We start from the raw sequence: 55,594 nt of genomic DNA, 5'->3' as shown, positions 1-55,594 counted from the left end.
CCCCCCGGCCGATAGTCCTCGGATACGGCCGCCGTGCCCGGTAGTGAATAACCAGAAGGGCCCCCGCTTCAATTTGAAGCGGGGGCCCTTCTGATTTACCGGTGAGCCGTTCCGTTGGCTTACTCAATGCTGCGGGAGTCGTCGTTCTTCGGGCGGTAGCCGCCTTCCGAAGGCCGCACGCTGGGGTCGGTTTTGGCCGAGGCTCCGAAGCCCGAACCGCCGCCGGAGTGAAGGCCGGTGCTGGCGCCCGTGTCTTCATTGGCGGTGGCGCCGCCGCTGAAAATGCCGCCGTTGGCGTAGCGGCCGCTGCTGTTGCCATAAGGCGAACCACTGTCGGAGCGACCAGCCGTCCCAGACGCCGACTTGCGGCCGGTGGAAGCATCGGGGGCCTGGTAGCCGTAGCCGCGGCGCCCGTAGCTGCCCGCGTCGCGCTGCTTGCCGTAGTTGTAGCTGCTGCTCGACGGCTTGCCTTTGCGGGTGGCCAGCCAGCCGAGGCCGACGACCAGCAGGGCGCCGCCCACCACTTTTTGGGTGGTGGTGAGCTCGCCCACGCGGGCCACGGCGCGGTTGCCGAGGTCTTTTAGGCTCTGGGGCAGCTGGTTCGCGTTGTTGAGCACGCCCGAATCCTCAATCCATTTCTTGCCGTTTTGCAGGGCTGTATCGAGCAGCGTGCCTTCTGAGCCGTTGGTCTGCTGGCCTTCGCCCTGACGGCTGCCGGGGTGGGTGGTATCGTGGCCCGAAACGCCGAAGCCTTCCGTGGCGCTCGCGCTCCGAGCGCTGGCCGCGGGCTTGCGCGAGGCGCCGGTGCTGCCCGGCGTGGAGGTTGGGGCCTGGGAAGCGCGGCCGGAATTGGTCGGGTTCGGCGTGCCGAACTGGTCTTGCTGGTTATCCATAGTAATGAGACGAAAGGAAAGGTGGAAAGAAACGTGGGGCTCTTTGCCGAAACACTGGAGCGTAGGGTCTATTCGTAATCGACTGGTGGGAAGTTGCACTAAGCCTGCTTTATTTTTCAACCTCACCGGCAACCCTGCCGCGAGAATGCGGGTACTCAATGGCACTACTTTCCACTTTTTCATCTTTCCGTCACGCCCAAAGACCCTAACCTCTCCGTGGCCCTCGTTACGGGGGCCGCCGCTGGCATCGGCCAGGAACTGGCCCACTTGCTTGCCAAGGACCAGTACCAGTTGATTCTGGTGGACCAGAACCCCGACGGCCTGGCCCACTTCGCCGATCACCTGCGCACGGCGCACGGCGTCACCGTCGCGCTCATCACCCAGGACCTGGCCCAGATGGGCGCCGCCCGGGCCGTATACAATGCCGTGCAAGGCCAGAACCTGCAGGTCGACATCTTGGTCAACGACGCCGGGTTTGGGGAATACGGCATGTTTCTCGAATCGAGCATTGCGCGTAATTCCGCCGTTATTCACACCAACATTCTGGCGCTGGTCGAATTGACGTGCCTGTTTGGCCGCGACATGAAAAGCCGGGGCAAAGGCCGCATTCTGCAGCTCGGCTCCACGGCGGCCTACACGCCTTCGCCGCAAATGGCCGTGTACTCGGCCACCAAATCCTTCGTGCTCAGCTTCTCCGAAGCGCTGGCCAACGAGCTCAAGGACAGCGGCGTGACGGTGACCACCCTCTGCCCTGGCGCCACCGATACCGACTTCTTCGAGCGGGCCGGCGCCGAAAGCACCAACGCGGCCCACGGCCCGCTGGCCGACCCCAAAGACGTGGCCAAGGACGGTTACGAAGCGTTGATGAACGGCGAAATGCGCGTCATCTCGGGCATCACCAACAAAGTGCAGGCCATGCTCAGCAACATCACCCCCGACAACTTGGTGGCCGCCGGCATGCGCAAGATGTTCGCGGAGAAGGAATAAGCCCTTTTTCATCGTTGCGTCAAAAAAGCCCGCTTGCTGCTACAGCAGGCGGGCTTTTTTGCGCTTTGCAACACTGCGAAAAAGCTTACGGCCGCGCGTGGCGCGGCAAGGGCACCAGCACGTGGGTGGGGTTGGCCAGCACCACGCGGCGGGCCTCCTCGCGGGCTTCGACTTCGTACCGGTTGTGGTAGTAGCCCACGCGGGCCGACTCGACAAGGTACTTCCACAGGAAGGAGAGAAGGCCGTGTTCCCGGTACTGGCGCAGGTGTACCTGCTCGTGGGCCACCCACTCGGCGTCGGCCAGGAACTGCGCGCGGGTGGCGCCGCTTAGGTGCACCGTCTGGCCGACGACCATGGCCACGCGCGGGCTGCCCAGCACCACGCGGGCAATGCGGGCCAGGGGCGAGCGAGTCCAGGTGCGAAGGGGTTGCATAAGGGGAAGGTACAGCGAAATCTGTTGATGCAACCACGGATTAAATCCGTCGGTGGTTGCAAGGGCAATAATAATTTTTAAGGCATTGCATTGTCTTAAATAAAGAATATTTGAATTTTTCCAAGTGCAAATGCCGGACTTCCCAAAAGTTTGCCTTAGATTTACCCAGCCTCCAATTCTCGCAGTGGCGGGAATGTCCGGGGCTAATCCTTTTAATTCATCACTCATCTCGGCTGCTTCCAGCCTTGCCTATCGCCTAAGAAAGCTACTGCCCCGGCTTTTCCTCTCCACCCAGGAATTCGGATTTTGCCCCCACGACCCTTAACGACGGACAATGAAAAATCACCTGCTGTATTGCCTCGCCGCTGCCTCGCTGGCCCTGTCATTCTTCTTCGAACGCCCCGCCGATGCTTCGGCTACGGTTCGCGCCACCCCGGCGCCGGCCGTGGCCGAAGCATCGTTGTTTCCGGCTACTTCGACGAATATGCCCGCTGCCAAACGGTCCGACACGCCGGGCGCAAAGCCAGTGGCCCCCACGGCCGCCGAGCTAGCCGCCGCCCGCGACTCGCTCACCTACCACTACTACGCCCAAACCCTGGGCCTGCACCTGGCTTTCAACGAGAACAAGGACCTGCTGCGCTCCGTGACCGACTGGATTGGCACGCCCTACCGCTACGGCAACAACTCGCGCCGCGGCACCGACTGCTCGGGCTTCGTGACGCGGGTGTTCCGCGAGGTGTACGGCGTCACGCTGCAGCGCTCGTCGCGCTCCATGTTCACGACCACCAAGCACGTGGCCAAAAGCAACATGCAAACCGGCGACCTGGTGTTCTTCCGCCGGGGCCGGGGCCCGATTTACCACGTGGGCATTTACCTGAAGGACGGCAAGTTTGCCCATTCGGCCTGCAACGGGGGCGTGATGGTCAGCTCGTTGCGTCAGGACTACTACCGCCGCAACTTTTACGCCGCGGGCCGCGTGCGAATTGCCGAACAGGCTACGGCCAAAGCGGAGTAAGCACCATCACACAGTAGGGAGTAGCGGTGCCGGCTCTTGGAGCCGGACGGGTTGCCGCCGCCGGCCAAAGACCAAACTGCCGGCTGAAAAAAGCAAATGTTAAGATTAAACCCGGGAAGACGTCGACGGTCTTTCTTTTGCTAAATCTTTGAGAATGAAGGGTGCAACCGGCCCCTTACTTGTTGTTTTTGAAAGCATTTCACAACCTTTTTCGCGCCTGTTTATGAATCGTAGACATTTTCTCCAACGAAACGCGACCGTACTCCGTGCTCCTGCTGCCGCCGTAGCCGGGCAGCCGGTTGGGCCAGCTACTGCCCCCGTCGCGGAGGGCCAGGACCCACCGGAAACCGTGAGCCGGTTCGCCAATAAGACCCTGCCCACCGGCCTGGCTCGCACCACCTCCACGCTGGCGCCCTACACCGGGCCCTGGGGCTACGCGCAGGCCGCGCACTTGCTGCGGCGCGCCACGTTTGGCCCTACGCGCGCCGAAATCAACGCTGCCGCGGGCCGGACCCTGGGGGGGGTGTTGACCAGTTTGCTGACGGTATCGGCGGCACCGACGCCGCCGGTTAACGGCTTTACCAACGACACGAGCGTGCCCGTGGGCCAGACCTGGGTGACGGCCCCTTTCGACAACAACGCCGAATACTGGCGGGCGCGGAGCCTGCGCGCCTGGTGGATGGGCCAGCTGATGCAAAGCACCACGCTGGTAGAGAAGATGACCCTGTTCTGGCACAACCACTTTGTGGTCGAGTTCGACGACATTTTCGACGGCCGCTACAGCTACAGCTACCTGGACTTGCTGCGCCAGCACGCGCTGGGCAACATCAAGCAGCTGGCCAAAGACATCACGGTGGAGCCAGCCATGCTGCGCTACCTCAACGGCAACCAAAACCGCGTCGGCGCCCCCAACGAGAACTACGGCCGCGAGCTGCTGGAGCTGTTTACCGTGGGCAAGGGTCCGCTCGTCGGGGCCGGCAACTACACCACCTACACCGAGGCCGACGTGCAGGCGGCGGCCAAGGTGCTCACCGGCTGGCAGGACTCGCAAGCCAACAACAACAGCTTCTACACGGCTACTCGCCACGACACGACCACCAAGCAGTTCAGCAGCGCCTTTGCCAACCAGACGATTGCCAACCAGGGCGACCAAGAGTACAAGGCCCTGGTGGACATGATTTTTAACGAAAACGAGACGGCCGTTTTCCTGGTTCGCAAGCTCTACCGGTGGTTCGTGTACTACGTCATCGACGCCACCACCGAGACGAACATCATCCAGCCGCTGGCCACCCAACTCAAGCAGAACGGCTACAACTTGAAACCCGTGCTGAGCACGTTGCTGGGCAGCGAACATTTCTTTGACGTGCTCAACGTCGGCTGCGTTATCAAAAGCCCCATCGAGACGGTGGTGAGCACGGCCCGGCAGCTACCCATCACGTTCCCGCCGGCTACCAACGTGCTGGCGCAGTACGGCATCTGGGACTGGCTGGTGGACCGCGCCGCGGTTATGCAGCAGAACCTCGGCGAGCCGCCCAACGTGGCCGGCTGGCCCGCCTACTGGCAAACGCCGCAGTACTACGAAATGTGGATTAACGCCGTGACCATGCCCCGGCGTAATCAATTTACTGACCAGCTCATTAGCTCGGGCGGTTACACGCGCTACTACACCGGCGGCAACTTCAACATCAAGATTGACGCCGTGGCCTGGGTGCAAACCCTGCCGGCCGCCACGGCGCTGGACTGCACCCTGCTGATTGCCGAGCTGACCAAGCTGCTGCTGCCCATTCCGCTCACGCCCACGCAGTTGGCCTTCCTCAACGACACGCTGCTGCCGGGCCTGCCCGACTTCGAGTGGACGGAAGAGTGGCAGGAGTTCTTGGCGGCCCCCACCAACGCCATGAAGCGCAAGGACGTGGAGGACAAGCTCCGCGCGCTGGTGCGCCAAATTATGGGCCTGGCCGAGTATCATTTGTCTTAGTTGGGGACTGCGGGACCGGGCTGCCGGCTATCGGTAGCCCGCCCGCTTTGTTCGCCTCAAACCTCACGGAATCAAGTCTTAACGACCCCAACTATCAAAGAGCCTTACCAATGAAACGCAGACATTTTCTCCAAACCACGGCCACGGCCACGGTGCTGCCCACGCTGCTGGGCGCCTTGCCCATCGGGGCGTACGGGTTTTCGCCGGAGCTTTTTGAGCTGACCGGCGGTGCCACCCAAACCGACAAAGTGTTGGTGCTCATTCAGCTGAACGGCGGCAACGACGGGTTGAACATGATTATCCCGACCGACCAGTACGCGGCCATTATGGCGGCCCGCGCCGGGATTGCCATTCCGGAAAATCAGGTGCTGCCCCTGCGGCCCGCCACGGGCATTCACCCGGCAATGGCGGGCATCAAAAACCTCTACGACGACGGCAAAATCGGGGTGGTGCAAAGCGTGGGCTACCCCAATGCCAACGGCTCGCACTTCCGGTCCACGGACATCTGGACGTCGGGCTCCGACTCCAACGTGACGCTCACCACGGGCTGGGCGGGCCGCTACCTCGACGGCGAATTCGCCAATTTCCCGACCGATTACCCGAGCGCCCAAGCGCCCGACCCGCTGGCCATCAGCATCGGCTCGGTGGTGAGCAACTGCGTGCAGGGCCCCACCGTGAACATGGGCATGGCCATTGCCAGCACCAGCTCGTTCTACCAGCTGCTAAGCGGCGGCGTGGACGCGGCCCCCAACACGCCGGCGGGCCACGAGCTGACCTTCATCCGGCGCGTGGTGCAGCAAACGCAGGTCTACATCACGGCCATTCAGACCGCCGCCGGCCGGGCCCAGAACCTCTCGCCGCTGTACCCGACGGCGGGCCAGAACTCGCTGGCCGACCAGCTCAAGATTGTGGCGCAGCTCGTGGCCGGCGGCTTGCAAACGCGCATTTACGTCTGCAACCTTGGCGGCTTCGACACGCACGTGAACCAGGTGTCGGCCACGAGCACCACCACCGGCAACCACGCCACGCTGCTGGGCAAAATCTCGGGGGCCATCGCGGCCTTCCAGGACGACTTGCGCCGCCTGAACGTGCAGGACCGGGTGGTGGGCATGACCTTTTCGGAATTTGGGCGCCGAGTGAAAGCCAACTCGGGCAAGGGCACCGACCACGGCGCGGCGGCCCCGCTGCTGGTGTTTGGCAGCCAGGCAAACCCCACCATCCACGGCAACAACCCCACGCTGCCCGCCAACGCCGGGACGAATGACAACGTGGCCATGCAGATTGACTTCCGCAGCGTGTACACCAGCATTTTGAAGGACTGGTTTCAGGTGCCGCAGACCACGCTCAATAGCCTGTTCGGGCGCCAATTCCCCTACGTGCCGGTGCTGCGGCAGGGCACGGTTACGGCCACGAGCGCCGCGGCCGAATCGGCCGACTTCACGGTGTACCCCAACCCGGTGGCGCGCGGCGGCCGCACCACCGTGGCCTACGAGAGCGCCGGCGGCCACGTGCAAGTGGTGGTGCTCGACGCCGTGGGGCGCGAAGTGCGCCGCGCCGTGGACCGCGTGCTGCCCCGCGGCCCGCAGCAGCTGGCCGTGGACCTGAGCGGCCTGGCCCCCGGCGCCTACTACTGCCAGGTGCGCGAGGCGCAACGCAGTGGCTCGCGCATCGTGGCCATTGAATAAACAAGCGCGCACCGCGTAAAACAGTCCGGCCATCGGCCCGGCGCGACCCGGGTGGGGTCGGCCGGGACGGTGGCCGGATTATTTCGGATTTGGTGGAAAAAAGGCAGCCCGGTACCGACCTTTTGCGTATGGGTGGGCTGAGGCCGCGGCCTCTTTTCCTTTCACCCTCTCCCCCCAGTACCAGCTTTATGGAAGCGAAAATCGAACAGCAGCTCGAAAAAATTCTGCCCGAAGACCTCGCCCGCGCGTTTGAAAGCGCCTACCACGTGTTTCAAGGCAAAACCGAGCACATGGATGACCTGCTCAAGCACGGCGGCGTGCTCCTGCGCAAAGCGGCCCAACGGTTCACCCCCACCCAAATGGTGGTCGGCATTGCCGCGCTGGCCGCCGTGGCCGTGGTGCTCATCAGCCGCGCCACCGACGATGACCACGAAGGCGAAGCCCACGACGTGAGCCGCTCAGACCGGCCGAAAATCGGGGGCAAACGCTAAAGCAAGCGCCACCCCACAAAAACAAAAAGCGGCCTCCTGCCCGGAGGTCGCTTTTTTTGATGGGTGCTGCCCCCTACCGACGAGCCCCAATGCTGTTATTTGCGGGGAGTGGTTGTCGTGCTAGCGCGGGAAGCTAACGAGTTGACCATGAATTGGAAACGGAGAAAGTAATCGGTGCAGTGTAGGTTACGGCTACCGGTTTTCCCGATTGCATACCGGGCACGAATTGCGGCAGTTGCCGCACCGCAGCAAGCACCGCTTCGTCACACCTCATGCCGATGCCCTCGACAATCCTGGCATCGCTCACCGCCCCGTTGGGGTTGATGGGGAAAGCAACAAACACACGTCCCTCAAGTTCGATTTTAAGAGCTTCCGGGGGATAAATCACCCTGTTCTGAATGGCGCTGACAATGGCTTTGTCCCCGCCGCCGGGTAGTTGGGGCATCTGTTCCACACGGGTGTACACCGGGCCCTTCGCTTGTTCCAGGGGCGCACTGGGCGTGTTGGCCTGGGCAAAGGCGGGCTGGGTAGCAACAACTCCCAAGCCGGGGGTGATGCTCCAAAAGTGTTGTGCCAGTGACGTGATGCCAATGGGCATACCCCATACCTGGCAGTCGTTATTTTCCCTGTAGCGTCCAGACGGTGCCCACCCGCGCGTTGGTCTCCGTTGCCGAGCGCAGGAATACCAGCTCGTGCAGTTGCCCGGTGCGCCAGGTTTCCAGTAGCTCATTATAGTAGGGCGAGCCGGGGTTGCCGCTCTGGCCGCCGGGGTACACGCCGTAGGCCCGCACCCGCGGGCCCAGGGCCACCACCATGCGCCAGGAGGGGCCGTTGCGCTCGGTGGTGGCGTTCACAATGCCCGCGCCGCCGCCGCAGTCCACGTCCAGTTGGCCAAAGCCGGGGAGCTGGAGCAGGTGCAGGATGTCGGTGCCCTTCTGGTTGGCCCAGCGCCACTTGGGCGAGAGCGGGCCAAATTTGCGGGAGAGCGAGTCGACGGCAAAGCGCAGGCTTTGACGGGCGAGTTGGGGCAGGGTTTCCTTGGCCGGCGTGCGGCGGTCGTCAATCCAGGGCGAGTTGGGCTCGTTGAGCAGCAGGTTGTTGGTGCGGTCACGGGCGGGGGGGCGCATTTCCAGGCCGGTGGCTTGGGGGCCGAAGTCGTCGTCCCAGAGGCGCTTGGTCAAGTCGTTGTACCACAGGTTGAACACGCTGGGGCCGATGGCGTCGGCGGTGTACTGGTAGCGCCAGCGGCGCATTTCGGCCAGCACCCGGCCTTCGGGCGAGCCGGCGGCGGGCGGGGCGGCGCCCGGGGCCGGCTCCGCTACCAGGGCCAGCAGCCGGGGCAGCATGAGCTGGGCGTTGAGGTCGAGCACGTCGTTCTGCAGGCGGCGCAGGCTGTCGGGCGTGACCCGGGCCATGGCCGCCAGGCGCTGATTGATGCGGTGGCCGCGCTCGTAATTAGCGAAATTCCAGTGGAGGTAGTACGGGTAGTCGGGGCCGGTCGAAAACTGGTTGGCCGACGACACGAAGCCCCGGGCCGGGTTCTTTACGTGGGGGTTGTGAGCCGCCGGAATCCAGCCCTGCCAGTCGTAGGCCGGGTCGGTGCCGTCGAGGATGAACTTGCCCTGGTCGCGCCACTTCAGCGGGAAGCGGCCGTTGGGCCAGATGGCAATGTCCTGGGCGTTATCGGCAAAAATGAAGTTCTGGGCCGGGGAGCCGTAGCTGGCCAGCGCGGCCGTGTAGTCGGGGTAGGCGCGGGCCCGGTTGAGCTGGTAGAAAGCCAGCACCTCGTTGGCCCCGTCGTGGGCCGTCCAGCGCATGGCGTGGGCAATGGGCGTCTGGGACAGGAAGGGCTTTTCCGCTTTGTCGTACACCACCGGGCCGTGGTGGGAGTAGAGCACGGTGTCGAGCCGGTCGGGCTGGCCGCGCACTTTGAGGCGCTCCACCACGCGGCGCACGGGCTTCCAGCGGCCGGCGTGCCAGTACTCGCGGCGCGTGCCGTCCCGGAACTTGAGCTGGTAGAAGTCGAGCACGTCGGCGTTCACGTTGGTCACGCCCCAGGCCACGTTTTCGTTAAAGCCGATGATGACCAGCGGCGAGCCGGGAATGGTGACGCCGTACACGTTCACGCCCGGCGCGTGCAGCTGAATCTGGTACCAGATGCTGGGCAGGTTGAGCGTCAGGTGCGGGTCGTTGGCCAGCAGCGGGAAGCCCGAGGCCGACTTGGCGCCGCTCACCGCGAAGTTGTTGGAGCCCAGCTCGGCGTCGGGCTCGGCCCGGAGCTGGTGGGCCGCGTAGGCGGCTTCGAAAGATTTGGGCGCGGCCGGCACCGCCAGCGGCTGAAAGTCCAGCGGCGTGCCCGCGGGCACGATGGGGTCCTCGCGGGTGGGGTAGTCCGGGAACAGGTCCTTGGTCACGGCGGGGCCGTACTTGCGCAGGATGTTGCTCAGGCGCAGGTCGTCGGTGCGGCCGCTCAGGTCCCAGGCCATGAACTTGAGCAGCAGGGCGCATTTGAGCGGCTGCCAGGGCTCGGGGCGGTAGTCGAGCAGCTTGTACTCGAAGGGCAGGGTGGCCGGCGTGAGCTGGCCAATGTAGGCATTCACGCCGGCCGAGTACGACTCCAGCACCACGCGCGTGGTGGGGTTGGCCATCATCACGCGCAGCGAGTTGGCGGCGCCGAAGGGCAGGCCCATGCGCCGGAAAAACCGGTCCGTCTCCAGCCGGGCCGGGCCCACGATTTCGGCCAGCCGGCCGGCGGCCACGTGGGTTTGAAACTCCATCTGCCAGAGCCGGTCGCGGGCCGTGAGGTAACCCTGGGCGAAGTACAGGTCGTGGTCGTTCTGGGCAAACACGTGCGGCACGCGGTGGTCGTCGTAGCGCACGGTCACGGGCCGTTGCAGGCCGGCCAGCGCCAGGGTCTGCTGCGCCGGGAAGTTGCCGGCCGCTTCGCCGTTCTGCCAGAACCCGCGGTAGGGGCTCAGCAGCTTGCCAAACGGCGGCAGGTCGCCGTGCTTGGTGTTCAGCGTCCAGACCAGGGTGAGGCTGACGGCCAGCGCCAGCAGGGCTTTAATCCAAGCAGTCATACGAAACGGGGCGCGGGCCGCCAAGGCCCCACGGCCCTAAATGTAAAACGCCGGCCGGCTTCTGGCCCCGCCCCGCAACAAAATTGCCCCGCCAAGCCAGGCTTGGGGGGCAATTGCGCACAGCTCAGAAAGGTAGAAAAAGGCAATAAAATGGGTACGGTCAGCGCGAGGCCACTTCGCGCACCAGCCCGCCGATGCCCCACACGCGCAGTTGCCGGCGCACGGCTTCGGCCTCGAGCCGCTCGCCGAAGTTGCCCACGAATACGCGGCTGCGCTGGCGTCCGTCGAGCAGCTCCTGGGAAACTTCCACCTGCACGTTCGGCAGCAGCGACTGGATGCGGGCCTGCACGGCGCGGGCGTTGGCGGCGTCGATGAAGGAGCCGGCCTGGATGAGGAAGCCGGCGGGGCAATGGGTCGTTTCGGCAGCGGCAACCACCCCCGCGGTGGGAGCGCCGGCGGCGGCGAGCAGGGCCGGGGCCGGGGTGGGCGCGGCGGGGCTAGCCGCGGCGGGCACCGAGTAGGTGGTAAAGGCGGCGTCGGGGTGGGGGTCGGCGGCGTAGAGGGCGGCCAGGTTTTCGGGCGTGGTGGCCGGGCCCAGGGGGGTGTTGGCGGCCACTATTTCGGCCACCACGGTGGCGGCGCCGCACTCGGTGATGCCCAGCGGCCGGGCCGCGATTTCGGAAAGGTCAATGATGCGCTCGCGCCGGAAGGGGCCGCGGTCCGTCACGCGCACCACCACCGACTTGCCGTTCTTCACGTTCGTGACCCGCAGGCGGGTGCCGAAGGGCAGGGTTTTGTGGGCGCAGGTGTACTGGAAGCGGTTGAACCGCTCGCCGCTGGTGGTTTTTCGACCCTGAAAGTACGCGCCATACCAGGAGGCCCGGCCCCGCAACACGGTGGTGGCGGCGCGGGGGGCGGCGGCTGGGTCTTCTGCGGAGCCACGGGCGGTGGCGCGCGCCGGAGCGCTTAGCAAAAGCAGCAGCAAAACAAAGGAACTGGTGAGGGCAGGTACTGAAAAGGGACGAAGTAATGTCATGCGGCTGGTCGATGGTGAACGGAACAAACATAGGTTTTCCTTTCAGCCAGCACCGCAAATCCAAAACCTGACAATTATCGCACGGCTTCAAAAATTGACCTTTAGAAAGAAAACTTGCATTTAATTTATCTCTGCTTAAGGTCGCAAAGCAGCCACTAGGCCAACTAAAAGTATATTTTGCGGAATCGGGCCCCGAACATTGCGTGGGCGTAAAAATTAGATTATATGACGGGTGTAAAATTTGGGCATCGGCCGGCCAACTGTCTCCGAAACCGGGTTGTGTATGTCGAGCTTTTTTCGTAAGTGCCGCGTGGGCCGCCGACCCGGCGTCCTACCTTTGCCCCATGGATTTCGGCCGCCTGCCCGACCTGCGCCACGTGGACTTCCGGCTGCCGCCCGACCACCCCGAAACGGCCCGCGTGCTGGCCCGGGCCCGCCCCGCGCAGCCCGCCGCGGCCGCCCTGCGCGTGGGCTGCCCCATCTGGACCAACAAGGAATGGCTGGGCACGTACTTCCCTGCCGGCATCAAGGAGCCCGACTACCTGCACTATTACGCGCAGCAGTTCAACAGCATCGAGCTGAACACCACGCACTACCGCATTCCGGACGCCACTACCGTGCGGCGCTGGCGCCAGGCCGTGGGGCCGGGCTTCAAGTTTTGCCCCAAGCTGCCGCGCAGCATCAGCCACGAGCGGGAGCTGTTTCAGGCCGACGACTTGGTGGTGCCAATGGCCCGGGCGTTTGAGGGGCTGGAGGATAACTTGGGCTGGGCGTTTCTGCAACTGCCGCCGCACTTCGGCCCCGAGCACCTGCCGCGGCTGGAGCGGTTCCTGCTCGACTTCCCGGTGGCCGTGCCGCTGGCCGTGGAGCTGCGCCACCCCCGCTGGTTCGCCGACCAGGCCCTGGCCGACGCCGTGTTTGCCACCTTCGAGGCGCTGAACAAGACGCTGGTAATAACCGACGTGGCCGGCCGGCGCGACGTGCTGCCCCTGCGCCTGACCACGCCCGTGGCCTTCATCCGCTTCAACGGCCACGGCCTGCACAGCACCGACTACCAGCGCGCCGACGCCTGGGCCGAGCGCCTGGCCGCCTGGGTGGCCCAGGGCGTGCACGAAATCTACTTCTTCATCCACCAGAAGGATGTGCGCCACGCGCCGGTGCTGGCGGCCCACTTCCTGGACCGGATGCGCGCCCTTACCGGCATTGCCGTGCCGCCGCCGTTCGTCATCCCTCAGCCGGTACAAGGCAACCTGTTTGGCTGTTAGCTGCTGGCTGTTAGCTGTTGGCTTTTCAACCGGTAACAGGAGAAGCTAACAGCCAGCAGCTAACAGCTAACAAAGGGCCGAGCACCTGCCACACGTTCTCGGCCAGGATTTGCTGGCCGGCGGCGTTGGGGTGCACGCCGTCGGGCAGGTTCAGCTCGCGGCGGCCCAGCACGCCCTGCAGCAGAAACGGTACGAAGGGCAGGCTGTTTTTTTCGGCCAGGGTGCGGAACAGGGCCTTGAACTCGGCGGCGTAGTGGGCCAGGCGGTGCACGCCTAGCGGGCCGAGGTCGAAGGGAAATTCCAGGCCGGCCAGCACCAGCGGCGCCGTCGGGTACTGCCGCCGCACGGCGTCGATGATGAACTGCAGGTTGTGCGTGGTTTCGCGCACCGGAATGCCGCGCAAACCGTCGTTGGCGCCCAAGGCCAGCACGAAGGCGTCGACGGAATGGCGGGCCAGCACGGGGGCCAGGCGCTGGCGGCCACCGGCGCTGGTTTCGCCGCTTACCCCGTAATTAAACGCTTTGTAGGGAAGACTTTGCTGGTCGAGGCGCTGCTGAAGCAGGGCCGGAAAACTTTCGCCGGCCCGCAGCCCGTGGCCCGCCGTGAGGCTGTCGCCGAAGAAGATAATGTTTTTCATGCAGGGCTACTTCAACGGCACCGGAGCCGATTTTGTGCCGCCAAAGCCGCCGGGAGCTTGCCGGCGGCTTTGGTAACGGCGGGCTGTTTGCCGTTCAAAAACCATCACCGATTAGTCCATGACCTCAAGGGTAGTGCGGAACGAGACGTACTTGCCCGCGAAATGCGCTTCCATGTCGGCGCGCAGGGCGGGGGCGCAGAGGAGTTGGTATTCCTCCAGATGCTCCAGGCTGAGGCAGTAGTACTGGGCGGCGTAGGTGATGCCGTCGTTTTCCTCGTTGAGCAGGCGGCAGAGCTGGCTTTTAAGGAAAAAGCCGGTGCCCATCACCTCCGGCATGTGGGTGGTGCGCATGTAGTCCAGCCATTCGTCGGCCACGGCGGGCTCGATACTGGTGGTCACGTTGTAAAGAATCATAATTAGTTGTCAGTTGCTCGTTGTCAGTTGTCAGTTTCTTGCCGGCGGTTGCTCGTGGTCGGGGTCCCGGGGCCAGAAAGCTACCAGCCATCAGGTAAGAACAAACTAACAACGGACAACGAGCAACTGACAACTACCCCCGCTCAGACGCGCAGCGCGTCGAACTGAAAATCGGTGATGCGGGCCTGGATGGCTTTGGAGGAGAGTTTTTCGGTGGCCGCGGCCTGGGCCAGGGCCGGCAGCTCGGCGTCGCCGGCCAGGCGCAGGCTGATGATTTGGCCGAGCGTGAGCTGCTGCTCCACCGCGGCGAAGCGCTGGCCGCTCACCTCAAAATACCGCTGGCGCACTTCGAGCCGGATGAGGCGGTCCTGGAGTTGGAGGGCGTAATGCTGGCGGAGCATTACCAGCACGCCCAGGCCGGTAACGGCCAGCGCGGCCACGCTGAACCAGAGCCGGGCTATTTCGTCGTCGTTGCCGGCCACCTTGGTGTAGCGCAGCACGGCGTAGCCGGCCATAACCAGGGCCAGGGGCAGCAGCACGAAGTGGTGCCACGGGTAGAGCATGGGAGTGTTTTTGGGGGGCATCTTATTCTTTTGAGAAGGTGGAGCGGAAGAAAGGGCCGGGAGGCTCATAAAAAAAGCTCCGGCCGGGGCCGGAGCTTCTCTGGGTACGCGAGCCGGGGGCTACTTGTTCTTTTCCATTTCCCGGGCCCGCAGCTTTTCGGCTTTGGCTTGGTCGCGCGCCGCGCGCTCCTGGGTCTTGGCGGCTTTGGCGGCCTCGCGCTGTTGCTTGAGCTGCTCTTTCTGGGCGCGCTGCTGGCTGCGCTGTTCTTTGAGCTGGTTCTTGAGGTCGTTCTCCTGGTTGGCCTGCGCCTTGAGCTGGCCTTTGCTGTCGCGGATGGCCTGCTCGCTGGCATTGGTTTGCTGCTTTTGCTGGTCGTAGGCGGCTTTGGCCTCTTCGGCGCGCAGTTTTTGCTGCTCGGGGGTGAGGGTCACGGCCGGGTCGGTGGTCGTAGTGGTGGTGGTCGGCGCGGGGGCCGGCGTTACTTGGGCCGCGGCGACGGTGGTCAGGGTGAGGGCGGCAGCGAAGGCGGCCCCGAAGAGGAGGTTTTTCATGGGGGGTTGAGCGAAAATCAACAAATGATTGCTCCTTAAACGGATTGCGTAGTCATATGTTGGCTGGAAGTGCTGTTTGGGTTATTCTTCCACGTAATCCAGATCCTTGCCGTAGCTTTCGGGCAGGGTGCTCACGGCCCAGAACGCCACCAGCAGCGTGGCCCCGCCCAGCACCGCTGCGCCCGGCACGAAGCCCAACTGCCCGCTCAGGTATTTGAACGCCGGCACCAGCCCCACCACGGCGCCCCGGGCAAAGTTGGGCGCCGTGGTGGCCACCGTGGCCCGCAGGTTGGTGCCGAACTGCTCGGCCGCCACCGTCACAAACAGCGCCCAGAACCCCACCGACAGGCCCAGCACAAAGCACACGGCGTAGAACGCGGTGGGCGACGCGCCCCGGATGCCAAACAAGTACACCGCCACCAGCGCCGCGCAAAACACCAGGAACACCTGCAGCGCCCGGTTGCGGCTGCGCCAGAGCTGGCTGAGCGTCCCGCTGAGAAAGTCGCCAAACACCAGCCCGAAGTAGCACCAGAACACCGCCAGCCCCGCCGTGACCTCGCCCGTGAGGCCCAGCGCCCGCCCGAACTCCGGCGCCAGCGTCACCAAGATGCCCACCACGAACCACAGCGGCACCCCAATCAGCAGCACGCGCAGGTACTTGCCCAGCCGCGCCGGGTGGGTGAACAGGCTCAGGAAATTGCCGCGCGATACCGACGTCTGGGCCTGCACCTGCCGGAACATGCCCGACTCGAACACGCTCACCCGCAGCAGCAGCAGGGCCAGGCCCAGCCCGCCGCCCACGAAGTAGGCGTTGCGCCAGCCCAGCTCCTCGCCCACCCAATAGGCCAGCATGGCGCCGCTCACGCCCACGGTGGCCACCACCATGGTGCCGTAGCCGCGCTTTTCGGGGGGCAGGCTTTCGCTCACCAGCGTGATGCCCGCCCCCAGCTCGCCGGCCAGGCCCACGCCGGCAATGAGCCGCAGCCAGGCGTACTGGTCGATGGAAGTGACGAGGCCGTTGGCCAGGTTGGCCAGCGAATAGAGCAGAATGGAGCCAAACAGCACCGACAGCCGCCCCTTCTTATCCCCCAGAATGCCCCACAGGATGCCGCCGAGCAGCATGCCGCCCATCTGCATATTTATCAGAAATAAGCCCTGGTTGGTGACCTCGGCCTTGTCGACCACGCCCAAATCGGCCAGGCTTTTCACCCGCACGATGCTGAATAGAATCAGGTCGTAGATGTCGACGAAATAGCCCAGCGCGGCCACGATGACGGCAGCGCTGAAAACGGAGGTTTTGGTCGGGTGGGTGGCTTGCATGGCGAAATGTACAGTCGGCAAGCCGTTGGGCGCGCAGACGGGGGCTGCTGTGCGCCGATGTTCTATCTCCTCCCGGCAATGTTCTGCTCCGAGCCAAAAATACGGTGCCTGGCCCCGACAATATCCTACTCCGGGCCGACAATATCTTGCTCGGTCTCGACAATACCTTGCTCCGGGCCGACAATATCCTACTCGGTGCCGACAATATTTTACTCGGCCACGACAATATCCTACTCAGTGCCGACAATATCTTACTCGGTGCCGACAATTTTATACTCCGGCACGACAATATTCTACTCCGCCCTACTAATACCGTGCTTGACCCCGGCAATGTTCTGCCGGCTTCCAGTAATTCCGTGGCCTAACTGGGCAACGCTTCGGTTTGGCCAAGAAATGCGGCGTCGCGGAGCGGACGCGGCCGATTGCACGGCGGAAAGTAGCGCCGATGCCCGGTTCGCCCCCCGGGCAGGCCCTGTCCTGGGCCTGCCCGGCGCCGGTGGCCGCGCCCTAGTTGGCCGGGCGCGTCAGCACCTCGTCGATGAGGCCGTACGCCTGGGCCTCGTCGGCGCGCATCCAGTAGTCGCGGTCCGAGTCGTCGTGGATTTGCTGGTAGGTTTTGCCGGTGCGCTCGGCGTAAATGCCGTACAGCTCCTGGCGCAGCTTGACGACTTCGCGGGCGGCAATCTCGATGTCGGCCGAGGGGCCCTGCACCCCGCTGCTGGGCTGGTGAATCATCACGCGGGCGTGCGGCAGGGCCGAGCGTTTGCCCAACGCGCCGCCCGCCAGCAAAAAGGCGCCCATACTGGCGGCCAGGCCGGTGCATATCGTGGCCACGTCGGGTTTCACGAACTGCATGGTGTCGTAGATGCCCAGGCCGGCGTACACCCCGCCCCCCGGCGAGTTGATGTAGAGCAGGATGTCCTTTTTGGCATCGGCCGATTCCAGAAACAGCAGCTGGGCAGTGATGATGTTGGCAATGTTGTCGTCGACGGCCTGGCCCAGGAAGATGATGCGGTCCATGATAAGGCGCGAAAACACGTCGATTTCCCGGAAATTCTGGGGCCGCTCCTCGATGACCGAGCGGGTCATGTTGTTGACGTACGGACGGGCGATGCCCTCTACGTGGGCCAGGTATTGGTCCACGCCCGAGCCATTCAGGCCACGGTGGTTGACGGCGAACTTGCGAAATTCTGCTTGATTGAGCATGGCTGAAAAAATGAAGAAACTGCAAAAAGTAATGGGATAAAAACGGGGCACAGCACGGCCGTCCTTGCCCGGGAGGCAAAGCGGAAAGAAGCCCAAAAACGCGTTAAATCGGTCCGGGGGCCGGGTTACTCTCCGGGCGCCCACCGGGCCCGGAGCCAGGCACCCATGCGCTGCGGCCAACTGGCCCCGCGCCGCGCCCCCGCGCCGTAGAGCCGAACGTGAATGGCCATCAGCTCGCGCCGCAACTGCTGCCGCCCGGCCGCGCGCAGCCCGGCGTACAGGCGCTGCTGGGCCACGGCGTCCGCGTGCAACTCGCCGTCGAGCAGCAGGCGCAGCTGCCAGTCGGCAACGGGGAGCGCGGCCGGGGTTCCCAATAGCTGCTGCTCTATCAGGAGCAGGCGTTCGAGTTCGGGGCGCATGGCTTAGTAGTCAACGGTTTCGGTCCCGACGGCCGCGCGCACCGACTGGCGCAGCCGCTCCAGGCACTTAAACTTTTGCACCGTGGCCGAACGCACCGTGCGGTAGCGGTGGGCCGCGGCGATTTGGGCCAGCGGCTGCTGGAAGTAGTAGAAAGCCAGGAGAATGTTCCGGCACTTCGCGCCCAGCTGTTCCACGTAGTCGAGCACCGCGAAGGCGGGCGCGCCGGGTTCGGCTTCGACGGGCTCGGCTGCCCAGTCGTCCGGGTCGTCGGGCAGCGCGTCCTGGGGCAGGCGGGCCCGGCGGCGCTGCTCGTGGTGCCATAGGTTGCGGGCAATGCCCACCGCGTATGCGCCGGGCGCGGCCGTCAGTACAAGCGTGCCGGCCACGGCCTGCTCGTACAGCAGCACCAACGCATCCTGGAACACGTCCTGCGCGTCCAGGTCCGTGCCGCCGTGGCGAAGCACGTGCTGCCGCACCGCCGGGAATGCCTGGCGGTAGAGCTGGGTGAGGGCGCGGGCGCGGTCGGCCAGCAAGGCGTGGCGCAGGGCTGCAGCGGGTGCGGGCGCAATTGGCGAGCGCGGGGGCGGAGGGGATATCGTCGAAGCAGGCATGGTACTAATTAATCCACTTCCGGCCCAACTATCACCCCTTGGTTGAAAAAATAACTCGGGCGCCCGCTTTCCCAACGGAAAACAGGCGCCTGCGAGTTGCGCAATTAGGTACTGCCGCCTACCGGAATGCCAGCGGCACCACCAGGCGCACGCTCACGTTGCGGCCCTGGTTGAACACCCCGCGCCGGCCGGTGGCGGTGTTGAAGTCCGCGTATTTGAGGCGACTCAGGTGGCTTTGGTAGCCCACGTCGAACAGGTTGTTGGCGGTTAAAAACAGCGAAAACAAGGTTTTGCCCCGGGCGTTGGCCAGGTCGGTGCCGAGGCCGGCGCTCATCAGGGTGTAGCCCGCGGTGGCCGTTTCGGTGTCGAAGGCGGAGAAGAAGCGGTTTTGGGCGAAGGTGTGCTCCAGCTGCAGGCGGGCGTAGGGGTTGGCGAGGCGCCGGCCCGGGCGGCGGAAGTTGGCCCGCAGCTCCGACTGCAGCCGGTCGGCGGGGATGAACGGTAGGTACCGCTCGGCCTCGGGGCGGCCCAGCTGCTCGGCCCGCACCATCGAGAAGGAGTTCTCGAAGTGCAGCCAATCCAGCGGGTGGGGGTGGAAGTCGAGGCTGACCTCGCCGCCCAGCAGCCGGGCCCGGCCCTGCTCGTAGCGGAACACGGCGTCGCCCTCGGCACTCAAAGAGTCGGCCCCGCCGGGGGTGAGCAGCCGGCGCGTAAAAATGTAGTTGTCGATGCTATTGGCGAAGGCGTCCACGCTGAAGCGCACGTGGTCCGTCACGTAGCTCACGCCGGCGTCGACCTGCCGGCTGGTTTCGGCCGCCAGGTTCGCCTGGCCAATTTCGTAGCGGATGGTGCCCTCGTGGATGCCGTTCGAGCCCAGCTCGGCAATGTTGGGCGCCCGGAAGCCGCGCGCCAGGTTGGCCTTCAGGGTCAACCGCTCGCTCAGGTTGTAGGCCGCGCCCAGGCTGCCGCTGTAGTTGCGAAAGGTGCTCGCGAAGCCCGGAAACTTGGTTTCGGCGCCGGGCGCGCTGGCGGCGGTGGGCCGCTCGTCGGCGCCCAGCCACAGGGCATCGGCCGCGATGCGGCGCAGGTCGTAGCGCAAGCCGCCGCTGAGGTCGAGCGCGCCCAGGGTTTTTTTGGCCACCGCAAACGCGCCGCCTTCGCTCAGGCGGTAGGCCGGAATCAGGAATTCGACGCCCAGGTTGCGGTTTTGCTGGCGCAGGCCGCTGGTGCCCAGGGCCAGGTTCCAGCCGTTTTTTTCGGGCAAATAGTACCGCAGCGCGTAGTCCACGGTGCGCAGCTGGAAGTAGAGCGAGGTTTCGGCGGGGTCGGCCACGTTGCCGAACTCGCGCCGCAGGTTTTGCTGGTAGCTCACCTGCAGGGCGAGGCGGGCGCCGTTCTGGCCCAGCACGAAGCTGTTGTCGGTGCCCAGGCGCAGGTGGTTGATTTGCTGGCGGGGCACGGCCAGCCGGTAGCCGCGCAGCTCGGCGCCGGGCACGGGCACGGCCCGGGTGGAGTCGCCGCCGGGCACGTCTTTCGTGAAGCGCCCGGCGGCGTCGCGGACTCCTTCGGTCAGCCCAATTTCCTGGTTGAACGAGCTGAACGTGAGGTGGGAGTAGCCCCAGTCCTTGTTCACGCCCACGTAGCCGTTGGCGTCCCACTCATTAAAGCCCGAGTTGTACACCCGGCCGTCGTAGCGGTTGCGGTAGTTGCCGGCCACTTTGCGGGTGCCGCGGGCCAGCCAGTTCAGGCCGTTGAGGTTGCCCGCATTTTGTAGCGAATAGCCCTGCTGCGCGTTGTTGGTCTGGTAGCTGGCCGTGGCCAGGCCGGTGATGCGGCCCTCGGCCACGGGGTCGGGCGCCACGAAGTTGATGACCCCGGCCATGGCATCGGAGCCGTAGAGCAGCGAGCCCGGCCCCTTGATAATCTCGGCCCGGTCCACGCTGAACTCGTCAATCTCAATGCCGTGCTCGTCGCCCCACTGCTGGCCTTCCTGCCGGGCGCCGTTGTTCAGCGTCACCACGCGGTTGTAGCCCAGCCCGCGCACCACCGGCTTGCTGATGGCCGCGCCGGTCGTAATCTGGGCCACGCCCGGCGTGTGGGCAATGGCGTCAATCAGGTTGGTGGCCGACGTTTGGTTGAGCCGGGTGCGGTCCACCACGGCCGTGGGCACCGGCGAGCGGCGCAGCTCCGTGGCCTGCGACACGCCCGTGACCACCACCTGCCCGATTTCGGTGGCCGCCGCGGTCAGCTTCACCTCCAGCGGCTGCCCGCTGCCGGTGTCCACGGTTTGCGTCACGGTGTTGTAGCCCAGCGAGCGAACCTGCAACGTGAAGCGCCCACGGGGCAGGCTACCGAAACTGAAGCTGCCGTCGGGCCCCGTGGCCGCGCCGCGCTTCAGGTCGTCGAACAGCACCGTGGCGCCGGGCAGCCCCTCGCCGGTGGCCGCATCAACGACGCGGCCGGCGAGCGGCGGGGCCGCGGCCCGCCCGCGCGGAGCCGCAGGGACCGGTGCGGCCACCGGCGGCAGGTCTTGCGCCGCGGCCGGAAAGCACCCACTCAACAGCCCCAACAGGGCAAGCGGCACAAAATGATTGGGCATGTGAAAGATAGTGTAGCCGCTCAAACGGCTGAAGGAAAAAATGAAGTCATCGGTACCCAAGTCGCGTCGTGGTAGGTCAAAGAGCAGAGCGAATGAAACGCGGGCGCATTGCGAGCCGGGCCGCCGTCCAGCACCAGCACGCCGGCTTGAGCGCGGCCTAGCACCAGGGCCGCGCTCAGGCCGGCGTTGCTGGCCCCCACCACCACGTCGTAGCGGGTCAGGGGGGCCTTGGAAGCTTGCGCATAACGAAAGGCGGTTAGAAAGTTGAAGGAAAAGTGCGCGCGAGGCGGCGGCGCTGACCAGGCGGTGCCGGGACCCGTCCGCAAACGGCCGCCGCGCGCAGCCCGCGCGGCGGCCGTTTTCAAAAAGCCGTCCGGTGAGTTATTGCACCGTCACGGGAAATGTCACTTCCACGTCGGTGTCGCCGGGGGTGGCGGTGCCGTCTTTGCCCACGGGCTGGTGGCGCAGGGTGACTCTGAGCGAGCCCGTGCCCGCCGCGTTGGTCACGAGCTGGGTGGCGAGGCCCACCTCCAGGTTCTTTGAGTCGCGGTCGGTGCGCGTGATGCTGAGTAGGCTAGCGGGCGTGGAGGCGTACACGAGCAGGTGCTCGTCGCTTTCCTCCTCCACCTCTTCCGTGATATCGGCCACCGGACTTTTGGTTTCGTCGAGCAGGACGATGCTGCCGGTGTAGGTCGTGTTTGGCCGCAGGCCCAGGCTGCCGATGGCGGGTGCGTTGCCGCCGGTGCCGTCGGTGTCACGCCAGGTGGCGGTCACGGCCGCACCACCGCCGGTGGTGGGCGTCAGCAGGTAAGTCACGGTCGTGATTTGCTCGTTCTCTTCGTCGGGCGTGGGGTCGTCGTCGTCGCTGCAGGCCGAAAAAACGAGCGGGGCGGCCAGCAGCGCAGCGGCCAGGCGGAAGCGGGAATGGAAACGGAACATGGGTTAGGGATGGGGAAAAAGTGAAAAGGAAAAATGAGAAAAGGAAAAAATCAGGGTTTGGGCCCGCCGAAGGCCAGCGGCACGCGCAGGCGCAGCGTCAGGTTGCGGCCAACTTCGTCCAGGAAATAGCGGTAGCGGTTCAGGTAGTCGCGGTAGCGCGCATCGAGCAGGTTGGTGCCAGTCAGGCTGACTTCCAGCGGGGTGCGCGGGCCCAGCCGCAGCGTGCCGCCCACTTCGGCCCCCAGCAGCCAGTAGCCGGGTGGCGGGTCCTGGTAGTCGCGCTGGTCGTTGTCGGCCGGCACGCGGGTTTGGCGGCGCACGCCCTGCGCGCCGAGCTGGGCATAAAAACCCCGCAGACGCCGGGACAACGGGGCGGTCCCGGCCGCGGCTTCGTAGCGCAGCCAGCCCTCCACGCGGTCGGCCGGGGCCAGGATGAGGTAGTCCTTCCGCCGCAGGTCGTCCTCCACCACCGTGGCCGCTTTCAGGCCCAGCGTGAGGGGGCGGGCCACGCGGTAGGCCACCAGCAGGTCGAGCCCCCGGAAGCGGGCGTCGGTTTGCTGGAAGCGGTAGGACGGAAACAGACCCCGGATGTCGAGCACCGGCGCCACTGGCGTCTGGTAGATGTAGTTGTCGATGCGGGTCTGGTACACGGTCAGCTCGCCGTCGAGGCGCGGGTGGTCGTGCCAGCTTAGGCTCAGAGCGGCCGAGCGGGCCGTTTCGGGCCCCAACCCCGGGGTGCCGGGCGGGCGGGTAATGTCGTAGCCCTCCTCGTAGATGCCGTTGTGCACGCCCTGGCTGGCGCGCTCGTTGGCGGCCGGCGCGCGGGTGAGCAGGCTGGCGTCGGCCCGCAGGGTCACGTGGGGGCCCAGCTCGCGCACCACCCCCGCCGAAGCCGCTGGCGTGGTGAACGCGAAGCCCTCGCGCACCACCGCAAACGAGCCGCTCGCGCGGGTGGGGCGGCGGGTGTCGAGCTGGCGGCGGTCGAGGCGCAGGCCGGCCTCCAGCAGCCACGGGCCGGGCCGCCAGCGCCCCAGGGCGTAGGCCCCGCCCCCGACGTTGGTGTAGTACGGGATGAAAAAGCGGCTGCCCGGCCGGTACGTGTTGTCCTGATAGGTGCCGCTCAGGCCCAGCTCGCCGCCCAGGCTGCCGCGCGGGCGGGGCTCCCAGCGCAGGTCGGCGGTGGTGGCCTGGTTGCGGTAGTCCAGCTCGGGCAGGTTCTTGGCGGCCACGTTGTTGTTGCGGGGCCGAAACTTGTCGTACTCGCCGCGGCGGTCGGCCTGCCGGGCCAAGGTCAGGCCCAGGCGTCCGCCCCAGCCGGTGAACCGGTAAAAGCCGCCGAGCTTGACCAGCGTGTGCTGAATTTGCTGGTAGGGCCGCCCCACCGCGTAGGAGAAGGAGGCCGGCAGCGGCGCTGGCAATGAGTCGCGGGCCACCAGGTTCCAGTTTTCGGGCACCGGGTACAGCCCCAGCTGAGCGTTGTATTGGCTCATAAAGGCTTCCACGCCCCAGTGCTCCGTTCGCCAGCCCACGGCGCCCGAGTAATTGTATTCTGCCAGCCCCGTGCTGCTGATGCGGTAGTCGGGGGTGCGTGCCGGGCCCGCGCGGCGCACGCTGCCCTGGGCCCGCCACGCCAGCGCCGGCCGCTGCCCCGGCGAGCCCTGCACCGTGGCCGATACCGCTCCCAGGCCGTTGTTGGACGCCCCCACCACGTGCCCCTCTCCCGTGGTGCCGGCCGAGTCGGGCAGCGCCGCGGGCTGCACCAGCACCACTCCGCCGATGGCGTCGGCGCCGTAGCGCACGCCCGCCGCGCCCTTCACCACCGTCAGCTGCGAAGCCACGAAGGGGTCAATTTCCGGGCCGTGGTCCTGGCCCCACTGCTGGCCTTCCTGCCGCACGCCGTTGTTGAGCAACGTCACCCGGTTCGAGTGCAGGCCGTGAATCATGGGCTTGAACACGTTGGGACCGGTTTGAATGGCCGACACGCCACTCACCTTCAGCAGGGCCTCGCCGAGGCTCTGGCCGCGGGTGGCCCCGAGGGCGCGCCCGGCCAGCGCCGCCGTGGCCTGGGCGGGCGGCCCCGCCGGGGCCTGCCCGCGCACCACGGCGCCCCGTAGCTGCACGGCGTCGGGGTGGAGCCGAAAGTTGCGGACCACGGCCGCGGCCACGCGCACCTCGGCGGTTTCGGAGCGGTAGCCCACGAAGCTGACTTCGAGGTGGTAAGTGCCGGCGCAGACCCGGAAGCCGTAGTTGCCGGCGGGGTCGGCGGCGCTCACCTCGCCGGTTTCGAGCAGGCGGGCCGTGGCCCCCGGCAGCGCCGTGCCCGTCTCGTGGTCGGCCACGCGGCCGGCCAGGGCCAGGGTGCAGGCCGCCGGGCCCGGCGCGGTTTGCGCCCGGCTGGGCGCCGGTAGCCCGGCCAGTGCCACGGCCAACCAAACCGCACCGCAGCGGCCCAGCTGGCAGAAAACAACCGTCATGAAGGGAAAGTGGAGGCCGCGCAACGGCGGCGTAAGCGCAGGCCCGCCCCCAGACCGCGGCGCAGTCGGGGCAGGGCGTAGCTTAAATCAACAGTAAGCCGGGAGCCGCTAAGCAGCCGGGGGCCCGCGCAACTGCGCCGGGCGCCGCGCAAGCCAGGGGGCGGGGGCCACCGTGGGCACCACCGAAGCAGCGAAGCACGGGCGCACCAGCTGCGGCACTACCACGGGGGCGCTCAGCAGAAACGGCACATCGTAGAGGTGCTCCACTTGGCAGTGCTGGTGCTGGGCGCTAACCAGGGCCTTGCCTTTGTGCCGGAACGCCGGCTTCTGAGCCGGCTCCTCGCTGGTGTGCTCGTGGGAGTGCAGGGCCAGAATCCACGCCTCGGGCAGCAGCGTCCGCGTGAGGCAGAGCAGCAACAACAGGGCGATATGGGAGCGCAGGGCTTGCACAAGGCAAAGATGATAATAAACGGCGAAAGTAGCCGGCAAATAAACTTTCTAGCACAATTCTTGGGTTGGCGGAATCTACACCGCCGGGTTTCCCGTAACCCGGGCGGCGCTCCCATTCTGAGCGAGTTGCTTTTGTTATTTTTTCGTGATAATTACCACAATACCTGACCTTTCGCTGCAGTACGACGAGGCGTTGAGCCTGTTGCGCGTGGAGTGGGCTTCGGGCCAGGACATGCGCACCTTTCGGACCAGCGCCGAACAATTGCTGCCGCTGGCGCACCGCCTGGGCGTGCGGCACGTGCTGCTCGAAATGAATACTTTTCCCGACATCTCGGTGTACGACCAGGTGTGGCTGGGCGCGCATTGGATGCCCGTGCTCGTGCAACTGCCGCTCAAGCGCGTGGTGCTGGCCATTCACCGCCGCCGGGTGCACAACCAGTTGGCCATCGACAGCCTGATTGCGATGTCGCGGACGTTCATCAAGTTCGACATTCAGTTTTTTTCCACGGCGCTGCCCGGCCTGCACTGGCTCAGCGACTACTCGGCCCGCCTGCCGGCCTTTGTGGCGGAGTGGGACCTGGTGCACGGCCCCGGTCCGCTGTCCGGCCCGGGCCGCCCCGCCGGGCCCCTCCACCGGCCCTTGCCCTAGCCGCGCCGCGCGGGGCCCGCGCGCCGGTCCGCCGCTGTCAATCTGACAGCGCGGCTTTCCTTGGAACGTGCTTTGACGGCCGCCCGGTGAGCAGCCGGGCTTTTTGCGCCCGGCCATTCCGTCCGCCTTCATCCGTCTTATTCCCCATTGCCATGCAAGAAACCGGCTCCATCTCCATCCACACCGAGAACATCTTCCCGATTATCAAGAAGTTCTTGTATTCCGACCACGAGATTTTCCTGCGGGAACTGGTCAGCAACGCCGTCGACGCCACCCAGAAGCTCAAAAGTTTGGCCCAGCTGGGCGAGTTCAAGGGCGAGCTGGGCGAGCTGAAGGTGCGCGTGACCGTGGACAAGGAGGCCCGCAAAATCACGATTTCGGACCACGGCCTGGGCATGACGGCCGAAGAAATCAAGAAGTACATCAACCAGATTGCCTTCAGCGGCGCCACCGAGTTTGTGGAGCAGTATAAGGAGAAGGACGCGGCCACCAAAGACCAGATTATCGGGCAGTTCGGCCTGGGCTTCTATTCGGCTTTCATGGTAGCCGAGAACGTGGAAATCTGGTCGCAGAGCTACCAGGACGGCGCCCTGACGGCCCACTGGACCTGCGACGGCAGCACCGAGTACACCCTGGACGAGCCCACCGGCGAGCACGCCAAGGCCGAGCGCGGCACCGACGTGGTGCTGCACGTGGCCGCCGACTCCGACGAGTTTCTGGAGGCGGCCCGCCTGCGCACCATCCTCACCAAGTATTGCAAGTTCCTGCCCATCCCGATTGAGTTCGAGGGCGAGCTCGTCAACGACACCACGCCCATCTGGACCAAGCAGCCGAACGAGCTGACCGACGAGGACTACACCAAGTTCTACCAGGAGCTGTACCCGATGAGCGAGGCGCCCCTGTTCTGGATTCACCTCAACGTGGACTACCCGTTCAACCTGACCGGCATCCTGTACTTCCCCAAGCTGAAGGACGAGCTGCAATTTCAGCGCAACAAAATTCAGCTCTACTCGCGCCAGGTCTTCATCACGGATGAAGTGAAGGACGTGGTGCCCGAGTTTCTGATGCTGCTGCACGGCGTGATTGATTCGCCCGACATTCCGCTCAACGTGAGCCGCAGCTTCCTGCAGGCCGACGCCGCGGTGCGCAAAATCAACACCTACATCACCAAGAAAGTCGGCGACAAGCTCGGCAGCCTTTTCAAGCAGGACCGCGCCGGCTACGAAGCCAAGTGGTCCGACGTCGGCATGTTCGTGAAATACGGCATGTTGTCGGACGAGAAGTTTTACGAGAAGGCCAAGGATTTCGTGCTGCTCAAGAACGTGGACGCCAAGCTGTTCACCCTCACCGAGTACACCGAGCACATCCAGGCCAACCAGCAGGACAAGAACGGCACCACCGTGGTGCTCTACACCAACGACGCCGAGGCCCAACACGGCTTCGTGGCCGCCGCCCAGGAGCGCGGCTACGACGTGCTGAACTTCGACCAGGTGCTCGACCCGCACTTCGTGGGCCAACTGGAGCAGAAGCTGGAAAAGACCAGCTTCAAGCGCGTGGACGCCGACACCGTGAGCAAGCTCATCGAAAAAGACACCACCACCGAAAGCGTGCTCAGCGAAGAGGACCAGACCAAGCTGGCCGAGCGGTTCAAAACCGCCATTGCCAACGAGGCCATGCACGTGAAAGTGGCCGCCCTCAGCCCCCAGGATGCGCCGGTGGTCATCACCCAGAACGAGTTCATGCGCCGCATGAAGGACATGCAGCGCACCGGCGGCGGGGGCGGCATGCAGATGTTCGGCGCCTTCCCCGACTCGTTCGACGTGACCGTGAACGCCAACCACCCGCTCACCCAAAAGGTGCTGGCCGACGGCGGCGACACGCTGGCCAAGCAGGCCTTCGACCTGGCGCTGCTGGCCCAGGGCATGTTGAAAGGTGAAGCGCTGACGGCCTTCGTGAAGCGCAGTACGGAACTGCTGTAGCGGTTGTCGGCGCCCTCCGCGTTCACCTCACCCCCTGACCCCCTCTCCGCGGGAGAGGGGGTCAGGGGGTGAGGTTACCGGCCACGCCGCTCCCCGCGCCTTTGGCGTGCACGAACTTGTGAAACTCCTTGGCCGTCAGCACGGCCACCTCGCCCGCGCTCACCAGCCACAGCCGCTGCTGCGGGTCAACCTGAATCAGGACGGGGGGCGTTTTGGCGGCCGTGCCCGGCAGGGCGGGGAGGGGCACCAGCAACTGTTTCTGTTCCACTTTGTCGGCGGAGGGCGCGAAGCTGTCGAGGCGGTTGGCGGGCTCGTTGGGCAGCAGGAGCAGGCCCATGGCCGTGGCAAACACGCGGCCCTCGCCGGCCACGTAGGCCACGCCGTGCACTTCATTGCCGGGCCGGCCCAGAAACTTGACGGTGGGCAGCTCGGCTTCGGCCGCCGAGCGCTGGCCCCGGGCCTCAAACACGCAGATGCCGTCGGACATGATGACCCAGAGGTTGCCCACGTTGTCGGGTAATAGCTTTTCCACGTAGTTGTCGGGAATTTCCTGGTTGGCCACGCCTTCCTCGTTGTAGCGGGTCCAGTTCGGGCCTTGCTTGCGGTTCAGGCCGATGTTGGTGCCTATCCACACGGAGCTGTCGGCGGTGGCTACGCCGGCGTTGATGGTGGGGGTTCTCAGTTCGTGCACAAATTCGCCGTTCACCAAGTGGAACACGCCGTAGCCGAGGGCGCCCACCCACAGCGCGCCCTGCCGGTCCTGAAACACCGCCGTGACGTTGGGCTCGGGCACCGGCAGGACCAGCGGGCGCGGGCGAAATTCGCGGGTGTTCATCCGCAGCACGCCCTGCTTGGTGCCCAGCCAGAGTACGGTGTCGGCCACGGTGGCGCACTGGATAATACCACTGCCTTGGTATTTGCGCACAAACTGGGGGCCTTCGAGCCGAAACACACTTCGCTCGGTGACCAGGTAAGTGGCCTTGCCGGCCTGCAGCAGGGCCACGGGCTTCTCGTTGCCCGCTACTGCGTAGCGGGGCCGGGGTTTCGCCAACAACCCGGGGCCGGTGCTCAGCAGCAAGCTCAGCCACAGCCCGAACAAGAAAGCCCGAAGGGAAAGTCTGGGAAAACGCGTCATGGGCACAGAAAGGATGTTTGCTGGTTCGGCAAAGGTAAAAGCAGGCCCGGAATCAACTGATTATGTAAATGTTACCACTCGCCTCGCAGACGCTCGTTACGCCGCTCAGATAAGATGATGCCATGACGGCGCCTTTCTCCAAGCGGCTTACCACGCTTTCGCGCGTTGAGGTCACCGTCCGGCCGGGCGTTGCCCGCCGTCCTACAGCTCCTCGACGCGGGCTTGGTACGCCGCTGCCTGTTCGCGAATCCGGCCCTTCTCCTCGGTCGTCATCTTATCGAGCAGCGGGTACATCATGCCGATGCGGGGGTTCTTGCGCAGCAGCCCCTCGTGGCGCAGGTAGAAGTCCCAGTACAGGCTGTTGAAGGGGCAGGCCGGGCGGCCGTCGGCGCCGGTGCCGTAGCGAATGGTGCGGTCGTAGGCGCAGCCGTCGCAATAGTCCGACATCTTGTGGATGTAGTTGGCCGTGCCCAGGTAGGGCTTGGTGCCCACGATGCCGCCGTCGGCAAACTGGCTCATGCCGCGGGTGTTGGTGATTTCGACCCACTCCAGCGCGTCGATGTACACGCCCAGGTACCAGGCGTCCATGGCGTCGGGGTGCACGCCCAGCATGAGGCCGAAGGCGCCGGTCACCATCAGCCGCTGGATGTGGTGGGCGTAGGCGTGGTCGAGCGAGTGGTTGACGGCGTGGTGCAGGCAGGCCATTTTCACCTCGCCGGTCCAGTACCAAGCCGGCAGCTCAGCCACGTGGTTGAAGTAGTTGCGGGTAGCGAAGCTGGGCATCTCGGCCCAGTACAGGCCCCGCATGTACTCGCGCCAGCCCACAATCTGGCGCACGAAACCCTCAATCTGCGAGAGGGACACTATCTCCGGGTGCGCCAGGGCGTGGGCAATGGCGGCCTGCACCACTTCGAGCGGGCTCAGCAGCTTGGTGTTCAGCGCAAACGACAGCCGCGAGTGAAACAGCGTGCCGTCGCGCCGGGTCATGGCGTCCTCGTAGGTGCCGAAGGCCGGCAAGGCCTGGTGCACGAAGTGGTCCAGCAGTTGCAGGCATTCCTCCCGGGTGACGGGCAAACTGAACTCCGCCGGGTCGAGCCGGCCCATGGTTTGCACCCCTTGCTGGGTCAGCATCTGCACCAGGGCGGTGGCGTCGTGCCGGAAGGCCGGCAGGGGCGGCAGCGCGACGCTCGGGGGCAGCTTCTTGCGGTTCTCGGCGTCGTAGTTCCAGCGGCCCCCGAGCGGGGCGGTGCCGTCGGCGGGGTCCATGAGCAAGCCGTGGCGCACCCGCATGGCGCGGTAGAAGGTTTCCATCAGGTACTGCCGCTTGCCGGCAAACTGCTCCCGCACCGCGTTGCGGCTGCACAGGAAATGCTCGCTGTCGCAGAAGCTCACGGCCACGCCCCGGGCGGCCTGGCGCTGGGCCAGCGCCACCATTGCCTGGTCCACGCGGTATTCGTCGGGCTGCTGGTACACGATTTCGGCCACGCCCAGCGCCGCGGCCACGTGCTCGATGTTGGCGGCCAGGCTGCCTTGGTTGGCGGGGTCGTCGAGGGGCACGTACACCACCCGGTGGCCCGCCGCGGCCAACTGGTGCGCGAAGGCCCGCATGGCCAGGAAAAAGCCCACCACCTTTTGAATGTGGTGCCGCGCGTAGTCGGTTTCGGAGCGGGCTTCGGCCAACAGGTACACCGCGCCGGACTGCGTGGCCCGGAACCAGGAGTGCTGCTGGTTGAGCTGGTCGCCCAGCACCACGTGCAATACCTGGGCGCCGGCGCCGGCCTGAGCGGCGAGGGCAAGGTGGGCGACCGAAAAAGGGTCGGGGCGAAGGGGCATATCGGTTGGGAAGGAGCGGGGGCGCGTTCGAGTTGCCAGCGCGGGCAACGACGCTGGTAAGCCCAACCGTGAACCGCGGCCCGCAGTTTCTGAAGCCGCGGAATTACTTGTTCGGGCCAGGAAGCGTGCCGGGACAACGCCGGACGGGCGCTTTCGCCCCCCGTTGCCCCGCATGGCTTGCGCGGGCCCGTCGGCGAAGCAGCAGTTGCATCTGGACGGGGCCTGCCGCCTGGGTCAATCACCACCCTGGATTCATCGCCCGCGGTCCTTCCGTAGCGGCATTTGCGCGCGAGCGATTGGTTATGTCAACCTGGTTATATTACCATTAAAAACCGGGGGAGGGCCGTGCCGATTCGTAACGCAGGGTTGACAGAGAAGTAACATGGGTCTCACGGGATAAGCTCAATTTTGTGCCAAGCCAATCCTTACTTCATTCACTCTTTCCGAGTCCCATGAAAGCTAAATTTTTACTCGCCGGGGGCCTGTTGCTTGCCACTGCTGCCCGGCAAGAGGTGAGCGCGCAGGCCGCCGCCACCAACAGCAACGTCATCATGTACATCGGTGACGGCTTCGGCCTGGCCCCCAAAACCGCGGCCCGCATGGCCATGGGGCAGGGCCGCGACGGCAAGCGCTTCAACACCGACGCGAACTTCCAGGTGCTGGCGCTCGACAAGCTCAAGCACAACGCCACCGTGACGACGCACTCGCTCAACTCGTGGATTACCGACTCGGCGCCCGGCGCCTCGGTGTACGCCTGTGGCAAGGCCGGCAAGCAGGACAACGAAGTCATTTCCCTGAACCCGGCCACCGGCACTTCCATCGAAACGATTCTGGAAGCCGCCAAGAAGCAGGGCTACGCGGTGGGCCTGGTGTCCACGGCCCGCATCACCCACGCCACGCCGGCCGCTTTCGCCAGCCACATCTGGTACCGCGACCTGGAAGACTACATCGCGGCCCAGTACATTGCCTCGACCCAGGCCCAGTACGAGGCCATCTATAACTCCAGCCCCACAACCGCCTTCCGCTACACCGCCACCCGCGACTGGGTGCTGCCCGCGCCCAAAGTGGGCGTCGAGCTGGACGTCATTCTCGGCGGCGGCTCGCGCCACTTCCTGCCCCGCAACGTGCCCAGCATCTACGAGGCCATCGTGGACCGCACCGGCGCGCCCGTCCTCACCGCCGCCGGCACCCCGGCTACCCTCCCCCGCGGCCGCCGCGCCGACGACGTGGACCTGGTGAGCTACGCCGTGACCCAGCGCAACTACGGCTTCGTGAACAGCCGCGACGCCCTCAACAACCTGGACCTGACGCAGTACGGCCCCGGCGGCAAGAAGCTGCTGGGCCTGTTCAACGCCTCGCACGTCAACTTCGAGCAGGACCGCCAAACCACCACTCCCTGGGAGCCCTCGCTGGCCGAGATGACCAGCGCCGCCATCCGGGTGCTGCAGGCCAAGAGCGCCGGCAAAGGCTTCTTCCTGATGGTGGAATCGGGCCGGATTGACCACCTGGAGCACGCTAACACCGGCGGCATCACGGTGGTGACCGGCAGCACGGCTACCGCCAACCAGTACACCGTGGACGTCGACCGGCCGGTGTACAACGGCGGCGGCGAAGCCAACTACGCCGCCACGCCCGCCACCACCCGCACGACCGGGATTTACGCTTCCGACTACATGATTAAGGAAGTGCTGGCCTACGACTACGCCGTGGCCGAGGGCCGCGCCCTGCTGGCCACCCCCGCCAGCGGCCGCACGCTGATTTTCACCTCTTCGGACCACGAGTGCGGCGGCTTCACCGTAACCGGCTTGCACGATGAAGCCGACGCCCAGCAGAACGGCACCAAAATCCGCACCTACTCCGGCCAAATCGGCAAGTCGGTGTCGGCCGAAGTCGGCTTTGCTACCCCCACCAACCTGGTGCGCGGCGACGGCGGCGCGGGCGGCTGGTTCCCGGACTACGTGATGACGAGCTTCCAGGGCAAAGACTACCCCCAGCCCGCTTCGGCCACGGCTAAGCGCATTGTGGTGGCCTACGGCTCGAACCCCCTCACCAACGGCAACGGCACCCGGGCCGCCAACGGCACGGCCGGCAACCAGGGCACCACGCCCGGCAACCACACCCCCCAGGACGTGTGGGTGGGCGCTGATGATAACACCAACGGCTCGCACGCCGGCCGCATCAGCGGCCAGGGCCTGCTCGACAACACGGCCCTGACGCCCATCATGGCCAACTTTATGAACCTGACCTTGTTCGAAACCGCCCTGGGCCGGCGCAATGCGACGCCGAAAGTCAGCGCCGACCTGCAGCTGGCCCCCGTGCCGTTTGAGGACCAGTTCAAAGTGTCCTTCACGCTGCCCACGGCCAGCGCCGTCACGGTGGAGCTGTTCAACCAAATCGGCCAGAAAGTGCAGACCGTGGTGACGGACAAGAAGTACGGCATCGGCACCCACTCCGTGGCCGTGGACGGCGCCCGCCTCAAAACCGGCTACTACGTGGCCGCCGTGACGATAAACGGCCAGGTGGTTTCCAAGAAAACCATCAAGCTGTAGAAGTTTCCCACATTTTCAGCAGTAAAAAAGGAGCGGCTTGCCGCTCCTTTTTTTGTGGCCGGTTCCACGATGCCCCTGCGGGGCACGGCTTCTCTCCCATGGGGAGGGAACGCCTAAACAGCTTTAAGTTGAGCCTACTCCGCCTTCACGTTGCGCGCCACCACGAACATCCGGTCGCCGAACCGGCCGGTGAGCTTGTTCAGATAATACGTGGGGTACTGGCCGGCCAGCTTGCTCACCCGCTCCACCACGCTGCCACCCAGGCGAATGTTCTTGGGCGGCTTCACGGGGTTGAGCAGCTCCACCACCTCAAAGCCCTGCTTACGCAGCAGCTTGGTGATGGTGGCGGGCGTGAACTCGAACAAGTGGTAGGGCGGCAGGTCCATGCGGCGCTCCTTGCCCAGCGCGCCGTAGGCCGCGAAGCCCAGCCGCACGGTGGGCAGGTTCAGCACCGAGGGCAGGGCCAGCACCAGCAGCCCGCCCGGCTCCAAGATGCGGTGGAACTTGGCCAGCGTGGCGGCGGGCGAAAGCAGGTGCTCCAGCACGTCGCCCAGGTAGGCCAGGTCGAATTGGTTCGCGCGGAAGTCTTCGGTGGTTTCGATGTTGCCCGTCACCACGGGCAGTTGCAGCTCGCGGCGGGCAAAGTCGGCGGCGTGCTCGGATATTTCCAGGCCGTGGGCTTCCCAGCCCAGGTTTTCAAGGCTCTTGAGGGTGTAGCCGGGGCCGCAGCCCACTTCCAGGTAGCGGAACTTCCGGCCGGGGTACTTGGCCAGCATGTAGGCGGTGAACTTGTCGGGCCGAACCTGGTTTAAAGCGTCCTGCTTCTGCCCGTCTTCGATGAAGACGACTTCCTGCTGGGTCCGGTCGTAGTTGGGCCGCTCGGTGAAGTAGTCCTTGCCGTAGAGCCGCTCCAGTTGGGCCGGGGTGGGCTGCGGGTCCAGAAACATGAGCTCGCAGCGGCGGCACCGGGTGCCTTGCAGCTTTTGGCCTTCAAACTCGTAGTAGAAGGGCAGCCTCTTAAAGTCGGTGCTGCCGCACAGGTCGCAGGTACGCATGGCGCAAAGGTAGGGGCCGGGCTCGTCCCTGCCCGTGGCCGGCGTCGCCGAAACGATTACCGTTCCACGACGGGCGGGGGCCAGCCCCGTCCCTATACCCCATTTATGCTCGACGTTCTCATCATCGGCGCCGGCCCCGTGGGCCTCGCCTGCGCCCTCGAAGCCCAGCGCCGCGGCCTGCGCGCCGCCGTGGTGGAAAAAGGCGCGCTGGTCAATTCCCTGGTCGGCTACCCCACCAACATGGAGTTCTTCTCCACGCCCGAGCTGCTCGAAATCGGCGGCTACCCGTTTCCCGTGAGCCACTACAAGCCCCTGCGCGAGGATGCCCTCGACTACTACCAGCGCGTGGCCAGCTCCGAGAAGCTGACCCTGCGCCTCTACGAAAAGGTGCTGGCCCTCAACGGCGAGCAGGGCGACTTTACGGTAACCACCGACAAAGACGAAATCCGCACCCGCAACGTGGTGGTGGCCACCGGATTCTACGACCTGCCCAACCCGCTCGACGTGCCCGGCGAGGACCTGCCCACCGTGAGCCACTACTACAAGGAGCCCTACCAGCACGCCACCCAAAACGTGGTGGTCATCGGGGCCAAAAACTCCTCGGCCAAGGCCGCCCTGCAACTCACCCGCGCCGGCGCCAAGGTCACGCTCCTCGTCCGCGGCCCCGCCGTGAGCGACTCCGTGAAGTACTGGATTCGGCCCGACCTCGTCAACCGCATTGCCGAAGGCCGCATCACGGCCCACTTCAACACCACCATCACCGCCATCCGGCCCGGCGCCGTGGACGTGCGCACGCCCGACGGGCCGCTCACCATCCCCACCGATTTCGTGTACGCCCTCACCGGCTACCACCCCGACGAGGCCCTGCTCGGCCGCCTCGGCGTCGAGCCCGACCCGGCCGACGCCGCCCGCGCCCCGCTCTTCGACCCCGCCACCCACGAAACCACCCGCCCCGGCCTGTTCGTGGCCGGCACCGTGTGCGGCGGCCGGGCCACCAGCCGCTGGTTTATCGAGAATGGTCGGCACCACGCGCAGTTGATTGCGGCGCATATTGCCACCTCATTGGCGGTTACACAGTCCGCATGATTTGGTCGACTAATACCAATATAATTGCGTTCGACAAAAAAAGACGCCTTCCCAGCCGGGAAGGCGTCTTTTTTATGGGCTGTGAAACGATGAGCTTTCTATTGCGGAAACCGCACCCCGCGATAGGTCGTAGGGTCCACGCCCGGAATGCTGGCGCCGTAGTAGCTGTTGATGACCCGAATGAATTCGTTGGCCACCACGGCGTAGCCGCGCGGGGTGGGATGCACCCCGTCGAGGCCGAACAGGTTACCGGAAACAAAAGTCGCGGAGTTCGTTACGCCGTTAGTTACCGCCCCTTGTTGAGCAATACCAGTAAAGAATGTGAAGATGTCTACTAGCGCCACCTTGTTCTGGCGCGCCGTTTTGGCGATAATGGCGTTGAGTTGGTTGGTGCGGGCCACCACGGCCGTTACCTCAGCAGCGTCAAGCACGTACTCGCTCGGCAACGGGTTGGCTTGCGTAGCTGAATAGCCCACACCTGTAGGCAGCATTGAGGTGCTGCTGAGCGTTCCAATGACGGAGCGGGCGGGTAGCGTTAGCAGGTCGGCCGAAGTGGCCTCACGCACGGTGCCGGTACCGGTGGTGATGTAGAGGCTCGCCGCAGCTGCGTTGGGAATTCCTGGATTAGCCTTAATGCCGGCAATAACTGCCGCCACCGTCACGGTGTTGAAGTACGGAATGGAAGTAACGTTCGGAATGTTGGCCACCGCGCCCGGTACCGTGCCGTTCTTGGACAGCGTGCCGACGATGTTGCGGTAGCCCCGTCCGAAGCTGGTCGTGTCTGTCAGACCGCTGAATGGGTTTGTGGCCACGGCTACTGCGCCGTTGGTAGCGTAGGTCAGCACGTCGTTACTGCCCATCCAGCAGGTGAAGAACGTGGGGGTTTTCTGCCCGATGTAAGTCACGTAATCTTTCGTGCCGCGGTCGGCGGCGGGCAGTATGCGCTGGTAATAATTATTCAGCACGCCATAAGCTCCTGCCGCCCCCCGAATTTGGGCATCGGCGGTGGCCGAACCAGTCAAAGCCGCCGTCCTATCGGCGCTTAGCACCGAAATACCAGGCACGCCCAAGTTGTCGGGCTGGGAGCCGGTATAGGGTTCCAGTTCGCTGGGGAACGTAGGGTTCGTGCCAGTATAAGCCACCTGTTCACCCAAGAAGTTATTGCCGGCGGGTGGAGGCCCCGGCGTTGGCTGAACGGGCGTGAGGACGTTATTTATCAGCAGCAGCTGAGCATAGCCTGAACCGTCCCTACGGGCGTCGGAGAAGCTGGGCTGCACAAAGGCAGTCGGGCCCTTGCCGGTTGCGGCAAACTGTTGCGCCAGGATGGCGGGATACGACGTGGCCAGTACCTCATTGTAAAGACCACCGTCGGAAAAGCCAGCCGTCAGCGAATTACCCACGGCTACGTAGCTGGAAAAATCGGCCGCACCGGCCGACGCCGCCGGCGTTTCAATTTCGGGCTGGCAGCCGCCAAGCGCGAGGCCCAGGAGCGCCAGAAACGGCGCGGAACGTTTGAAAAATAGGTTCATACAAACGAAGTACTAGCGGGGTGGGAATTAGAAATTGTAGCGCAGCCCGATGCCCGGAATGCTGATGTTGGTGCGGTAGGTGCCGGCCACGCGGTCGGTGGTGCCGTTGTCGAGCAGCTGCGCCTCGGTCTGCGTGCGCTTCAGGATGGCCTGGAACATGAAGGAGGCGTCCACGCCGAAGTTCTCGGTGATGTCGTAGCCCACCCCGGCGGTGGCAATGACCCGGTCGTTGTCGGGCGTTTCGGGCGTGACGTAGCCGGTCTTCACCGGCGAAAAGTCGTAGGCGGCGCCCAGGCGCAGGGCCAGCTCGTCGGTGGCTTTGTACTGCCCGCCGAGGCGGAAGGTCAGCGCGTCCTGGTACGAGCGTTTCGATTCGGAGAACGTGCCGCGACCGACTTGGGCCGGTTGACCGTCCTTGGTGAAATCAAAGCGCAGGGAGCGGTAGGCGCTCCACTGGGTCAGGTTCGCGTCGAGCCCAATGGTGAGTTTCTCGGTGGGCGTGACGCCGATGCCGATGTTGACCGTGGCCGGCAGCGGCAGGGTGGCATCGAATCTGTCAGCCGCAAAATTTGGCTGGAGGGCAGGCGTAATGTCGGCCAGAATCACGTCGCCACCTTCCACCTTCGCGTCAATCTTGGAGCGGTAGCTGATGCCCACGCTGAGCTTGTCCGAGGGCTTGAAGAAGATGCCCGCGTTCACGCCAAAGCCGGTTTTGGTTTTGCCGTCGAGTTCAATCGAGCCTTCGGCCGAAGGCAGGGCCACGGCGCGCTGCAGGTTCACCGAGCCCGAGGCCAGAATCATCAGGCCGGCGCCCACGCTCAGTTGGTCGGTGATGGCGTAGCTCACGGTGGGCTGCACGTACACGGCGCGCAGGGTAATTTCGGTGAGGGCAAACCGGCCTTCCCAACCGGGCTGGTACTTCAGCGTCGAGCCGTAGGGGGTGTACACGGCCACCCCCGCGCGGAACTTGCCGTCCTTGGGCCCAAAGCTGGCGTACACGTTGAACGGGGTAACGGTGGTGTTTTCCAGCTCGCGCTGCGGGCCGCCCGAAATTGGGCGGAAGGCCAGCCGGGCAAAGGTGGCGCTCACGCCCACCTGCACGCCGTTTTGGCGCAGCATGGCCATGGCGCCGGGGTTCAAAAACTGCGCGGCTTGCTCCATGGACAGGCCCACGCCCACCCCTCCCATGCCAATGCTTTGCTGGCTGGGCAGGTACACCTGAAAGCCGCCCGCCGTGGCACCCGACGTGCCCAGCAGGACCGCCCCGGCCGCAAAAAGTAATGTTTTCGCCATCATCATAAAAGAGAGTTTAGGTGGGTAAGGTTGCGGGGCTAAAAGTAAGGAAAAATTCAAGTCAATTGTTAGGCTAGCCGAATATTTGACGCGCCCAGCCGTTGTTTTCGCGGCCCGGCTTCCGTGCCGCAAGCCCCTACCTTTGCCCCCATGATTCTGCGCGCCGACCACCTCGTCAAAAAATACAAAGCCCGCACCGTCGTCAACGACATGTCGGTGACGGTGGCGCAGGGCGAAATTGTCGGGCTGCTCGGGCCCAACGGCGCCGGCAAAACCACCTGCTTCTACATGATGGTAGGCATGGTGAAGCCCAACGGCGGCCGCATCTTCCTCGATAGCACCGAAATCACGAACATGCCCATCTACCAGCGGGCGCGGCTGGGCGTGGGCTACCTGGCCCAGGAAGCCAGCGTGTTCCGCGACCTGAGCGTGGAGGAAAACATCCTGGCCGTGCTCGAAATGACCCCCATGAAGAAGGACGCCCGCCACGCCAAAGTGGAGGAGCTGCTCGCCGAGTTCAGCCTCACCCACGTGCGCAAAAACCTGGGCAAGGTGCTGAGCGGCGGCGAGCGGCGGCGCACCGAAATTGCCCGCGCCCTGGCCGTCGACCCCAAGTTCGTGCTGCTCGACGAGCCCTTCGCCGGCGTCGACCCCATCGCCACCGAAGAAATCCAGGGCATCGTCTCCAAGCTCAAGCACCGCAACATCGGCGTGCTCATCACCGACCACGACGTGAACGCCACCCTCAACATCGTGGACCGCGCCTACCTGCTCTTCGAAGGCAAGCTGCTCAAGGCCGGCACCGCCGAGGAGCTGGCCGGCGACGAAACCGTACGCCGCGTGTATCTGGGCAAGAACTTTGAGCTGAAGCGCACCGTGTGAAAAGCAATTAAAAATGAAGAATTAAAAATTAAAAATGAGCCAAGGCAGGCAGAATAGCTGGCTTTCCGTTAAAACCGCTGCGCGCCAGCAATTTTTAATTCTTCATTTTTAATTTTTAATTCACCGAATGCTCGACCAGCTACTTGCCACCGCCGTGCAATGGGGCAGCCTGCCCCGGCTGGCCCGCATCCGCCAGCAGCCGCACGAGGTGCAGGCGCGGCTGCTGCGCCAGTTGCTGGCCCGCGCGCAGGCCACCGACTGGGGCCGGCGCTACGGGTTTCGGGAGAAGCTCACGCCGGCCGAATTTGCCCGGCGCGTGCCCGTGAGCACCTACGAGCAGCTGTACCCGGAGCTGGAAAAGGTGCTGCGCGGCCAGCCCGACGTGCTCTGGCCGGGCCGCCCGCGCTGGTTTGCCAAGAGCAGCGGCACCACCAACGCGCGCAGCAAGTACGTGCCCGTCACGGCCGAAGCCCTGCACGCGTGCCACTACCGCGCCGGCCGCGACATGCTGGCCCTGGCCACGCAGTTCTACCCTCGGGAGCGGCTGCTGGCCGGCAAAACCCTCTCGCTCGGCGGCACGCACGCGGCCAACCCGTTCCGGCCCCCGGAGTCGGCTTCGCGCACCGGCGACGTGTCGGCCGTCATCATGCAGCAACTGCCGTGGTGGGCCGAGCAGATGCGCACCCCGCCGCTCCGGCTGGCGTTGCTGGACGAGTGGGAGGAAAAAATTGCGCGCATCGCGGCCCACGTCCTCCCCCAGGACGTGCGCACCCTGGCCGGCGTGCCCACCTGGATGGTGGTGCTGCTGCGCCGCGTGGTGGCCCTGGCCGGCGCGGCCGACATCACCCAGGTGTGGCCGCGGCTGCGGCTGTTCCTGCACGGCGCCGTGGCGTTTGGGCCCTACCGCGAGCTGTTCCGCCAGCTCATTCCAAACGAACAAATGCGCTACCTCGAAATCTACAGCGCTTCGGAAGGATACTTCGCCCTGCAGGACCAGCCCGACAGCGAGGACCTGCTGCTGCTGCTCGACCACGGCATTTATTACGAGTTCCTGCCCGCCGGCCAGTGGGCCACCGCCGACCCGCGCCCCGTGCCGCTGGCCGAAGTGGAGCTGCACCGCCCCTACGCCCTGGTCATCAGCACCAACGCCGGGCTGTGGCGCTACGTGGTGGGCGACACCGTGCGCTTCACTTCCCTGGCGCCGTATCGGGTGCGCATCACGGGGCGCACCAAGCACTTTCTCAATGCGTTTGGCGAGGAAGTGGTGGTCGAGAACGCCGAGGCGGCGGTGGCGGCGGCCAGCCGGGCCACCGGGGCGGCGGTGCGCGACTTCACGGCCGCCCCGGTCTGGTTCGCGGTGGACAACGCCACTTCGCGCGGCGGCCACGAGTGGGTGGTGGAATTCGCTTCGGCCTCGGCCCGCCCCGACCTGGCCCGGTTCGGGGCCGTGCTCGACGCCACGCTGTGCGCGCTGAACTCCGACTACGCCGCCAAGCGCCACCGCGGCCTGGCCCTGGCCCCGCCCCGGCTGCGGGCCGTGCCCGCCGGCACGTTCGACGCCTGGCTGGCCGGCCAGGGCAAGCTGGGCGGCCAGCACAAGGTGCCGCGGCTGCTTAATTCGCGCGAAGTCGTGGAAGCCGTCTTGCGGGCCGCAACGGCCTTTGGGCGAGCCTAATAATCAGCCAGTAAACGGCTTTTTTCGCGTTGGGAAAGAAAAAGCAGGCGCTCGCGGAGCAAAGTCGTTTTTTAGCCAAATAATTGTGCTTGTAATTAAGAACGGAAGTGTAATATTGCGGTAATATTCCCTCCCTATGTCCAGCCCTGTAACTGCTTCCGCATCTAATAAGTCGGCGTATCAGCGCCCGTACAAATCCCGCGGCCAGCGCCGCGAAGCCGACCGGCGCAAGACCGACGAGGCCCGGGACTACAAGTTTCTGATTCGCGCGGCCAGCGTGGTGGGCTTCTTGTTGGTGGTGGCCCTGGCCTTCGCCGTCACGGGCTTCGTGGACCGGCAAGACGCCTTGCCGCGCACCGGGGCGAGCCGGTAGCCGCGCCGCCCGCCGTTCGGGACCAGGCGCGGCTTACTCGTCCAGCACGCCGCCGAGCACGCCGCTGAGCAGGCCGCCGCTTTCCTTGCGGGCGTTGCCCCCGCCGGAAGCCAGGGCCTGGATGAGTTTTTTGACGGGCATGGACTGCAGCCACACGCGGCCCGTGCCGCGCAGCGTGGCCAGCAGCAGGCCTTCGCCCCCGAATATCATCGACTTGAGCCCCCCCGCGCGGGCAATGCTGAAGTCAATGCTGGGCTCGAACGCCACCACGCAGCCGGTGTCAACCCGCAGCATTTCGCCCCGAAGGGTTTTTTCGATGATGGTGCCGCCCGCGTGCACGAAGGCCTTGCCGTCGCCGGTGAGCTTCTGCAGGATGAAGCCCTCGCCGCCGAACAGGCCGGCCCCGAATTTCTGGTTGAAGTGCAGGCTGATTTTGGTGCCCCGCGCCGCGGCCAGAAAGCCGTCTTTCTGCACGATGAGGCCGTTGCGCATCTCGCCCAGGTTGACGGGGATGATGGTGCCGGGATAGGGCGCCGAAAAGGCCACCAGGCTTTTGCCGTGGCCGCCGCGGTGGGTGAAATGCGTGAGAAACAACGACTCGCCCGTAATCAGCCGGGTGCCCGCCGAGAACAGCTTGCCCATGAAGCCCTGGTCGGGCTCGGAGCCGTCGCCCATCTTGGTTTCAAACGCAATGCCTTCTTCCATGTAGACCATGGCCCCGGCTTCGGCAATTACGGTTTCGTTGGGGTCAAGCTCCACCTCAAGTACTTGAATGTCGGAGCCGAGAATGCGGTAGTCAACGTCGTGGGAAGTCATGGGCGCACGGGAAGTGGGAGTGGGGTGGTTGGTTGCAGCCAAAGATAGAGCGGGCCAGATATTATGCAACAAGCCCGCGCCCCACCTCCCTCGGGGGCGCCGGCGTTCGGGACCGGAAACCGGCGCCGGGCCGGGCGGTCACAACAGGGCAGGCCTTACCCAACTGGTTGATTTGGTGGGCTTCCACAATATTTTTGCGCCGCGGCGTTAAAGCAGGATTTTTCAACTATTTTTATAGTCACCCCGGCTTTCCCTCGCCATGCGGCCTTTCCAACTCCTGTTGCTGCTTTGCTGCGCGCTGCTGCTGGGGGCCTGCGCCACCCCCCACTACGGGCCGCGCGGCTTCTGGAAACCCAACCGCTACGACCGCAACGGCTTGGCCCGGGGCCGCTGGCGCACCCACTACGATTCGGCCGGCCAGCAGCCGTTCACCGCGGGCCAGTACCGGCACGGCCGGCCCGTGCGCACCTTCAGGTACTACGCGCCCACCGGCGCCCTCGACCGCTCGGAGCGCTACGGCCGCGCGGGGTTTTGCGAGGTGACGTACTGGTACCCCAACGGCCAAGTGGCGCGCCGGGGCAATGCGCAGTGGGTCACCGGGGCCAAAGGCGCCCGTTTTTACTGGTTTGGGCCGTGGACGAGCTACGCCGAGGACGGCCAAACGACGGCCATCCAAACCTACACCGACGGGACCATCAGCCGCGCCGAAACCTACGAAAAGGGCAAGCTCACGCAGGTCGAAACCCACGATGAGCGGGGCAAGGTCATTCGGTCCGAAACCTACCTCGACGGCCAACTGCTGAAAGTGGAAACCTTCGACAAAGGTTTGCGCACGGGCACGACCAACACGCTGTAGCCGCGCCCGGGCCGTGCACCAATGGGAAACTACTCTTCCGCCGGCAGTTCGCTGCGCGTGTCGGCGGCTTCCTTGTCGGGGTCGCCCACGGCTTTCTTACGCTTGGCTTCGCGGCTGGTGCGCTTCATGAAATCCTCGTCGGTTTCTTCGGGCTCGGGGGCGTGCTCGGCGTCGGCGATGGGAAAGGCGTCGTCTTCGGTTTCGTCGGGGCCGGGCTTTTCGCCGAACTGGCCGGCGCGGTCCACCAGCTTCTTGTCGCGCACGTGGCGGCCCAGAAACTGGTTGATTTGCTCAATGCTGTAGTTGGAGGTGATTTCGCCCAGCGGGTTCACCCCAATCTCAAAGCCCTCCAGCTCCTTGTGGACGCGGGCTTTCTTGTCGGGGTCGGGCTTGGCTTTGGGCTTGACGGGTTTCTTGGCCATGACGGAAGTCAATTAACAATTAACAGTGAGCAATTAACAGGAAGCAACACGGCGTGGCCGGACGCGGGCGCAATTTTAAAAAGCACGAGGCCGCGCCGTAGTGCATACGGCGCGGCCTCGGCTCAGGGTTGGGTTTCGGGCTTGGCCAACCGTTAGCCGGCCGCCGGCGCACTCAGTCGCGCCACGGCCGCGTGCAGCCGCTTGCTTACCTCGCCCGGGCCCAGGATGGCCAGCGTCTCGAATAGGTCGGGGCCGGCCGCGCCGCCGGTTACGGCCACGCGCAGTAATTGCAGCACCTGGCCGGGCTTCAGGCCCTGGGCTTCCATGGTCTGGGTAAACAAGACCTTCAGGTCCTCGGCCGATACTTCGGCCGCGTCGGGCAGGGCCTTGGCATAAACAGTAAGGGCGGCGGCTACCGGCGGGCTCCACTTCTTGGCCACTACGGCCTGGTCGTACGCGGTGGGGGCCTGGAAGAAGTACTTGGCCTCCTGCCAGAAGTCGTTGGGGAAGCTCACCCGCTCCTTCATCACGGCCACAATCTGCTCGGCCTTGGCCTGGTCGCAGGCGATGCCGTGTTCGGCCAGGGCGGTGAGCAGGTAGGGCGCCAGCTCGGCGTCGGGCTTGGCCCGCAGGTAGTGCTCGTTGAACCACTTCACCTTGTGCTGGTCGAATTTGGCCGGCGACTTGCTCACCCGCTCGATGCTGAAGGCCTGCACCAGCTCGTCCATTGAGAAAATCTCCTGCTGCGAGCCGGGGTTCCAGCCCAGGAAGGCCAGGAAGTTCACCAGCGCCTCGGGCAGGTAGCCGCTTTCGCGGTAGCCGGCGCTCACGGTGGGCTCGCCGGTGTCGCCGTCGAGGCCGTGCCACTCCAGCGGAAACACGGGGAAGCCGAGCCGGTCGCCGTCGCGCTTGCTGAGCTTGCCCGTGCCGTCGGGCTTGAGCAGCAGCGGCAGGTGGGCAAACTGCGGCATGGTACTTTCCCAGCCCAAATAGCGGTAGAGCAACACGTGCAGCGGCGCCGAGGGCAGCCACTCCTCGCCCCGAATCACGTGGGATATTTCCATCAGGTGGTCGTCCACGATGTTGGCCAGGTGGTAAGTCGGCATGCCGTCCGACTTCATCAGCACCTTGTCGTCGATGGCCGAGGAATGCACCACCACCCAGCCGCGAATCAGGTCCTGGAAGCGCACTTCCTCCTTGCGCGGCACCTTGAGGCGGATTACGTACTGCGCGCCGCTGGCGAGCAATTGCTTCACCTCGTCCTCGGGCAGGGTGAGGGAATTGCGCATTTGGGCGCGGGTGATGGAGTTGTACTGCGGGTTGGGCACCTTGGCGGCTTGCAGGCGCGCGCGCATCGCGTCCAGCTCTTCAGGCGTATCAAAGGCGTAGTAGGCGTGGCCGCTGGCAATGAGCTGGTCGGCGTACTGCCGGTACAGGGGCTTGCGCTCGCTCTGCTTGTAGGGCGCGTGGGGGCCGCCCACGCCCACGCCCTCGTCGATGACGATGCCGCACCAGGCCAGGGCCTCCAGGATGTACTCCTCGGCGCCGGGCACGAAGCGGTTCTGGTCGGTGTCCTCGATGCGGAGCAGCATTTTGCCGCCGAGCTTGCGGGCCAGCAGGTAGTTGTACAGGGCCGTGCGCACGCCGCCGATGTGCAGCGGCCCGGTGGGCGAGGGCGCAAAGCGCACCCGGACTTCTCTCTCAGTCATAACGCAAAAAAAGCGCGTCCCGGTACTCGGAACGCGCGGCAAAGGTAAGGATAGGGGCAGTTAGCAGTTAGTAGTTATCCGTGAGTAGTGAACAAGGATGTACCAATTGCTCACTACTCACGGATAACTGCTAACCGTAATTAGTCGCGGTTCTTGAAGCCGAGCCAGAGCGCCAGGCCCAGTAGCGTGACGCCGCCCCGGATGCCCCAGGCCACGGCCGGCCCCCAGTTGTTAATCCACTTGAGGAAAACATACTGCACGTTGGGGTTGATGAGCGGCAGCGCCAGCGAGATAAGCCCAATGATGAGCAGGCCGAGTCCGAGTTCTTTCATGCGGTGAGGGAAATGCGAGAGGATGAAAATTTCCGCTGCAACGCCCGCCGCGCCAGGATATTATGCGCCCACGGCAATGCAGGAAATTTCCACCTGCACGTCGCGCGGCAGCCGGGCTACTTCCACCGTTTCGCGGGCCGGCGCCGTGGCCTCGTTGTCGAAGTAGGAACCGTACACTTCGTTGATAACAGCAAAGTTACCGAGGTCCTTCACGAAGATGCTGCACTTTACCACGTCGGTAAGTTCCAGGCCAGTGGCGGCCAGCACGGCCGTCAGGTTCTTCAGCACCTGGTGGGTTTGGGCGGTCACGTCGCCTGCCACCAGTTGCCCGCCGGCATCCAGCGGTATCTGGCCCGAGACGTACACGGTGTTGCCCGCCCGTACGGCTTGCGAGTAGGGGCCAATGGGGGCCGGTGCCTGGTCGGTGAGGATGATTTGGTGCGGCATAAGCGGCGTTAGGTTAGGGTATCTTTGGCGCCAAAGTAACGAAGCAACCCATGCACATTCTGGTCATTGACGGCGGCCACGTCGAGGCGGAGTTCCGCGAGAAGTTTGGGGCGGGGCACGAGTATAGTTTCCACTCGTGCGATTCCGACAGCCTTGCAGAACTCGTTGCAAAACAAAAGCAACTTGTAATTCTGGCCGCCGCCGCCGGGGCCGCTTTCTGTTACAGCCACCTCCCCGGCACCCGTCCGTACTACAAGTTCAAATGCCCGATTTTTATTGATTGCGCCGCCCGTTCGCTCTCCGAAATGTTGTCGGCCCACGAACCCGATTGCGGCCCTCCCGACGGCACCCTCTTCGGCTTCTGCGGCCTGCCTACACTCCTCAACCGCTCCCTGCTCGAAGTCAGCCTTTACCACGAAGCCGACCGCGAGAAGCTGGCCGACACCTGCGCTGCCCTCGGTACCGACTACCGCGTGGTCGAGGACCGGGTGGGCCTGGTCACGCCCCGCGTGGTGTGCATGATTATCAACGAGGCCTGCTACACCGTGCAGGAGGGCGCCGCCACCATGCAGGACGTAGACCTGGCCATGCGCTTGGGCACTAACTACCCCCGCGGCCCTTTCGCCTGGGCCAATGCCATCGGCGTGGCGCGCGTGTACGCCGTGCTGGAAGCCCTGTGGGACGACACCCACGACGAGCGCTACAAAATCTGCCCGCTGCTCAAGCGCCAGGCGCTGCGGGGCGAGCCGTTTGCGGTGTAGCAGCGCGTTTGGCCGCCGCTACTCCGCCGCTGCTGGGTCGGCCGATAAGAGGAATGGCCAGGCCACGACTTGGTCCGTAGGTCCGTAATTCACCCAAACCGCCTTCTTGCCAAAATACAGGGCCATAAGCTGGTTGCCCCACAAGCCGGGGGTGGGCGCGAGGTCGTAATAAAAGAGCGTACCGGGCATAACCGGCAGTGGGGACACCGCCACAGAGTCGGCCGCCGTGGTTCGCAATGCGCGATATTGGCCAGTAGAAAAGCGTAGCGCCCCGACCATTCCGGTTGCGTATTCGCGAAATAAAGTGCGAATCCGGTGCGCTGTGCTTCCAGCGCGGTGCCATAGTCGTCGAAGTAGGGGTGGCAGTAAGCGGCCAGCACCACGAAAGGGAGCACGGGTGCCACCGCGGCCAGGTGAATTGCTGCCCGCATTGCTGCATGCTTTTGCCTCTTGGAAGCCTATTGATTCAACCATCGCCTCTCGTCCAGGCGGCGGCGCAACAGCTTCCTTTCTTAAAATATTAGGTTAAGGAGCAGTGGGTTGCGTTACCACCTGCTTGGCGCCAAAATAGGTGGCGTAGAGGCGCAGGGCTTCCAAATCTTGCAGCCCCGCGATGTCAAAGCTGTACAGTAAATCGGGGCGGTTGCGCAACGGCCGAACCTCGACCACTGGCGCCTTAGCCGCCAGGGCAGCGTACCGGGCGCGCAATTCGGCGTCGTACCGGCCGGCCTCGCCCCCCAGCCACTGCTGGTAAGCCCGCACCACGTTGTTGCGGCCCTGGCCGAGCATCGAAGCCCGGGTCTGCACGTTGTAGTCGGCAAAAAAGAACAGTAGCAGCAGCCCGACCCACAACGGGGCCAGCCGACCGTTTGCCAACTCCTCCCGCACGGCCGACGGCCGCCCCACGTAGGCCCGTCGGCAGCACCACGCCAGCAGCGTGCCAAACCAGCCGAGCAAGAAAAGCAGGTGGAGCACCGTGCGCGCGCGCAGCGGCAGCCCGGTGCCGCTGGCGTAAAAAGCCGGGCAGCTGGCCGCCGTTAGCAAAAGAGCCAGCCCGCCCACCAGCCGCTCCGTTGGGATTCGGCCTAAGTGCAGGACCACCGAATGGTCGCGGTGCTGGGCCACGCGGTGCACGGCGGGCAGCAGCAACGCCGAGAGGGCCAGCAATACCGGGTTGGCAACCCAAGTCATCAGCAGGTAACCCGTCGTGCCCGCGGAATAAGCCAGCGTTTTAATCAACCCGAAGGATGCTCCCATGTGCTTCATCCGCACAAAGTTGCCGGGCGCGGTAAACGATGCCCAGCTTCCCACGGCGGCTAATCCGGCCAGCAACAGCAGCACGCGGCCTCGCCCCCGCCACCAGTCCAGCCCGGCTCCCGCCATCAGCGCCAACAGGAAGGGAAAGGCAACCGGCTCAGGAGTGCCCGCCACGGCAACGGTCAGCCCGGCCAGGGCCGCCAATCCGGCCCAATGGTCCTGGCCCAGACGCCGTGCCGCCGCGTAATAGCCAAAAGCCAGCAGCCAGAGCAACAGGAGCCACGCGGCGGTAATGTAGGTGTAGGCGCCCGTGAACCAGTACAAACCTTCGGCTTGGCCCGGCGCATACGCCAACCACAGGGCCAGCAAAATTCCCGCCAGCCGCCACGCTGCCCCCGGCGAGACTCCCGGCAGCGCCGAAAGGCAGGCCCGCAGCATAAATAAGGTGCCAAAAATAAACCCCACCGCTACCGCCCACCAGTTGGCTTCCAGCCGGCCGTAGAGCAGCGGATTAAGCAGCGCCAGCAGAACTGTAGTGGTGTAACGACCGGTTTGGGTGAGGTAAAAATAGTGTTGAGCTTGCCAAAATCCCAGGTTTCTTACCGTGACGGCATCCAAAAAGTCGTCCAGTGACGGGTGGTTGCAGAAGGAAAGGCCGACGAAAGGCAGCACCACTGCTCCGAGCGCGACAGTAATCAACAGACCCTGGTGGCGTTGGCTTGCGCGCAACAAATGGCCGGTGGAACGACTCATTTTGAAGGCTTAAATGGAGAAGTTACACCGGCCAAACAGATACCGTCTTTTTCATTCCACCGTCACCGATTTGGCCAGGTTGCGGGGCTGGTCCACGTTGCAGCCGCGCAGCACGGCAATGTGGTAGCTCAGCAGTTGCAGGGGAATCACCGACACCAGCGGCATCAGGATTTCGCTGGTGTGGGGCACTTCAATCACGAATTCGGCCATAGCCGGAATCACGGTGTCGCCCTCGCTCACGATGGCGATGATGCGGCCCTTGCGGGCTTTCACCTCCTGAATGTTGCTCACCACCTTCTCGTACGAGCTGTCGCGGGTGGCGATGACCACCATCGGCATGTTCTCGTCAATCAGGGCAATGGGGCCGTGCTTCATCTCGGCCGCCGGGTAGCCCTCGGCGTGAATGTAGCTGATTTCCTTAAGTTTGAGTGCGCCTTCCAGGGCCACGGGGAAGTTGTAGCCCCGGCCCAAGTACAAGAAATTGGTCGCGTCCTTGAAAATTTCGGCGATGGCACGGATTTCGGTGTCCAGCTCCAGGGCCTTGGTCACTTTGGCCGGAATCGTGTCCAGCTCCACCATCAGCTCGCGCAGCTTGGTGTCGGTGATGGTGCCGCGCTTCTGGCCCATAATCATGGCCAGCAGGGTCAGCACCGTCACCTGGGCCGTGAAGGCCTTGGTCGAAGCCACGCCGATTTCGGGCCCGGCGTGGGTGTAGGCGCCGGCGTCGGTGGCGCGGGCAATGCTGCTGCCCACCACGTTGCACACGCCGAAGATGGTCGCGCCCTTGCTCTTGGCCAGCTCAATGGCGGCCAGCGTGTCGGCCGTCTCGCCGCTCTGCGAAATGGCAATCACGATGTCGCGCTCCGTAATGATGGGGTTGCGGTAGCGGAATTCCGAAGCGTACTCCACCTCCACCGGGATGCGGGCCAGGTCCTCAATCAGGTACTCGGCCACCAAGCCGGCGTGCCAGGAGGTGCCGCAGGCCACGATGATGATGCGCTGGGCGTTCACGAACTTCTGCTCGTAGGCCCGGATGCCGCCCATGTTCAGGTGGCCGGACTCCAGCTCCAGGCGCCCGCGCATCGAATCCATGATGGAGCGCGGCTGCTCAAAAATCTCTTTCAGCATGAAGTGCTCGTAACCGCCCTTCTCGATGCTGTCCAGCTCCAGCTCCAGCTTCTGGATGTAGGGCGTCTGGCTCACGTCTTCCCGGCTGCGAATGTCCAGCTGCCCGTCGCGAATGACTACGATTTCGTAGTCGTTCACGTACACCACCTCGTTGGTGTACTCGATGATGGGCGTGGCGTCGGAGGCAATAAAAAATTCACCTTCGCCGATGCCAATCACCATCGGCGAGCCTTTGCGGGCGGCAATGAGCTGGTTGGGGGCGTCTTTGCTGAGCACCACGATGGCGTAGGCGCCCACCACTTCGTGCAGGGCCAGGCGCACGGCTTCTTCCAGGGTGCAGTCGTTTTGCTGCTGAATCTCCTCAATCAGGTTCACAAACACCTCCGTATCGGTGTCGGAGTGGAACACGTGGCCCTGCTGCTCCAGGTGCGTTTTCAGCGCCGCGTAGTTCTCGATGATGCCGTTGTGAATGATGGCAATGCGCTCCGAAGTGGAGTAGTGGGGGTGCGCGTTTTCGTCGTTGGGCTCGCCGTGGGTGGCCCAGCGGGTGTGGCCCATGCCCACGCGGGCGTGGGTGTCTTTCTCCGCAATAAAAGCTTCCAGCTCGCTGACCTTGCCTTTCTTTTTATACACGTTCAACTCGCCATTGAGCAGGGCCACGCCCGCCGAGTCGTAGCCCCGGTATTCGAGTCGGTGCAAGCCTTTGAGGATAATCGGACAGGCCTCGCGATGACCCAAATAAGCAACAATGCCGCACATGGCGATAAGAATAAGAGGATTAGAAAAAATGAAAGAAGCCAGGGGCTCATCCCCGATGAGGCCCTGGCAAGCCCGGCGCTACCGCTTGGAGTAGTATACGCGCAAACTGATGTTGGCGGCGTCCAGGGCTGCCCGGTTCAGCGACAAGCTGCCCGACGTGCGGATGCTGGGCACCAGCACCAACGACACGGGGTTGCCGCCGAGCTTGTCGGCGAGGTAGGCCTGCAAATAGTTCGTGACGGGGATGCTGTAGTAGGCTTGGCTCGTCGTGGCATTAGTCAGCGTCCCCACGGCCGGAACGGGGTTTCCAAACTGGTCGACGCCGTTGGACACCACCCGGTCATACGACACAAAGTTGGCCGTCCGCTGCAGCACGCGGTTGCTGCCGTCCACTTCCACCGCGTACAGCGAAGGGGGGTTGGCGAGCAGCGCGTTGGAAAAAGGCTTGACGGGCACGCGCAGCTCGGCGCGGTTTATCGTCAGGCCCGGCGTGAGCAGCGCGCCGAGGTTGGCGAACGTGACGCGGGTGCCCAGGCCGGTGCCTTCCTGCACGTAGCTGGTGCCGCCCAGCGCGCCGGGCGAAACCGAAGCAGCCGGGTCGGTCAGCACGGCCAGGGCCGGGGGCAGTGCGTTGGTAATCTGGGTGTAATAGCGCGGGTCGCGGGCAACGTTCGCGCTGCTCGTGCTGTATACCGGCCCAAAAAGCACGGAGTAGCTGCGGCGCAGCGAATCGGCGTGGTAATACACTATCAGGCGGGCCAGCGAGCGCACGTCCGCGGCCCGGCCGAAGCTCAGGATGCTGCTGCTGTGGCCGGCGCTGGGCGTGAGGACCAGGCCCTTCAGCAACCCATCCAACTGGAGCTGGTTGAAATTGGGCTGCGAAAGCCGGGCAAACAAGTTGTCCGCAAACGGCAGCGCCACCCCCGGAAGGGCCGGTTGGCTCCCGGAAGCCGGCACGGCCCGGCGCTGCAGCAGCAAGCGCACGGTCTGGTCGGGCCCCGTGGTCGTGAAGGCCGGCACCTCGGGGGCGGTGGCCGTGGCCGGCACGGCCGGCGTGGTCACCTGCCGCGTGCGGTCGAGCCGGCTGGTCAGATTCAGGCCCAGCGCGTCGCCCAGGGGCGTGGCGGTGCTCCCGTCGTACACCTGCCGCTCGTCGAGCGGGGCGGGCAGTTGGTACACGTCAAATTTCACCGGCGTGGTGGCACTGCCGTACACCCTGTCGAACCCCAGCACCAGCACCACCGAATCAAGCTCGGGGGCCGTGAGCTTGGCGGGGAGCGAGTCGGCGGCGATGGGGGCGCTCACCACGTTGAAATAAGCGCGGGCTTCGGTGGTGCCGGCCACGTTGTCGGCCAGGCGGCCCACCAGGAAGTGGTCGGTTTTTTGGGTTTGCACCGGCACCAGGCGCACGGCCGCGATGCCCAGGGCCGGGTCCTTGTATTCGGTGTATTCAGTGCTGAGGACCTCGGCATTGGGCAAGTCCACGTCCAGGTCGGTGCCTTCGTCGCAGCCGGCCAGGGCCAGGGCCGACAGGGTCACCAGGGGGGCACAGCGGCTAATTAGCCAATTCATTGTACAGCGCTAGGTAAGAGGAGTGCAGGTTTTCGTCGGTGGCTACCTGGCTGAGCCGGTTGTTGAGGGCGTATTCGCGGAACATGCCGTTCAGGTTGTCGCTGAAGTCCTCGTCGGACCGCACCACGGTGTCGGCATATTCCATGCCCATTTTGATGAAGCCGCTGAAGTCCGCCGTTTTCAGCGAGGCCAGCATGGCGTCGTCGATGTCGAGCATCTTGGCCTTCTCGAGGATGTTGCCCTCGAACTTGTCCATGAACTCGTTGCTGTAAATCGAAAACACCGATTTGGCGTCCTTGAACACCGGGTCTTTTTTGTAGGTCGTCTTCAGGTACAGCGGAATCAGGCCCGTCATCCAGTCGGAGCAGTGCACGATGTTGGGCGACCAGCCCAGCTTCTTCACGGTCTCCAGCACGCCCTTGCAGAAGAAGATGGCGCGCTCATCGTTGTCGGCGTAGAACTTGTCGTTCTTGTCCACCAAAGCCGACTTGCGGTGGAAGTAGTCCTCGTTGTCGATGAAGTACACCTGCAGCTTGGCCGTGGGGATGGACGCCACTTTGATGACCAGGGGTTTCTCGTCGTCGCCCACGGCAATGTTGATGCCCGAAAGGCGCACCACTTCGTGCAGCCGGTTCTTGCGCTCGTTGATAATGCCGAAACGCGGGACGAAAATGCGAATCTCGCAGCCCATTTCCTGCATGCTGGCGGGGAGGCGCCGGAGCATTTCAGCCACCTTGGTGGTCTGCAGAAACGGGTCAATTTCGGTGGCCGCGTAGAGGATTCGTAGCTTCGACATGAGGAATTATTAAAGAGAATGGAACAAGGCCATGCTATGGGTGCACAAAATTAAACAATTTTGAGCGGAAATTCAATAAAAGCTACTTTGAGGGCCGTTCCAATTGCCTTCCTCTCCTATGCTGATACTGACCACCGCCGCCGGGTTGCAAGCCCATGCGGAACACGCCCGCCAACCCGGCCAACGGGTAGGCGTGGTGCCCACGATGGGCGCCCTGCACGCCGGCCACCTGCAGCTGGTGCGGGCCGCCCGCGCCGAATGCAACGAGGTAATAGTCACCGTCTTCGTGAACCCCACGCAGTTCAACAACGCCGAGGACTTTCGCCTCTACCCGCGCGTGCCCGAAGCCGACGCGGCCCTGCTGGCCCCGGCCGGCTGCACGGCCCTCTTTGTGCCGGCGGTGGAGGAAATGTACCCCCGGCCCGCCGTGCTGCGGTTCGATTTCGGGGACCTGGAGCGGGTGATGGAAGGCGCGCACCGGCCCGGGCATTTCAACGGCGTGGCCACGGTGGTGAGTAAAATTTTTCATTTGACGCGCCCGCACCGGGCTTACTTCGGCCAAAAAGATTGGCAGCAGGTGGCCGTGATTCGCCAACTGGTGGCCGACCTTTCGTTCGACCTGGAAATCGTGGCTTGCCCGACCATCCGCGAAGCCGACGGGCTGGCCATGTCGTCGCGCAACCGCCGGCTGGCCCCCGCCGCCCGGGCCGCCGCCCCGCTGCTGCACCAGGTGCTGGCCGCCGCGGCGGCCCGGGTGCGGCAGGGCGTGCCCCCCGCCCAGGTGCAGGCCGAAGCCGAAGCCGCCCTGGCCCGCGAGCCCCTCATCGCGCTCGAATACGTGGCGGTGGCCGACGCGCACACGCTGCAGCCATTGGCCGGATACAACGGCCGGGCCGTGGTGCTGTGCCTGGCCGCGCAGGTGGGCGGCGTGCGGCTCATCGACAACGTGGTGGTGGAGGGGTGAAGCCGCGCTTTATCTTTGCGGCCCTTGTTAACCCTTGTTGGCTCCGCTCATGCACATTGAAGTAATGAAGTCCAAAATCCACCGCGCCACCGTCACGCAGGCCGAGCTGCACTACGTGGGCAGCGTCACCATCGACGAGGACCTGCTGGACGCCGCCAACTTCGTTGAAAACGAAAAAGTGACCGTGGTGAACGTCAACAACGGCGAGCGGTTCGAAACCTACACCATCCGGGGCGAGCGCGGCTCGGGCACCATTTGTCTGAACGGCCCCGCGGCGCGCAAAGCAGCGGTGGGCGACGTGGTCATCATTTTCTCCTACGCCCTGGTGGACTTTGCCGAGGCCCGGCAGCACCGGCCCACGGTCATTTTCCCCAACGAGCACAACCGGCTGGCATAGTGGTTAATCATTATTGGACTTCCGCACTTGGAATTGCACCCCGGATTTCAGCGTCTGGGGGTTGTTTCTGAAACGCTGATTCCTGAGTCAGGCAGTAGCAAAAGCGCCTTCAGAGACAGTAGCATTTGAAGTGTGTCCAATTGCGTCAGCCCTGGATTACTAATCAACAGTGGCAGGGCTGCTGGTTAGTCGTTAATCATTAAATGCCAGTCGTTAACTACCAACCAATGCCCGCTAACCGCCAAGAATGAAGTCTCTGCTCACCGTTCTAAAATACACCTTGCTGCTGGCCCTGTCGGGCGCGCTCATGGTGTACGCTGTGCGCGGGCAGGACCTGTCGCGCATCGGGCACTACATCGCCACCGCGAATTATTTCTGGCTGGGGGTCACGATGACACTTTCGGTGCTGGGCTACCTCAGCCGGGCTTACCGCTGGCAGATGCAGCTCACGGCCTCGCGCCACCAGGTGCCGTTCTGGGAGGTGTACCACGCCATGATGGTGGGCTACCTGGCCAACATCGTGCTGCCGCGCATGGGCGAGGTCATCCGCTGCTCGGTGCTGCGGCGCACGAGCGGCGTGCCGGTGGAGGTGTCGCTGGGCACCGTGATTACCGAGCGGGTGATTGACGTGCTGGTGCTGGGCCTGCTGCTGGGCGCGGTGTTGCTGCTGGATTTCGATAAGTTCTGGGCCTTCATTCAAGGCCTGTTCGCCGACCAGTACGATTCGCTGGCGGCCAATCGGGGCGTGCTGCTGGCCGTGGCCGGCATCGGGGCGTTGCTGCTGCTGGTGTTCGGCTACCTGCTGGTGCGCAACCTGGAGAAGCTGCGGCAGAACGCCTTGTTTGTAAAAGTGGTGGCCTTTGTCCGGGGGCTGCTGGCGGGGGTGTTCAGCGTGCTGCGGCTGAACAACAAGGGCGTGTTTCTGCTGCACACTTTCTTTACCTGGCTGGTGTATTTTTTGATGGACTACCTGGCGTTCCTCTGCTTCCCCGAAACCTATGATTTGGGCATGCGGGCCGGCTTGGCGGTGCTCACGTTTGGCGCGTTTGGGATGGCAGCGCCGGTTTCCGGCGGCATTGGGGTATTCCACGTGCTGGTGCAGAGCACCTTGCTGGTCTACGGCGTGAGCAAAGAGGCCGGCATTGCCTACGCCCTGGTGGTGCACGGGGCCCAAACGCTGCTGGTGGTGGTGCTGGGCGGCATCAGCTTCGTGCTGAGTGCCGTGCATTCAGGTAAAACAGTTAACCGTGAGCAGTTAGTAATTAACAGTGAGCAGTAAGCAGTGAGCAACTGGAACGTCCTGCCCATCTGGCGTCCGCTTGCCGAAGCATCGCTGCCGCTTCGTTAAACGATTGAATTACTGTTACGCGAGATGCTTCGGCAAGCGCCGCATGACGTTCTTTTGCTCACTGCTCACTGCTCACTGCTCACTGCTCACTGCTCACTGCTCACTGCTCACTGCTCACTGCTCACTGCTCACTGCTCACTGCTCACTGCTCACTGCTCACTGCTCACTGCTCACTGCTCACTGCTCACTGC

51 protein-coding genes are annotated in these 55,594 nt (G+C 64.6%); 18 read left to right on the top strand and 33 right to left on the bottom strand.

From position 1 onward, the window contains the following. Positions 1–119: 119 nt before the first annotated feature. On the bottom strand, positions 120–893 hold the full coding sequence (locus RMO51_RS06425) for a hypothetical protein (RefSeq protein WP_310393072.1): 774 nt from the start codon (positions 891–893) through the stop codon (positions 120–122). A gap of 216 nt (positions 894–1,109) precedes the next feature. On the opposite strand from RMO51_RS06425, the gene RMO51_RS06420 reads away from it, so the two are divergent. After that, the gene (locus RMO51_RS06420) at positions 1,110–1,880 is read left to right on the top strand and encodes an SDR family oxidoreductase (RefSeq protein ID WP_310393070.1); all 771 of its coding nucleotides are present in this window, start codon (positions 1,110–1,112) and stop codon (positions 1,878–1,880) included. A gap of 85 nt (positions 1,881–1,965) precedes the next feature. On the opposite strand, the gene RMO51_RS06415 is transcribed toward RMO51_RS06420, so the two are convergent. Then, on the bottom strand, positions 1,966–2,313 hold the full coding sequence (locus RMO51_RS06415; protein ID WP_310393068.1) for a hypothetical protein: 348 nt from the start codon (positions 2,311–2,313) through the stop codon (positions 1,966–1,968). Positions 2,314–2,647: 334 nt separating this feature from the next. Here RMO51_RS06415 and RMO51_RS06410 point away from each other — a divergent pair, with 334 nt between their 5' ends. The 4 genes from RMO51_RS06410 to RMO51_RS06395 all read left to right on the top strand — a co-directional run bounded on the left by RMO51_RS06410 (position 2,648) and on the right by RMO51_RS06395 (position 7,482). After that, positions 2,648–3,328, top strand: coding sequence for an NlpC/P60 family protein (locus RMO51_RS06410; RefSeq protein WP_310393066.1), 681 nt, complete (start codon positions 2,648–2,650; stop codon positions 3,326–3,328). A gap of 349 nt (positions 3,329–3,677) precedes the next feature. After that, positions 3,678–5,306, top strand: coding sequence for a DUF1800 domain-containing protein (locus tag RMO51_RS06405; RefSeq protein ID WP_310393064.1), 1,629 nt, complete (start codon positions 3,678–3,680; stop codon positions 5,304–5,306). 110 nt (positions 5,307–5,416) lie between these two features. Then, positions 5,417–6,991, top strand: a complete 1,575-nt coding sequence (locus RMO51_RS06400; protein WP_310393062.1) for a DUF1501 domain-containing protein — start codon at positions 5,417–5,419, stop codon at positions 6,989–6,991. 188 nt (positions 6,992–7,179) lie between these two features. Next, the gene (locus RMO51_RS06395; RefSeq protein WP_310393059.1) at positions 7,180–7,482 is read left to right on the top strand and encodes a hypothetical protein; all 303 of its coding nucleotides are present in this window, start codon (positions 7,180–7,182) and stop codon (positions 7,480–7,482) included. 133 nt (positions 7,483–7,615) lie between these two features. Here RMO51_RS06395 and RMO51_RS06390 read toward each other — a convergent pair whose 3' ends face one another. The 3 genes from RMO51_RS06390 to RMO51_RS06380 form a co-directional block, all read right to left on the bottom strand. Next, on the bottom strand, positions 7,616–8,080 hold the full coding sequence (locus RMO51_RS06390; protein ID WP_310393058.1) for an energy transducer TonB: 465 nt from the start codon (positions 8,078–8,080) through the stop codon (positions 7,616–7,618). A 19-nt stretch (positions 8,081–8,099) separates the two neighbouring features. After that, positions 8,100–10,562, bottom strand: coding sequence for a penicillin acylase family protein (locus RMO51_RS06385; RefSeq protein WP_310393056.1), 2,463 nt, complete (start codon positions 10,560–10,562; stop codon positions 8,100–8,102). A 160-nt stretch (positions 10,563–10,722) separates the two neighbouring features. Further along, on the bottom strand, positions 10,723–11,547 hold the full coding sequence (locus RMO51_RS06380) for a septal ring lytic transglycosylase RlpA family protein (protein WP_310393055.1): 825 nt from the start codon (positions 11,545–11,547) through the stop codon (positions 10,723–10,725). A gap of 395 nt (positions 11,548–11,942) precedes the next feature. Here RMO51_RS06380 and RMO51_RS06375 point away from each other — a divergent pair, with 395 nt between their 5' ends. After that, positions 11,943–12,863, top strand: a complete 921-nt coding sequence (locus tag RMO51_RS06375) for a DUF72 domain-containing protein (RefSeq protein ID WP_310393053.1) — start codon at positions 11,943–11,945, stop codon at positions 12,861–12,863. A gap of 25 nt (positions 12,864–12,888) precedes the next feature. Here the strand turns inward: RMO51_RS06375 and RMO51_RS06370 are convergent, their stop codons facing one another. The 13 genes from RMO51_RS06370 to RMO51_RS06310 form a co-directional block, all read right to left on the bottom strand. Beyond that, the gene (locus RMO51_RS06370; protein ID WP_310393052.1) at positions 12,889–13,500 is read right to left on the bottom strand and encodes an arylesterase; all 612 of its coding nucleotides are present in this window, start codon (positions 13,498–13,500) and stop codon (positions 12,889–12,891) included. 111 nt (positions 13,501–13,611) lie between these two features. Beyond that, entirely contained in the window at positions 13,612–13,914 is a 303-nt protein-coding gene (locus tag RMO51_RS06365) for a DUF4286 family protein (RefSeq protein WP_310393050.1), read from the bottom strand. Positions 13,915–14,057: 143 nt separating this feature from the next. Continuing rightward, positions 14,058–14,498 carry a DUF6526 family protein gene (locus tag RMO51_RS06360; protein ID WP_310393048.1) on the bottom strand — a complete coding sequence of 147 codons (441 nt, stop codon included), beginning with the start codon at positions 14,496–14,498 and terminating at the stop codon, positions 14,058–14,060. Positions 14,499–14,597: 99 nt separating this feature from the next. Then, positions 14,598–15,029 (bottom strand): hypothetical protein, encoded by a 432-nt coding sequence (locus tag RMO51_RS06355; RefSeq protein WP_310393047.1) that lies wholly within the window; start codon positions 15,027–15,029, stop codon positions 14,598–14,600. 81 nt (positions 15,030–15,110) lie between these two features. Further along, complete coding sequence (locus RMO51_RS06350) at positions 15,111–16,349, bottom strand: MFS transporter (RefSeq protein ID WP_310393045.1); 1,239 nt, start codon at positions 16,347–16,349, stop codon at positions 15,111–15,113. 507 nt (positions 16,350–16,856) lie between these two features. After that, positions 16,857–17,555, bottom strand: coding sequence for an ATP-dependent Clp protease proteolytic subunit (locus tag RMO51_RS06345; RefSeq protein WP_310393044.1), 699 nt, complete (start codon positions 17,553–17,555; stop codon positions 16,857–16,859). Between the two features lie 125 nt (positions 17,556–17,680). Next, positions 17,681–17,974 (bottom strand): hypothetical protein, encoded by a 294-nt coding sequence (locus RMO51_RS06340; RefSeq protein WP_310393042.1) that lies wholly within the window; start codon positions 17,972–17,974, stop codon positions 17,681–17,683. Between the two features lie 3 nt (positions 17,975–17,977). Further along, complete coding sequence (locus tag RMO51_RS06335; RefSeq protein ID WP_310393040.1) at positions 17,978–18,586, bottom strand: sigma-70 family RNA polymerase sigma factor; 609 nt, start codon at positions 18,584–18,586, stop codon at positions 17,978–17,980. A 118-nt stretch (positions 18,587–18,704) separates the two neighbouring features. Further along, a complete protein-coding gene (locus RMO51_RS06330) occupies positions 18,705–21,185 on the bottom strand; it encodes a TonB-dependent receptor (protein ID WP_310393038.1) in 2,481 nt (826 codons plus the stop codon). 20 nt (positions 21,186–21,205) lie between these two features. Then, a complete protein-coding gene (locus RMO51_RS06325; RefSeq protein WP_310393037.1) occupies positions 21,206–21,550 on the bottom strand; it encodes a hypothetical protein in 345 nt (114 codons plus the stop codon). 16 nt (positions 21,551–21,566) lie between these two features. Beyond that, positions 21,567–22,124 (bottom strand): hypothetical protein, encoded by a 558-nt coding sequence (locus RMO51_RS06320; RefSeq protein ID WP_310393036.1) that lies wholly within the window; start codon positions 22,122–22,124, stop codon positions 21,567–21,569. A 50-nt stretch (positions 22,125–22,174) separates the two neighbouring features. Continuing rightward, on the bottom strand, positions 22,175–24,598 hold the full coding sequence (locus RMO51_RS06315; RefSeq protein ID WP_310393034.1) for a TonB-dependent receptor plug domain-containing protein: 2,424 nt from the start codon (positions 24,596–24,598) through the stop codon (positions 22,175–22,177). A gap of 108 nt (positions 24,599–24,706) precedes the next feature. Next, on the bottom strand, positions 24,707–25,048 hold the full coding sequence (locus tag RMO51_RS06310; RefSeq protein ID WP_310393032.1) for a hypothetical protein: 342 nt from the start codon (positions 25,046–25,048) through the stop codon (positions 24,707–24,709). 145 nt (positions 25,049–25,193) lie between these two features. Between RMO51_RS06310 and RMO51_RS06305 the strand changes: the two genes are divergently transcribed. Together RMO51_RS06305 and htpG are read left to right on the top strand one after the other, a co-directional pair. Further along, entirely contained in the window at positions 25,194–25,697 is a 504-nt protein-coding gene (locus RMO51_RS06305; RefSeq protein ID WP_310393030.1) for a hypothetical protein, read from the top strand. A 152-nt stretch (positions 25,698–25,849) separates the two neighbouring features. Continuing rightward, entirely contained in the window at positions 25,850–27,676 is a 1,827-nt protein-coding gene (gene htpG, locus RMO51_RS06300) for a molecular chaperone HtpG (RefSeq protein ID WP_310393028.1), read from the top strand. A gap of 61 nt (positions 27,677–27,737) precedes the next feature. Here the strand turns inward: htpG and RMO51_RS06295 are convergent, their stop codons facing one another. Together RMO51_RS06295 and RMO51_RS06290 are read right to left on the bottom strand one after the other, a co-directional pair. Beyond that, on the bottom strand, positions 27,738–28,811 hold the full coding sequence (locus RMO51_RS06295; RefSeq protein ID WP_310393026.1) for a two-component regulator propeller domain-containing protein: 1,074 nt from the start codon (positions 28,809–28,811) through the stop codon (positions 27,738–27,740). Between the two features lie 201 nt (positions 28,812–29,012). Next, positions 29,013–30,644, bottom strand: coding sequence for a cryptochrome/photolyase family protein (locus RMO51_RS06290; RefSeq protein WP_310393024.1), 1,632 nt, complete (start codon positions 30,642–30,644; stop codon positions 29,013–29,015). A 452-nt stretch (positions 30,645–31,096) separates the two neighbouring features. On the opposite strand from RMO51_RS06290, the gene RMO51_RS06285 reads away from it, so the two are divergent. Further along, the gene (locus RMO51_RS06285) at positions 31,097–33,193 is read left to right on the top strand and encodes an alkaline phosphatase (RefSeq protein ID WP_310393022.1); all 2,097 of its coding nucleotides are present in this window, start codon (positions 31,097–31,099) and stop codon (positions 33,191–33,193) included. A 134-nt stretch (positions 33,194–33,327) separates the two neighbouring features. On the opposite strand, the gene RMO51_RS06280 is transcribed toward RMO51_RS06285, so the two are convergent. Next, the gene (locus RMO51_RS06280) at positions 33,328–34,248 is read right to left on the bottom strand and encodes a class I SAM-dependent methyltransferase (RefSeq protein WP_310393021.1); all 921 of its coding nucleotides are present in this window, start codon (positions 34,246–34,248) and stop codon (positions 33,328–33,330) included. Between the two features lie 105 nt (positions 34,249–34,353). Here RMO51_RS06280 and RMO51_RS06275 point away from each other — a divergent pair, with 105 nt between their 5' ends. Further along, positions 34,354–35,334: a YpdA family putative bacillithiol disulfide reductase gene (locus RMO51_RS06275; RefSeq protein ID WP_310393019.1), complete on the top strand. Its 981-nt coding sequence runs from the start codon at positions 34,354–34,356 to the stop codon at positions 35,332–35,334. Positions 35,335–35,432: 98 nt separating this feature from the next. On the opposite strand, the gene RMO51_RS06270 is transcribed toward RMO51_RS06275, so the two are convergent. Both RMO51_RS06270 and RMO51_RS06265 read right to left on the bottom strand, forming a co-directional pair. Beyond that, positions 35,433–36,863, bottom strand: coding sequence for an SGNH/GDSL hydrolase family protein (locus RMO51_RS06270; protein ID WP_310393017.1), 1,431 nt, complete (start codon positions 36,861–36,863; stop codon positions 35,433–35,435). A 27-nt stretch (positions 36,864–36,890) separates the two neighbouring features. Next, complete coding sequence (locus RMO51_RS06265) at positions 36,891–38,162, bottom strand: outer membrane protein transport protein (protein ID WP_310393016.1); 1,272 nt, start codon at positions 38,160–38,162, stop codon at positions 36,891–36,893. Positions 38,163–38,306: 144 nt separating this feature from the next. On the opposite strand from RMO51_RS06265, the gene lptB reads away from it, so the two are divergent. The 3 genes from lptB (at position 38,307) to RMO51_RS06250 (ending at position 41,086) form a co-directional block, all read left to right on the top strand. Further along, a complete protein-coding gene (gene lptB, locus RMO51_RS06260) occupies positions 38,307–39,038 on the top strand; it encodes an LPS export ABC transporter ATP-binding protein (RefSeq protein WP_310393015.1) in 732 nt (243 codons plus the stop codon). 127 nt (positions 39,039–39,165) lie between these two features. Next, the gene (locus RMO51_RS06255) at positions 39,166–40,713 is read left to right on the top strand and encodes a GH3 auxin-responsive promoter family protein (protein ID WP_310393014.1); all 1,548 of its coding nucleotides are present in this window, start codon (positions 39,166–39,168) and stop codon (positions 40,711–40,713) included. Between the two features lie 136 nt (positions 40,714–40,849). After that, entirely contained in the window at positions 40,850–41,086 is a 237-nt protein-coding gene (locus tag RMO51_RS06250; RefSeq protein ID WP_310393012.1) for a hypothetical protein, read from the top strand. Positions 41,087–41,119: 33 nt separating this feature from the next. Here the strand turns inward: RMO51_RS06250 and RMO51_RS06245 are convergent, their stop codons facing one another. After that, positions 41,120–41,902, bottom strand: a complete 783-nt coding sequence (locus RMO51_RS06245) for a TIGR00266 family protein (protein WP_310393010.1) — start codon at positions 41,900–41,902, stop codon at positions 41,120–41,122. Between the two features lie 259 nt (positions 41,903–42,161). Between RMO51_RS06245 and RMO51_RS06240 the strand changes: the two genes are divergently transcribed. Continuing rightward, complete coding sequence (locus tag RMO51_RS06240) at positions 42,162–42,758, top strand: hypothetical protein (RefSeq protein ID WP_310393009.1); 597 nt, start codon at positions 42,162–42,164, stop codon at positions 42,756–42,758. A 29-nt stretch (positions 42,759–42,787) separates the two neighbouring features. Here RMO51_RS06240 and RMO51_RS06235 read toward each other — a convergent pair whose 3' ends face one another. The 4 genes from RMO51_RS06235 to RMO51_RS06220 all read right to left on the bottom strand — a co-directional run bounded on the left by RMO51_RS06235 (position 42,788) and on the right by RMO51_RS06220 (position 45,668). After that, positions 42,788–43,180, bottom strand: coding sequence for a hypothetical protein (locus RMO51_RS06235; RefSeq protein ID WP_310393007.1), 393 nt, complete (start codon positions 43,178–43,180; stop codon positions 42,788–42,790). A gap of 152 nt (positions 43,181–43,332) precedes the next feature. Then, positions 43,333–44,889: a glutamate--tRNA ligase gene (gene gltX / locus RMO51_RS06230; protein ID WP_310393006.1), complete on the bottom strand. Its 1,557-nt coding sequence runs from the start codon at positions 44,887–44,889 to the stop codon at positions 43,333–43,335. 140 nt (positions 44,890–45,029) lie between these two features. Then, the gene (locus RMO51_RS06225) at positions 45,030–45,221 is read right to left on the bottom strand and encodes a hypothetical protein (protein ID WP_310393004.1); all 192 of its coding nucleotides are present in this window, start codon (positions 45,219–45,221) and stop codon (positions 45,030–45,032) included. A 60-nt stretch (positions 45,222–45,281) separates the two neighbouring features. Further along, positions 45,282–45,668, bottom strand: coding sequence for a RidA family protein (locus RMO51_RS06220; protein WP_310393002.1), 387 nt, complete (start codon positions 45,666–45,668; stop codon positions 45,282–45,284). A 50-nt stretch (positions 45,669–45,718) separates the two neighbouring features. On the opposite strand from RMO51_RS06220, the gene RMO51_RS06215 reads away from it, so the two are divergent. Beyond that, positions 45,719–46,429, top strand: coding sequence for a 3-hydroxyacyl-CoA dehydrogenase family protein (locus RMO51_RS06215; RefSeq protein WP_310393001.1), 711 nt, complete (start codon positions 45,719–45,721; stop codon positions 46,427–46,429). A gap of 18 nt (positions 46,430–46,447) precedes the next feature. On the opposite strand, the gene RMO51_RS06210 is transcribed toward RMO51_RS06215, so the two are convergent. From RMO51_RS06210 to RMO51_RS06190, 5 genes are all read right to left on the bottom strand, one after another. After that, positions 46,448–46,618: a hypothetical protein gene (locus RMO51_RS06210; protein ID WP_310393000.1), complete on the bottom strand. Its 171-nt coding sequence runs from the start codon at positions 46,616–46,618 to the stop codon at positions 46,448–46,450. 336 nt (positions 46,619–46,954) lie between these two features. After that, entirely contained in the window at positions 46,955–48,439 is a 1,485-nt protein-coding gene (locus RMO51_RS06205; RefSeq protein WP_310392999.1) for a DUF6056 family protein, read from the bottom strand. A gap of 51 nt (positions 48,440–48,490) precedes the next feature. Beyond that, on the bottom strand, positions 48,491–50,326 hold the full coding sequence (gene glmS, locus RMO51_RS06200) for a glutamine--fructose-6-phosphate transaminase (isomerizing) (RefSeq protein ID WP_310392997.1): 1,836 nt from the start codon (positions 50,324–50,326) through the stop codon (positions 48,491–48,493). A 78-nt stretch (positions 50,327–50,404) separates the two neighbouring features. After that, on the bottom strand, positions 50,405–51,898 hold the full coding sequence (locus RMO51_RS06195) for a DUF4270 family protein (RefSeq protein ID WP_310392995.1): 1,494 nt from the start codon (positions 51,896–51,898) through the stop codon (positions 50,405–50,407). Then, positions 51,882–52,694, bottom strand: coding sequence for a glycogen/starch synthase (locus RMO51_RS06190; RefSeq protein WP_310392993.1), 813 nt, complete (start codon positions 52,692–52,694; stop codon positions 51,882–51,884). Before RMO51_RS06190 ends, RMO51_RS06195 begins: the two co-directional genes overlap by 17 nt. Positions 52,695–52,812: 118 nt before the next feature. On the opposite strand from RMO51_RS06190, the gene panC reads away from it, so the two are divergent. The 3 genes from panC (at position 52,813) to RMO51_RS06175 (ending at position 55,334) form a co-directional block, all read left to right on the top strand. Then, a complete protein-coding gene (gene panC / locus RMO51_RS06185; protein WP_310392992.1) occupies positions 52,813–53,658 on the top strand; it encodes a pantoate--beta-alanine ligase in 846 nt (281 codons plus the stop codon). Positions 53,659–53,707: 49 nt separating this feature from the next. Beyond that, positions 53,708–54,055, top strand: a complete 348-nt coding sequence (panD, locus tag RMO51_RS06180) for an aspartate 1-decarboxylase (RefSeq protein WP_310392990.1) — start codon at positions 53,708–53,710, stop codon at positions 54,053–54,055. 247 nt (positions 54,056–54,302) lie between these two features. After that, on the top strand, positions 54,303–55,334 hold the full coding sequence (locus RMO51_RS06175; protein WP_310392988.1) for a lysylphosphatidylglycerol synthase transmembrane domain-containing protein: 1,032 nt from the start codon (positions 54,303–54,305) through the stop codon (positions 55,332–55,334). Positions 55,335–55,594: the final 260 nt, after the last annotated feature.

This window comes from Hymenobacter sp. (assembly GCF_031398885.1).
GTDB lineage: Bacteria > Bacteroidota > Bacteroidia > Cytophagales > Hymenobacteraceae > Hymenobacter.
The sequence above is the reverse complement of the archived record's forward strand: the minus strand, read 5'-3'. Positions and strand labels throughout refer to the sequence as shown.

Excerpts from the sequence above, each read along its gene's own strand:
- RMO51_RS06250 (WP_310393012.1), top strand. The coding sequence starts at position 40,850 with ATGTCCAGCCCTGTAACTGCTTCCGCATCTAATAAGTCGGCGTATCAG.
- RMO51_RS06190 (WP_310392993.1), bottom strand. The coding sequence starts at position 52,694 with ATGTCGAAGCTACGAATCCTCTACGCGGCCACCGAAATTGACCCGTTT.
- RMO51_RS06275 (WP_310393019.1), top strand. The coding sequence starts at position 34,354 with ATGCTCGACGTTCTCATCATCGGCGCCGGCCCCGTGGGCCTCGCCTGC.
- RMO51_RS06360 (WP_310393048.1), bottom strand. The coding sequence starts at position 14,498 with ATGCCCCCCAAAAACACTCCCATGCTCTACCCGTGGCACCACTTCGTG.
- glmS (WP_310392997.1), bottom strand. The coding sequence starts at position 50,326 with ATGTGCGGCATTGTTGCTTATTTGGGTCATCGCGAGGCCTGTCCGATT.
- RMO51_RS06345 (WP_310393044.1), bottom strand. The coding sequence starts at position 17,555 with ATGCTCAATCAAGCAGAATTTCGCAAGTTCGCCGTCAACCACCGTGGC.
- RMO51_RS06205 (WP_310392999.1), bottom strand. The coding sequence starts at position 48,439 with ATGAGTCGTTCCACCGGCCATTTGTTGCGCGCAAGCCAACGCCACCAG.
- RMO51_RS06330 (WP_310393038.1), bottom strand. The coding sequence starts at position 21,185 with ATGCCCAATCATTTTGTGCCGCTTGCCCTGTTGGGGCTGTTGAGTGGG.
- RMO51_RS06385 (WP_310393056.1), bottom strand. The coding sequence starts at position 10,562 with ATGACTGCTTGGATTAAAGCCCTGCTGGCGCTGGCCGTCAGCCTCACC.
- htpG (WP_310393028.1), top strand. The coding sequence starts at position 25,850 with ATGCAAGAAACCGGCTCCATCTCCATCCACACCGAGAACATCTTCCCG.
- panD (WP_310392990.1), top strand. The coding sequence starts at position 53,708 with ATGCACATTGAAGTAATGAAGTCCAAAATCCACCGCGCCACCGTCACG.
- RMO51_RS06265 (WP_310393016.1), bottom strand. The coding sequence starts at position 38,162 with ATGATGATGGCGAAAACATTACTTTTTGCGGCCGGGGCGGTCCTGCTG.
- RMO51_RS06400 (WP_310393062.1), top strand. The coding sequence starts at position 5,417 with ATGAAACGCAGACATTTTCTCCAAACCACGGCCACGGCCACGGTGCTG.
- RMO51_RS06235 (WP_310393007.1), bottom strand. The coding sequence starts at position 43,180 with ATGGCCAAGAAACCCGTCAAGCCCAAAGCCAAGCCCGACCCCGACAAG.
- RMO51_RS06290 (WP_310393024.1), bottom strand. The coding sequence starts at position 30,644 with ATGCCCCTTCGCCCCGACCCTTTTTCGGTCGCCCACCTTGCCCTCGCC.
- RMO51_RS06370 (WP_310393052.1), bottom strand. The coding sequence starts at position 13,500 with ATGAAAAACATTATCTTCTTCGGCGACAGCCTCACGGCGGGCCACGGG.
- RMO51_RS06415 (WP_310393068.1), bottom strand. The coding sequence starts at position 2,313 with ATGCAACCCCTTCGCACCTGGACTCGCTCGCCCCTGGCCCGCATTGCC.
- RMO51_RS06395 (WP_310393059.1), top strand. The coding sequence starts at position 7,180 with ATGGAAGCGAAAATCGAACAGCAGCTCGAAAAAATTCTGCCCGAAGAC.
- panC (WP_310392992.1), top strand. The coding sequence starts at position 52,813 with ATGCTGATACTGACCACCGCCGCCGGGTTGCAAGCCCATGCGGAACAC.
- RMO51_RS06270 (WP_310393017.1), bottom strand. The coding sequence starts at position 36,863 with ATGAACCTATTTTTCAAACGTTCCGCGCCGTTTCTGGCGCTCCTGGGC.
- RMO51_RS06215 (WP_310393001.1), top strand. The coding sequence starts at position 45,719 with ATGCACATTCTGGTCATTGACGGCGGCCACGTCGAGGCGGAGTTCCGC.
- RMO51_RS06340 (WP_310393042.1), bottom strand. The coding sequence starts at position 17,974 with ATGCGCCCCGAACTCGAACGCCTGCTCCTGATAGAGCAGCAGCTATTG.
- RMO51_RS06335 (WP_310393040.1), bottom strand. The coding sequence starts at position 18,586 with ATGCCTGCTTCGACGATATCCCCTCCGCCCCCGCGCTCGCCAATTGCG.
- RMO51_RS06355 (WP_310393047.1), bottom strand. The coding sequence starts at position 15,029 with ATGAAAAACCTCCTCTTCGGGGCCGCCTTCGCTGCCGCCCTCACCCTG.
- RMO51_RS06285 (WP_310393022.1), top strand. The coding sequence starts at position 31,097 with ATGAAAGCTAAATTTTTACTCGCCGGGGGCCTGTTGCTTGCCACTGCT.
- RMO51_RS06240 (WP_310393009.1), top strand. The coding sequence starts at position 42,162 with ATGCGGCCTTTCCAACTCCTGTTGCTGCTTTGCTGCGCGCTGCTGCTG.
- RMO51_RS06220 (WP_310393002.1), bottom strand. The coding sequence starts at position 45,668 with ATGCCGCACCAAATCATCCTCACCGACCAGGCACCGGCCCCCATTGGC.
- RMO51_RS06365 (WP_310393050.1), bottom strand. The coding sequence starts at position 13,914 with ATGATTCTTTACAACGTGACCACCAGTATCGAGCCCGCCGTGGCCGAC.
- RMO51_RS06295 (WP_310393026.1), bottom strand. The coding sequence starts at position 28,811 with ATGACGCGTTTTCCCAGACTTTCCCTTCGGGCTTTCTTGTTCGGGCTG.
- RMO51_RS06350 (WP_310393045.1), bottom strand. The coding sequence starts at position 16,349 with ATGCAAGCCACCCACCCGACCAAAACCTCCGTTTTCAGCGCTGCCGTC.
- RMO51_RS06245 (WP_310393010.1), bottom strand. The coding sequence starts at position 41,902 with ATGACTTCCCACGACGTTGACTACCGCATTCTCGGCTCCGACATTCAA.
- RMO51_RS06410 (WP_310393066.1), top strand. The coding sequence starts at position 2,648 with ATGAAAAATCACCTGCTGTATTGCCTCGCCGCTGCCTCGCTGGCCCTG.
- RMO51_RS06225 (WP_310393004.1), bottom strand. The coding sequence starts at position 45,221 with ATGAAAGAACTCGGACTCGGCCTGCTCATCATTGGGCTTATCTCGCTG.
- RMO51_RS06195 (WP_310392995.1), bottom strand. The coding sequence starts at position 51,898 with ATGAATTGGCTAATTAGCCGCTGTGCCCCCCTGGTGACCCTGTCGGCC.
- RMO51_RS06255 (WP_310393014.1), top strand. The coding sequence starts at position 39,166 with ATGCTCGACCAGCTACTTGCCACCGCCGTGCAATGGGGCAGCCTGCCC.
- RMO51_RS06320 (WP_310393036.1), bottom strand. The coding sequence starts at position 22,124 with ATGTTCCGTTTCCATTCCCGCTTCCGCCTGGCCGCTGCGCTGCTGGCC.
- RMO51_RS06425 (WP_310393072.1), bottom strand. The coding sequence starts at position 893 with ATGGATAACCAGCAAGACCAGTTCGGCACGCCGAACCCGACCAATTCC.
- RMO51_RS06210 (WP_310393000.1), bottom strand. The coding sequence starts at position 46,618 with ATGCCCGGTACGCTCTTTTATTACGACCTCGCGCCCACCCCCGGCTTG.
- lptB (WP_310393015.1), top strand. The coding sequence starts at position 38,307 with ATGATTCTGCGCGCCGACCACCTCGTCAAAAAATACAAAGCCCGCACC.
- RMO51_RS06375 (WP_310393053.1), top strand. The coding sequence starts at position 11,943 with ATGGATTTCGGCCGCCTGCCCGACCTGCGCCACGTGGACTTCCGGCTG.
- RMO51_RS06280 (WP_310393021.1), bottom strand. The coding sequence starts at position 34,248 with ATGCGTACCTGCGACCTGTGCGGCAGCACCGACTTTAAGAGGCTGCCC.
- RMO51_RS06315 (WP_310393034.1), bottom strand. The coding sequence starts at position 24,598 with ATGACGGTTGTTTTCTGCCAGCTGGGCCGCTGCGGTGCGGTTTGGTTG.
- RMO51_RS06175 (WP_310392988.1), top strand. The coding sequence starts at position 54,303 with ATGAAGTCTCTGCTCACCGTTCTAAAATACACCTTGCTGCTGGCCCTG.
- gltX (WP_310393006.1), bottom strand. The coding sequence starts at position 44,889 with ATGACTGAGAGAGAAGTCCGGGTGCGCTTTGCGCCCTCGCCCACCGGG.
- RMO51_RS06390 (WP_310393058.1), bottom strand. The coding sequence starts at position 8,080 with ATGCCCATTGGCATCACGTCACTGGCACAACACTTTTGGAGCATCACC.